Genomic DNA, 55306 nt, shown 5'->3' on the forward strand with positions numbered 1-55306 from the left:
GCTGCCGATCGGCGGCGCATCGCGATCCGCGGCGGCTCAGCCGGAGGCTGGACCGTGCTGTGCGCGCTCGTGCGGGGCGGAGCCTTCAGCGCCGGCATCAGCCGCTACGGGATCGGCGATCTGCGCACGCTCGCCGAGGACACGCACGACTTCGAGAAGCACTACCTGGGCGGGCTGGTCGGCCCGCTGCCGGACGCCGAAGAGGTCTACATCGACCGCTCACCGCTCACGCATGCCGACCGGATCGACGTGCCCGTGCTGCTGATGCAGGGCGCCGACGACCTCGTCGTGCCGCCGTCGCAGTCCGAGGCGATCAGCGAGGCGCTGGCGTCGCGCGGCATCCCGCACGAGTACGCGCTCTACCCGGGCGAGGGGCACGGCTTCCGCAAGGCGGAGACCATCGTCGACTCGCTGGAACGGGAGCTGACGTTCCTCGGGCGGGTGTTCGGGTTCGAACCGCAACTCTGAGCTCGCCGGGTTCGTGAGCCCGCCGAAGGGCGACTACTCGCCGACGCGGTTGCGGCTGCGCATCGCGCGCTCGGCCTCGCGGGTGTCCTGACGCTCGCGCAGGGTCTGCCGCTTGTCGTACTCGCGCTTTCCCTTCGCGAGGGCGATCTCGACCTTCGCGCGCCCGTCGGCGAAGTACAGCTTCAACGGCACCAGCGTGTAGCCGCCCGCGGAGACCGCGTGGGAGAGCTTCGCGATCTCCTCGCGGTGCAACAGGAGCTTGCGGATGCGCTTCGCCGAGTGGTTCGTCCAGTGCCCCTGCGAGTACTCCGGGATGTGCACGGAGTCGAGGAACACCTCGTTGCCCTTGATGAACGCGTACCCGTCGCTCAGGTTGGCGCGCCCCTGGCGCAGCGATTTCACTTCGGTGCCCGTGAGCACCATCCCCGCCTCGTACGACTTCTCGATGTTGTAGTCGTGACGTGCGCGACGATTGGTCGCGACGACCTTCTCCCCGCGTTCCCTGGGCATGATGCTCTCCTGATCCGTGTCGTGCGGGCGCACGACAGCCTTTCAGTCTACAACGACGATGGCCTCAGGTGCGCAGCCAGCGGCGAATGGCGAAGCCGGCCGACAGCGCGGCGAGCACGATGCCGATGCCGATGAGGACGGGTACGACGAGCACCGCGTCCTGCATGGTCACCCAGGTGGTGATGAAGGGCACCCGGCCACGCAGGTAGCCGTCGACGCCGAAGTGCACTCCGGCGACGACGGCGACGCTGGCCAGCGCCGAGCCGAGGAAGGCCGCGAAGACGCCCTCCAGCACGAACGGGGTCTGGATGAAGCGATTGGATGCTCCGACCAGGCGCATGATCCCGATCTCCTTGCGCCGCGCGTAGGCGGAGAGCCGGATCGTCGTGGCGATCAGCAGGATCGCGGCGATCAGCATGAGCACGGCGATGCCGACGGCGATGTAGGTCGCGACGGTGAGCGCGGAGAAGAGCGGTTCGAGGTACTGCAGCTGGTCGGCCACCTGTTCCACGCCGGCGACGCCGTTGAAGGCCTCGACGAGAACCTGCGACTGACTCGGATCCTTCAGCGTCACGAAGAAGCTCTCGGACATCTGGTCGGCGGTGAAGACGCTCGCCTTCTCCGCGCCGATCTGCTCGACGATGTTGGCGTAGGCCTCGTCCTTGGTCTCGAAGCGCACCTCGGCGATGAGCGGCGCGAGTGCGTCGCCCTCGATCTGGCTGCGGACGATCTGCACCTGCTCCTCGGTGGCGGAACCGTTGAGGCACGTCGGCGACTCGGACACACCGGAGCACATGTACACAGCGACCTGGGCGCGCTCGGTCCAGTAGCCGCGCATGGTGCCGATCTGCGCCTGCATGAGGATCGCGGCGCCGACGAACGTCAGCGAGACGAACGTGACGAGCACGACGGAGATCACCATCGAGATGTTGCGACGGAGGCCGCCGAGGGCCTCCGTGAGGATCAGACCGAATCTCATGTGGTCGGACCCACTTCCTCGTCATCGTCGTCGGAGAGCCCGAGGCGGTCGGCGACGCCGAGTTCGGCGACGTCGACCTGCGGCAGCACGATCGGATGCGTGCGGGGTCCCACGGGGGCGGCCTGCGCGGCGGCGCTCTGTTCAGCCTGTACGTCGGACTGCGGTGCCTCCGACGGCTTCGCGGGCTCGGGAATGCGCTCGGGCACCGGGCCGGATGCCGCTGCGCGGCGTTGGGCGTTCAGCTCCTCGGCGAGGGCTGCGCGCACCACCGAGAGATCGGCGGTCTGGCGCTGCACCTCCTGCACGGCGGTGAGGGCTGCGACGGCTGCAGCACCACGCACTTCCTCCGGCACCAGGCGCGGGATGTTCGATGTGTCGCCGTAACCGCCGTGCACCTCGTCGCGCACCATCTCGCCGTCCCGCAGCTCGATCACGCGCCGCTGCATCTGGTCGACGAAGCCGGCCTCGTGCGTCGCCATCAGCACGGTCGTGCCCCCGGCGTTGATGCGCGCGAGCAGCTGCATGATGTCCACAGACGTGGCGGGGTCGAGGTTGCCGGTGGGCTCATCGGCCAGCAGCACCTGCGGGCGGTTCACGAGCGCTCGTGCGATGGCGACGCGCTGCTGCTCGCCGCCGGAGAGCTCATGCGGCATCCGCTTCTGCTTGCCGTCGAGACCGACGAGCGCGAGCGCCTCGGGCACCGCCTGCTGGATGAAGCCGCGCGAGGATCCGGTCACCTGGAGCGTGAAGGCGACGTTCTGGTACACGGTCTTGGACGGCAGCAGACGGAAGTCCTGGAACACCGCGCCGATGTGCCGGCGGAAGTACGGCACCTTGCGGTTCGCGAGCGAGCGCAGATCGCGCCCGAGCACGGCGACTCGGCCGGTTGACGGGATCTCTTCACGGAGGATCAACCTGAGGCAGGTCGACTTGCCGGACCCCGAGGCGCCGACGAGGAAGAGGAACTCTCCCCGCTGGACTTCGAACTCGACACCGGAGAGCGCGGGCCTGGCGGTCCCGCGATAGCGTTTCGTGACATTCTCGAACCGAATCATGGCGGTACGAGCCTAAGCGCGCCTCTTCCGGTGATGGCGAGCGACACCCCGCGACGTCACCAGTCACTGCTATATATGAGGGAGCCGATTCGCGCGTTCCGCGCCGGCGGACGATTTCGAGGGGGACCCCAAATGACGACACCTGCAGGATGGTACGACGACGGCTCCGGGCGGCAGCGCTGGTGGGACGGACAGCAGTGGACCGAGCACTTCGCTCCCGAGGTGGCGTCCGCGCCCGAAACGCCAGCGGAGGCGGTGGAGGATTCCCTCGATGACACCGTGATCCGCCCGTCGAGCGAGGCATCCTCTCCGGCGACGTCAGAGGCCGACGCGCAGTCCGCCGCGGCGTTCGCCGCACCCGGCGAGACCGCTGCGACCACCCCGATCAGCGACGGCGACCTCCCGCCGTATGCGCCGGAAGCCCCCTACTCCGGAACCGCCCCCGCCGCGGCCCCCGGTTACCAGACCGGTGCCCCCGACTACGCTGCTCCCGCCTACCCGGCGGCCGCGCCGTCGTACCCGGGCGCTGCTCCCTCCTACCCCGGTGCGGCGCCGACCGGTGCTGCCGGTGGGTATCCGGCGGCGGATGAGGGGCCCAAGAAGCCCTCGGTTCTCGGGATCGTCGGATTGGGACTCGCCGTTCTCGGCACGATCCTCGTCTTCATCCCGGTGATCGGCGTGTTCGGCTTCGTGCTGCTGGGCGTCGGGTTCGTGCTCTCGATCGTGTCGCTGTTCCTCAAGGGCAAGAAGTGGCCGGGGATCGCCGGCCTCTCGCTCGCCGTCGTCGGCACGATCATCGGCATCGTGATGTCGTTCGTCTACCTGTTCGCCTTCGCCGAAGGCGTGCAGAGCGAGATGGACGATTTCCCGACCTCCATCCCGTCGGAGTCCGCGCCGCAGCCGGAGGAGACCGAGGGCACCACCGACGACACCTCGACCGGTCGACCGACCGTCGAGGAGGTCGAGGTCGGCCTCACCGAGATCCTCAGTACGCTCGGCCAGGCCGATCTCTACACGCCCGAGCAGGTCACGTGCCTCGGCGAGGCATTCGTCGCATCCGACATCGACGACGACACCCTGCGCGTCATCGCGAGCGGCGAAGAGATGCTCAGCGATCCCGACGCGGCGACGGCCTTCACAGACGTGTTCACCGATTCGGGCGTGACCTGCCTGATGCAGTGATCTCCGTCTGAATGGCGAAGGCCCGGGAGCGAATCGCTCCCGGGCCTTCTGCACGAATCTGAGGTCAGTCCTCGACCTTGCGCTTGCGCCAGCGGATGCCGGCCGAGATGAAGCCGTCGAGGTCGCCGTCGAACACGGCGGCCGGGTTGCCGGATTCGTGGCCGGTGCGGAGGTCCTTGACGAGTTGCTGCCCGTAGAGGAAGTAGGAGCGCATCTGGTCGCCCCAGCTCGCCGTGATGTTTCCGGCGAGTTCCTTCTTCTTCGCTGCTTCGTCGGCCTTCTGCAGCAGCAGCAGGCGGGTCTGCAGCACGCGCATCGCCGCAGCACGGTTCTGGATCTGCGACTTCTCGTTCTGCATCGAGACGACGATGCCGGTCGGCAGGTGGGTCAGGCGCACGGCGGAGTCGGTGGTGTTGACCGACTGGCCGCCGGGACCCGAGGAGCGGAAGACGTCGACGCGGATGTCGCCCTCGGGGATCTCGACCGCGGTGGCCTCCTCCATGAGCGGGATGACCTCGACCGCGGCGAAGCTGGTCTGACGCTTGTCGGCGGAGCCGAACGGGCTGATACGGGCGAGGCGGTGGGTGCCGGCCTCGACCGAAAGCGTCCCGAACGCGTAGGGGGCGTCGATCTCGAACGTGGCCGACTTGATTCCGGCGCCCTCCGCGTAGGAGGTGTCCATGACCTTGACCGGGTACTTGTGCTGCTCCGCCCAGCGCAGGTACATGCGCATGAGCATCTCGGCGAAGTCGGTGGCGTCGTCGCCGCCGGCGCCGGAGCGGATCGTGATGATGGCGGCACGATCGTCGTACTCGCCGCCGAGCAGGGTCTGCACCTCGAGCTGGTTGATCAGCTCGGTGAGGGCGGTGAGCTCGGCGCGCGCCTCCTGCGCCGATTCCTCGTCGCCCATCTCGTTGGCGAGGCCGACGAGGACTTCGAGGTCGTCGAGTCGCCCGGCGATCCCCTCGATGCGGGCGAGCTCCGACTGGCGGTGACTCAGGGCGCTGGTCACCTTCTGGGCGCGCTCGGTGTCGTCCCAGAGGTCCGGAGCACCGGCTTCCTCGTTGAGACGGGCGATTTCAGTGCGGAGCGCTTCGACATCGACGACCTCGCGAATATCACCGAAGGTGAGTCGCAGGGCCTGGATGTCGGCGGAGAGATCGAGTTCGAGCATGGCACTTCAGCCTAACGTGCCGCGTGTTCGCGCGGGGACGGATCGGCTCGGGCAGCCCACCGCACCCGCGAGGGTAACGTGAAAGGCGTGAGCAGTGCATCGAGGGTCCTGAGAGAGTTCGGGCCGATGGTGTACCTGCCGACCATCCTCTTCTCGCTCGGCGAGGGCGCGGTGATCCCGCTGATCCCGGTGATCGCGGTCAACATGGGCGCCGACGTCGCGTTCGCCGCCCTCATCACCTCGGCACTGGTGATCGGTCAGCTCTGCGGCAATCTGCCTGCCGGCTGGGCGGTGGCGCGGATCGGCGAACGCATGACGATGGTGATCGCCGGAGTGATCGCGATCATCGCCGGGGCGGGGATGGTGTTCGCGCCGTCGCTCGGTGTGCTCGCCGCATCCGTGTTCCTGCTCGGGTTGTGCGCCTCTGCCTTCGGGCTCGCCAGGCACGCTTTCATGACCACCCGGGTGCCGCTCGCCGTGCGGGCGCGGGCGCTGTCGATGCTCGGCGGCAGTTTCCGTCTCGGCATGTTCATCGGCCCCTTCATCGCGGCGGTCCTCCTGCAGCTCTTCGGGAGCGAGATCGCGGCGATCTGGTTCTTCCTCGCGTGCCTCGTCGTGATGGTGCTGCTCGTTCTGTTCGGGCCGGATCCGGAGAACGCGACACGTCCAGCGCGGCCCACGACGCCGCTTCATCTCGCGGAGGATTCGGGCGAAGCGGTGAGCGGCTCGATCCCGACGATCGAGCGCACCGGCATCTTCCGCACGATGTGGGAGCAGCGGGGCGTGCTCGGCCGACTGGGACTCGCTGCCGCGACGCTCTCGGCGGTGCGTTCGGCCCGCCAGGTGGTGCTGCCGTTGTGGGGTCTGTCGCTGGGACTGGATGCGTCGACGATCGCGCTGGTCGTCGGAGTCTCCGGCGCGATCGACTTCGCCTTGTTCTATGCGAGCGGTCAGGTGATGGACCGGTTCGGCAGGCTGTGGGCGGCGATGCCGGCGATGCTCGTGATGGGACTCGGCTTCCTCGCGCTGGCATTCACGCACGACGGAGACTCTGCGGCGCTGTGGTTCGGGATGCTGGCCGCGGTGCTCGGTGTCGGCAACGGCCTCTCCAGCGGCATCCTGCTCACCCTCGGCGCCGACGTGGCACCGAAGCGGGAGCCGGCGGCATTCCTCGGGTCCTGGCGGACGCTGACGGATGCCGGTGGCGCGATCGCCCCGCTTCTGGTGTCCGGGATCACCGCGGTCGCATCCCTTTCGATCGCCGCTGGGGTCATGGGCGCGATCGGTCTCGTCGGCGCAGCCGGGTTCCTGCGGTGGATTCCGCGGTTCGTGCCGCGAGCGGAACGGACCGACCCGGAAGGGACAGCGGAGTGAGCGACGTCCTGGCGGCCAGCATGTCGACCCTGGTCCGGGATTTCACGCCCCGTGATGCCGTCGAGCAGGCAGCCCAGGAAGACTTCGCGTCGTTCTTCGTGCACGGCGATTCGCCGATGTCGCGGACCTCCGGCCCCGACCACGCCACGGCGTCGTGCGTCGTGTTCGATCCGGCGCTGCGTCAAACGCTGCTCGTCTTCCACGGGAAGGGCCGGTTCTGGGTGCAGCCGGGCGGGCATCTCGAGGAGGGCGACGAATCGATCGCAGCGGGGGCTCTGCGCGAACTCCACGAGGAGACCGGCATCCGGCTCGATGCGGTCGCCGACGCCTCCCTCGCCTATGACCTCGACCACCACTCCCTCTCATCGAGTTTCGGCCGCTGTGCCTCGCACCTCGATGTCGGGATCGCGGTGATCGTCGATCGGGATGCCGAGATCACCGTCAGCGACGAGTCGGAGGATGTGCGCTGGTGGCCGGTCGATGCCCTGCCGGTGGAACTCGCGGGCGGAGTGCAGCGCCGCATCCAGGCACTCCTGGCCCGGATGCACGACCGCGGCTGAAACAGGTTGCGCCTCACTGCAGAGCGGTGCGGCTCGTCGCGCTGGCCTCCAGTTGCATGCCGCCGGGGACGAACGGTGAGAACAACGGCGGATACCAGTCTGCCGTGAGCGTGACGTGCGCCGAGACGCCATCCGGCGAGGTCGCTTCGACGAGGGTCGCATCGCCCGGGAGCGCGGTGAGGAGGGCGGCGGCCTGTTCGTGCACGCCTTCATCGCTCAGCTCCGCTGCGACGCTCTCCCCCGAGACGACGAGCGTGAAGCCGTCCGCTCCGGCGAGCGCCGCAGAATCGGCGAGGGCGTCCAGACGCTTCTGCGCGATGTACAGGTCGGTGGCGCACACGCAGACGAAGAGCACGGCAAGCGCCAGCAGCACGTAGCCGAGGGTGAGCAGCAGGATGCTGCCTTCGTCGTCATCGCGTGCACCGTCGATCATCCCTCACCCCACAGTCGTGAGACCTTCTGCACTGCTGATGCCTCCAGGGGGACGGTGGCCATCCGGTCGAGCCCGAACAGCGGTGGGACGAGCGGCAGACTCGCCGAGGTCCTCACGGTGACGATCATCGTGGCTCCTGCCGACGGGCACGCAGCCCGAGCCGGGGTGCAGGATATCGATACCTGCACGGCATCCGCGTCGAGGCCGTATTCATCGATGACGCCGGCCAGGACCGCATCGCTGCGGGCCGCGGCAGTCTCGGCATCCGGCGCCTGGGAGATCACGCGGGCCGTGTGCCGCGCTGCGGCCTCCGCCCCGAGCGTCTGCTCCTGGATCACGCCGAGGGCGAGCACGAGGTACACGAGCGGCACGAGCAGGATCACCCCGACGGTGATGAACTCGAGCGCGGCGGAACCGTCGTCATTCCTCACCCAGCGATTCCATCGGCGCATGCGCCTCCACCTCCAGCCCGTACGGGATACCCAGAAGCCCGATGACCGGGAGGGTGGTGCGCACGCGGATCTCGACGACGGTGTGGCCGAACTCCTGGGTCGTGCCGACGGCGACGTCACCGGCGTAATCGGCGCCGACGGCACGCGTGATCGCCAGACGCGTCCGATCGGCGCCCTCTTCGAGTCCGGTGTCGGCGAGAGCGGCGTGGTATGCGCCTTCGACGGCAGCATCGTGCACGACGTTTCGCACATAGACGGCGAGCGCGAGCTGCAGCACGGCGAGGGTGAGCACGGTGAGGAGCGTGCCGACGAGCACGAACTCCACCGGACTCGATCCGCGCTCGTCCGAGATCCCGCCCCGCACCGCCCGCATGTCAGAGTCCGGACACCCGCTGGATCGCCTGCTCGAACAGTGCGGTCAGTGCGGGTCCGGCGACGGCCCAGATGAGCACCACGAGGCCTGCGGTCATGAGCGTGACCAGCACCCAGCCGGGCACGTCGCCGGAATCGTCGTCGGCGAGCGCGCGGGCGTGGTCGACCGCGTCAGCCCACCGGTGTCGGAGTCTTGTCATGAGGGGTCCTTTCGTCGGCGACTCAGCCGATTCCGAGTCGCAGGATGAACAAGCCGGGATAGACGGCGAAGAGCACCGAGAGCGGAAGGATCAGGAAGACCAGCGGGAGGAGCATCAGGATCTCCTTGCGCCCCGCCTGCTCGATCAGCACCCGTTTGGCGTCTTCCCTGGCATCTCCCGCCTGCGCGTGCAGCACGCCAGACAGCGGGGCTCCGTGCTCGAGGGCCGCGACGATCTGGTCGACGGCGCGGGAGAGACCAGGCAGCTGCAGGCGCGCCGCCATCTCGGACAGCGCGTCGGCGAGCGGGGAACCCGTGTTCACCGCCAGCACCACTTGGCGCAGCTCCCCCGTCAGCTCACCGGAGCCGACGGCCGAGACGCGGCGCAGCGCGTCGAGAAGGCCCTCCCCGGCGGACAGGCAGAGCGCGAGGAACTCCAGCGTGGTCGGCAGTTCATCGGTGAGTCTCGCCCGCCGCGCCCTGGCACGGCTCGCGAGCTGGGTGTCGTACACGACGGCAGCGACGGCCCCGGTGATCAGCGGCAGCAGCACGACCGGCGCGGTCATCCGCCCGGCGAGGACGAGAGCGATCACGAGTACTGCGCCGGCGCCGATGCCCACCAGCGCCCAGGCCAGCTGCCGCCCTCGGAACGTCGTCGGATCGGTGCGCAGCCCCGCCTGCGCCAGGCGCTGCCGAAGGACGTCTCCCCCGCCGAGCATCCGCTCGAACATGTCCTGCAGGCGCCGCCACAGTGTTCCCGTCGCCGCGGGGAGAACTCCGGCGCGGGGCAACACTCCGGACGGGAGTGCCTCGTCGGCGACGACGTCTCGTACATACGGCGCGATGCGCACGCTCAACGACGCCGCCCGCCACCGCGGCAGGGCCGCGAGCGCGGTGAGGAGTCCCGCAGCAAGCGTGCCGCCGAGAAGGACGGAGAGGGCGAGGTCCGAGAGTGCACTCATCCGAACCACCGCCGCGGTTCCGGCAGGCGTCCGACGCGAAGCATGATCCGGAAGGCGATCACCGAGACGGCAGCACCCGCGCAGATCACGATGACCCCCTCCGGGCTGCCGTACGCGGACGCGCCCTCGGGACGCATCACCAGCAGTCCCAGGATGATCCACGGTGCCACCGCGCCGAGCACGGCCGCTCCGCGAATCCAGGACTGCCGCGCCTCGACCTCGCCGCGGAGTGCCGCATCCGCCCGCACCGATGACGAGAGCGCTCGGAGGACGCCGGTGAGTTCCGTGCCGCCGACCTGTCTCGCCATGCGCAATGTCTCGATGATGCGATCCGCGATCGGATCGGCCAGCGATGTCTTCAAGCGATCGAGGCTGCTCTCGAATCGCCCGGTGGCACGCAGGTCGCGCGCGAAAACGGCGAAGGCGGGGCGCAGCATTCCGGGTGCGGACTCCGCCAGGCTCGCGACCGCGTCGGGCAGCGACAACCCCACCCGGATCGAGGCGATGAGCAGGTCGCAGACGTCGGGCCAGAGTTGGCGACGCGCCTTGCGGAGCCGGAGCCGCCGTGCACGCAGGAACATGATCGGCGCCAGTCCCCCGACGATCGCAGCGAGGACGGCGAGCACGAGCAGACCCGTCAGGAGCCAGATGACGGATGCCGCTGCGAGTCCGACAGCGAGGATCACCGCGACCACGACGCGCTGCTCGACGGCGCCGTAGCCGGCTTCCTCGAGAAGGCGCGTGAGTCTGCTGCGTCTCGGAGCTCGTTCCTCGCGCGGCCGCTGCGGCCAGAGCCACGGCGACAGGCACAGGAGAATGCCGGCGGCGAGCAGCGCGCCGAGCAGGACCGTCATGGTCGTGCCTCTTCGGGACGCCACGCTCCCATGGCACCACGTGAGCGTTCGGCGCTTCGCGTGCCGGAGATCTGCGGCGAGCCGTCCACTCCCGCGCGGTAGACGGTCCTGGTGATGATCCGTCCTTCCACGATCTCGCCCGTCGGCGCGACGACCTCCTGCACCCGGCGCACCCCGGCCGCATCCCTGACGCAGTGCACCACGAGGTCGACGGCAGAGGCGAGCGCCGGCGCGATGAACGCACGGTCGATGTTGCGTCCGGCGAGCAGCGGGAGGATGGTGAGCTTGTCCATCGCCTCGGTCGCGGAGTTCGCGTGCACCGTGGCGGCGCCGGGGACTCCGGTGTTGAGGGCGAGCACGAGGTCGAGCGCCTCGGCGTCGCGCACCTCGCCAACGACCAGCCGGTCCGGCCGCATCCGCAGCGCCTCCTTGACCAGCCGCCTGAGGGTGATCTCGCCGTTGCCCTCGAGGCTGGCCTGGCGCCCCTGGAGAGCGACCAGATCGGGTCCGTCGACGGCGAGTTCGAAGGTCTCCTCCACGGTGATGATCCGCTGCACGTCGGAACACGAGGCGAGCAGCGCCCCGAGCAGCGTCGTCTTGCCGGTATGGGTGGCTCCCGACACGATGACGCTCTGCCCGGCGCGCATCGCGTGGCGCAGCTGCTCGGCGACGGGCGGCGGAAGGGCACCCTGTTGCGTCAGCGCCTCCAGGGACCGGTAGCGGGGCAGGAACTTGCGGATGTTCACCGCCCATGAGCCGCGTACGACGTCGGCGATGGCGACGTGCAACCGCGATCCGTCGGGCAGGGAGGCATCGACGAACGGCTGGCTGATGTCGACCCGACGCCCGGTGGACTGCAGCATCCGCTCGACCAGGTCGCGCACCACCGCATCCGTCAGGCGCAGCCCGAGACGCTCCGACACTCCCCCGCGGGCGACGTAGACCCGGTCGGGCCCGTTCAGCCAGATCTCCTCGATCTCGGGATCATCGAGGAGCGGCTGCAGCGCCCCGAACCCGCTGACGGCGGCGAGCACGTCGCGCACGCACTCGCCCTCGTCGTCGATCATCGCGCCGCCGCGCGACAGGGCGAGGTCGTTGTGCCGTCGTACCTCGGCCTGCGCCACCCGCCGAGCGGCGTCCGGTTCGACCGAGGGATCGAGCCCTTCGGCGCGCAGGCGCAGCCGTACGCGCTCGGCGACCAGGAGGGACGGATGACTCATCCGAGCATCCTTGCAAGAATCCGTCCGGCGCCTCGAAAGTTATCCACAGGTGAATTTCGGCGCCGTCGATGCCTCGGCACATCACTCGGCAGAAAACAAGGCCCGAGACGGGAGAGGTGACGCGGTGTTCGAGTGGGCACAGCGGCGGTCCGGATCGCCGCACCCCTTGAATCCACGTCCGATGAGAGAAGCAGAGATGACTGACACCTCCCCCGCCATTCCCTCCGTGCCCGGTGAGCAGCCCACCGGCCCCGAGCCGACCGACCCGGGTCAGACACCCCCGGGCCCGGCAGTGCCGTCGCCGTCTCAACCGTCGCCGGCCTTCCCAGACGAGCCATCGCCGACGCACCCCGAAGAGCCGTTGGCTCCGACGCCGGATGAGCCCCTCGCGCCGCACCCGGACGAGCCCCTCGCTCCGTACCCGGACGAACCCCTTGCTCCGCGCCCCGAAGAGCCGCTCATCCCCGGTTCCACCGGCTTGGCGTGAGACCCGTCGACGCGATCCACGCAGTCAAACGGGAACCGCTGGGCGCTCCGTTCGGAGCGCCCAGCGGTCGATAGACTGACTGCACCGCGCGGGAGTGGTGAAATCGGTAGACACGCAGGATTTAGGTTCCTGTGCCTTCGGGCGTGGGGGTTCGAGTCCCCCCTTCCGCACCGTCACCGAACGATGCCCGTGAGGCCGCGGCGTACCGCTCTCAGTCGTCGAGGTCGGTCGTGACGACCGACAGGTCGTCGGCGAGCGCGGCTTCGAACTCGCGGCCGTCGTCGTAGCGCACGGTCACCTCGTAGGCCACGCCCTGGTCGTCGGACGCGGAGATCGAGTCGACCGCACCGGAGCCGCCCGCAGCGGAGGATGCGGCAGCCGATGCGGCCTCGATGATCGCGTCGATCCGGTCGAGGTCGAGCACCGGCTCGCGCGTCGAGTCCGCGTCGCTGTCATAGGGCTCGGAGACCTCTCCACCCGTCGAGACGAAGACGTCGGCATCGGTGCCGCCGTCGAGCTGCACCTCGATCTCGTAGCCGCCGTGCTCGACGCCGATCGAGCTGATGCCGGTTCCGCCGGTGGCTTCGAGCGCGGCAGCTGCCGCATCGTTCAGCGCGGCGGCGTCTGACGGTGCGAAGGCACCTCCGGAGCCGCTCTGAGCGCCGTCACGGTCGCCCTCGGGGTTGTCATCGCCCGCCCTGCGGTCGTCGTCATCGCCGTCGTTCCGCTGATCGTCACCCACCTGCTGCGACGTGACCTCGTCAGGGTCGTCATCGCTGAGCTCCATGCCGACGGCGAGGCCGACACCGCCCACGAGCAGCAGCGCGATCCCCGCGCCCACTCCGATGAGCACGGGGCGCTTGATCCCCCGCTTCGGTGCGGCCGTCGAGGCCACGGGCTCTGCCGGGCGCGGCGCCTCGGCCTGGTCGATGCGGGTGGTCTCGTTCGTGGGCTGGTCCTGGTTCGTGGATTCGTTCTCGTTCATGCATCCAGCCTCTCGCGCGGGTACTGAAGCGCCGCTGAAGGATTCTGACACCGTCGTCAGGATCGGTCAGAGGTGGTCGCTCCGCGCGGGCAGCAGCAGCACGAACCGCGCACCGCCCGAGGGCCCTTCCTCCACGGCGACCGAGCCGCCGTGCGTGAGCGCGATCTCGCGCACGATCGCCAGCCCCAGGCCACTGCCGCCCTCGTCCCGCGCGCGCCCCTCGTCGAGCCGTGAGAAGCGCTCGAAGACGCGCTCGCGATGCTCGGGCGCGATTCCCGCTCCGTCGTCCTCCACCTCGACGCGCACCCACGGCGGATCCTCCCGCACGCGGAGGATCACCCCGGTGCGGGCGTGCCTGGCGGCATTGTCCGCGAGGTTCCGCAGGGCGCGGGCCAGCAGCACTTCGCTCCCGGTGACGCGCCCAGACGAGATGCCGCCGGCGTCGACCTGCACGCCGAGCCCTCGCAACCGGCGCACTTCGGCGAGCGCGAGATCGTCCAGGTCGACCGATGCCATCGCGCGGGGGGCACGGTGCTCGTCGAGTCGTGCCAGCAGCAGCAGCCCTTCGACGAGCTCCTGCATCCTCGCGCCCTCGTGGAGCACGATCTCGGAGAACTCCTCCTTCGAGGTCGACTCCGGGTACGCGGACACCAGTTCGGCATGCTGCCGGATCGTCGCGAGCGGCGAGCGCAGCTCGTGGGAGGCATCGCTCACGAACTGCCGCTGGGTCCGCTGCGCGTACTCGATCCGGTCGAGCATCCGGTTCATCGTGGCGGCGAGGCGATCCACTTCGTCCCCGGCGCCACTGCCTTCCAGTCGCTGATCGAGCCCCGCGGCGTCGATGTCGTCGACCTGGCTGCGCAGATGCTCGACGGGTCGCAGCGCCCTGCTGGCGACGCCCCAGACCACGAACCCGATCAGCACGACAGCCAGCGGCACGGCGACGGCCAGCAGACCGGTGGCCGCGGCGACGGCCTCATCGACGTGATCCACCGGCCGGGCGACGGTGAGCAGACCGGCTTCCGTCTCCTCGGACGCCGCGAGGTAGACGTCGTCGTCGATCACGACCCGCTCGGTCCGGTCCTCGGTGAGCTCGGGCAGTTGCGCCGCCTCGTCCTCGTTGACGTCGATACCGGAAGCGCCGGCGAGGCGGACGAGCAGATCGTCGCCGATGCCCTCGAGATCCGGTCGGCCCTGCTCCACCCGATCGCCGATCGTGTCCAGATCGCCGTCCAGCGCGACGGCGACGCCGCTCGTGAGGGAGTTGGCGAGAATCATGACGCCGGCGACAGAGCCGAGCCCCAGAGCGGCGCCGACGACGAGCACCGCGCCGACCGTCACGCGCGTGCGGATCGATCCGCGACGCCTCGGCCGCGCGCCCCTCCGCCACTCAGCCGCCATCGGCGGACAATCGGTATCCGGTGCCGCGCACGGTCTCGATCGCCCTGCGCCCGAACGGACGGTCCAGCTTGGATCGCAGGTGGCCGACGTAGACCTCGACGATGTTCGGGTCGGCGTCGAAGTCCTCGCCCCAGACGTTCGCGATCACCTCGCGCTTGGTGACGACGACCCCGCGTCTGCGCAGCAGGAAGTCGAGAACCGCGAACTCCCGCGCGGTGAGCGAGACCTCGCTGTCGCCTCGGAACACACGACGCGCTGCGGGATCGAGCCGGAGGTCTCCCGCCTCGAGCACGGCCGGCCGCTCGCGGACGCCGCGCCGCACGAGCGCACGGATCCTGGCGACGAGCACGGGATAGGAGAACGGCTTCGTCAGCCAGTCATCCCCGCCGGTGTCCAGTCCTTCGACCTCGTCCCATTCGCCGTCCTTCGCCGTGAGGAAGAGCACCGGTGTCCAGTCGCCCTCGGCCCGCAGCTCCTGGCACACCCGGTATCCGCTCATCCCCGGCATCATCACGTCGAGCACGATCGCGTCGTAGTCGCGCTCACCCGCCATCCGCAGGCCATCGGTGCCCGTGTGCACCACGTCGACCGACATCCCCTCGGCTTCCAGGCCCCGGCGGATGCCGTCGGCGAGACGCACTTCGTCGTCGACCAGGAGAATCCGCATCGTCCCAGTCTGGCCCGCCGACCTGAAGCGGGCCTGAAACGCCACCCCGGCGCCCCAGGATCCGATGATCGACCGCGGCTATACTGGCCCAGCACCGCCGACCGCCTCCTACGACGGGACCTCATGCATCACGCCGCCCTCATCCCCTGGCTCGACCCGCAGACGATCATCGAGGGCGCCGGCCCTTGGGCCCTGCTCGTCGTCTGCTTCATCGTCTTCGCAGAGACCGGCCTTCTGGTCGGATTCCTCCTGCCGGGTGACACGCTGCTGATCATCGCGGGCCTGCTCACGCACACGAACAACATCTTCGGCGTGAACATCTGGGTGGTGACCCTCCTGATCGCCCTCGCGGCGTTCGTCGGCGGGGAGGTCGGCTATCTGATCGGCCATAAGGGCGGGCCGGCGATCTTCGAACGCAAGGAATCCGGGCTCTTCAGCAAGAAGAACGTCGAGCGCACCAACGCGTTCTTCGAGCGGTTCGGCGGCATCACCGTCATCCTCGCCCGTTTCGTGCCGATCGTGCGCACCTTCGCCCCTGTCGCCGCGGGCGTCGGGCACATGCCGTGGCGCAAGTACACGCTCTACAACTTCATCGGCGCGATGCTCTGGGGCTTCGGCCTCACGATGGTCGGGTACCTCATCGCCTACATCCCGTGGGTGCGCGACCTGGTCGTCGAGTACATCGACGTGATCCTGCTGGTCGCCGTCGGCGGCACCGCCGTCGTCACCCTGTGGCACTACTTCGCCGAGCGCTACAAGGCCAAGAAGGCCGCAGCCGCCGGCGAGGACGTCGTCACGGATCCCGCCGAGGCCGAGGCGCTCGCGCTCGACCCCGAGGTCTTCGAACGGGCCCCCGACCTCGACGGCGACGGCAAGCACTGACGCTCAGCTGCCGGTCTTCTTCTTCGGAGTCGACTTGGGCGCATCCTCGGCCTTCGACGACGCGTTCTTCTTCTCCTTCGACCGGGCGACGCTCGCGCGCAGCGCCTCCATCAGGTCGATGACTTCGCCGCCCTTCTCCTCTTCGTCCTCTGCGAAGGTCGCCGACACGTCGAAGCCCTCACCCGCCTCGATCTTCGCGTCGATGAGGGTGCGCAATTCCTTCTGGTACTCGTCGACGAACGCATCCGGATCGAAGTCCCCGGAGTAGCTCTCGACGAGGGATGCCGAAAGCTCGAGCTCCTTCTTCGAGATCTTCACGTCCTCATCCAGGGAAGGGAAGGCCGCCTCGCGCACCTCGTCGGCCCAGAGCAGGGTCTGCAGCACGAGGACATCGCGGCGCACCCGCAGCGCCGCCAGCCGCGTCTTCTGCCGCAGCGTGAACCGCACGATGGCGGTGCGGTCGGTCTGCTCCAGCGTCCGGCGCAGCAGCACGTACGCCTTCGGGGACTTCGAGTCCGGTTCGAGGTAGTACGCCTTGTCGAGGGTGAGCAGATCGACCTGCTCGGTCGGCACGAACTCGACCACGTCGATCTCGCGGCTCTTCTCGGCCGGGAGCGACGCCAGGTCCTCCTTGGTCAGCACGATGGTCTGCGCGTCGTCGACGTAGGCGCGATCGATGTCGGCATACGCCACGGTCTCACCGCAGACCTCGCACGTGCGCTGGTAGCGGATGCGTCCGCCGTCCTTCTCGTGCACTTGGTGCAGCGGAACGTCGTGATCCTCAGTCGCGGAATACACCTTCACCGGGACGTTCACGAGCCCGAACGTCAGTGCGCCCTTCCAGATGGTCCTCATGACACCAGTAGACACCAGTCACACCGGCCACGACCAGCCCCTTGACGAGCACCGTGCCCTAACCTGACGTCATGGCGAAGGACGGACAGGTCGTGCAGGTGGACGGCCGCCGCCTGCGCGTCACCAACCTCGACAAAGTCGTGTATCCGGAGACCGGCACGACCAAGAGCGAGATCATCGCCTACTACTCCGCGATCGCCCCGCTTCTGCTCCCCCAACTCGCCGGGCGGCCGGTGACGCGCAAGCGCTGGGTCGACGGCGTGGGCACGGCGGATGCTCCTGCCGACGCCTTCTTCACCAAGCAGCTCGAGCCCGGCGCTCCGGAGTGGATCCCGCGCATGCCGATCCAGCACTCGGACGGCCCGAAGGATTACCCGCTGGTCGATGACATCCCGACCCTGGTGTGGCTCGCCCAGGTCGCGGCGATCGAGCTCCACGTGCCGCAGTGGCGGTTCGACGCCGACGGCCTGCCCGGCAGGCCAGACCGGCTCGTGCTCGATCTCGATCCCGGACCGGGGGCCGACCTCGCCCAGTGCGCCGCGGTGGCGGGGATCGCCCGCGGCATCCTCTCCGCCATCGGACTCGCGCCCGTGCCCGTCACGAGCGGCAGCAAGGGCATCCACCTCTACGCGCCCCTGCCCGGCACGCAGACCAGCAGCGAGATCTCCGCCGTCGTGAAGGAACTCGCGCGCCTCATCGAGAACGACCACCCCGACCTCGCGACCAGCACGATGGCCAAGGCCGCGCGCGGCGGAAAGGTGTTCCTCGACTGGAGCCAGAACAACGGCAAGAAGACCACGATCTCCCCCTACTCGCTCCGCGGGCGCGCACGACCGTGGGTCGCCGCTCCGCGCACCTGGGAGGAGCTGGACTCGCCCGACCTCGGGCAGCTCGACCTCCATGAGGTGCTCGCGCGGATGGAGGAGGGCATCGATCCGCTGGCCGGACTCGGCCCTGACGGCGACGACGCCCTCGCGCCCTATCTCGCCAAGCGCGATGCCGCGAAGACGCCTGAGCCCATGCCGGAACGGATCTCGGCCGCGGGTGGCGGGATGACACGGCGCTTCGTGATCCAGGAGCACCATGCCCGCCGGCTGCATTACGACCTGCGCATCGAGGATCGCGGAGTCCTGGTCAGCTGGGCGGTTCCCAAGGGCGTGCCGGAGACCGCCGATCGCAACCACCTCGCGGTGATGACCGAACCCCACCCGATGGAGTACCTGACGTTCGCCGGCACCATCCCGGCGGGTGAGTACGGTGCCGGGGAGATGACGGTGTGGGACACCGGGACCGTCGAGCTCGAGAAGTGGCGCGACGACGAGGTCATCGGCACCTTCACCGGAAAGACCGGCGGCCCGCTGGGCGCCGCTCGACTCGCCCTGATCCGGACCGGAGGCGAGGGCGAGAAGTCGTCGTGGTTGCTGCACCGGATGAAGGACGAGCGCGCCTCGCACCGGCGGGGACGGCCACGGTCGGCGCGATCCACCGAGACGACGTCGACCGTCGTCGAGCACGCGGCGGCCACCGTGCGGCCGATGCTCGCCGAGCACGGCACTCCGCCCGCCGCGCGGCGGCTCAGCTCCCCCGGCTGGGCGGAGATCAAGTGGGATGGCATCCGCGCGATCGGGGTGTGGCGCGACGGGCGGATGACTCTGCAGGCACGATCGGGCACCGACATCACCGCCCGCTACCCCGAGCTCACCGCCGACGGAGCACCCGGTTTCCCGATCGGGGAGGCGATCGTCGACGGCGAGATCGTCGCCTTCGACTCCTCGGGGCGCCCGAGCTTCAGCCGGATGCAGAGCCGGATCCACCTGACCTCAGCCAGGGAGATCGAACGCGAGGTCGTGCGGAACCCCGTGATCTACCAGCTCTTCGACCTGCTGAGCCTGGACGGCCACGACCTCACCGGGCTTCCGCTCCGCGACCGCCGAGAGCTGCTGGAGGGCATCGCCCAGGATCTCGATGCGCCTGTGGTCGTGCCCCCGGTCTTCGACGACGTCGATGCGGCGCTGGAGACGAGCGCCGCGCTGGGCCTGGAGGGGATCGTCGTCAAGGACCCGGCATCCGCATACCGTCCGGGTCTGCGCTCGCCCGCCTGGCTCAAGCTCAAGCACACCCGCACACAGGAGGTGGTCATCGGCGGCATCCGGCCGGGAAAAGGAGATCGAGGGGGACGGATCGGGTCGCTGCTCCTCGGCGTCCCGGACGATGGGGAGCTTCGCTACGTCGGCCGCGTCGGGACCGGGTTCACGGACCGGATGCTGCGCGACCTCACCGCCCGGCTCGAACCGCTGCGCACCGACCGTTCGCATCTCGCGGGCGTCCCCAGGCCGGACGCCGCCGACGCCCTCTGGGTGCGGCCGGAGCTCGTGGCCGAAGTCGAGTTCGCGAACTGGACGCCGGACGGCATCCTCCGGCACGCCCGCTGGCGGGGTCTGCGCCCGGACAAGAGCCCGGATGAGATCGTCCGCGAGCCCTGAGGCGCAGGTCGATCAGGAGTGATGAGGCTCGCACTCGGAGTGCTCGGCCGGCTCGATCTGGAAGGTCGAGTGCTCGACGTCGAAATGGTCGGCGAGACAGGCCTGCAGATCGGCGAGCAGCCGGCCCGACCCGCCTCCGGCGAGGAGTGCCGGTGCGACGGTGACGTGGGCGCTGAACACCGGTGCGCCCCGGGTGAGCTGCCAGACGTGCACGTCGTGCACGCCGACGACACCCTGGTAGTCGAGCAGGTGCTGACGGATCTCGCTCACCGCCGTGCCCTTCGGCGCCGACTCGGCGAGCACCGAGAACACCTCACGCAGCAACGAGATCGCCCGCGGGATGATCATCGCCGCGATGAACAGCGAGGCGATCGCATCCGCCGGCATCCACCCCGTGACCATGATCACGATGGCGGCGACGATCACCGCGGCCGAGCCGATGAGGTCGCCCATCACCTCCAGATAGGCGCCGCGCACGTTGATGCTCGTCTTCTGCGCCCTGCTGAGCAACCACATCGAGATCGCGTTGGCGATCAGGCCGATCACGGCGACGATGAGCATCAGCGTGCCGGCGACCTCGACGTCGCTCGGATTCAGCAGCCGCCCGATGCCCTCGATCGCGACCCAGCCGGCGAGCAGGATCAGGATCACCGCGTTGATCAGCGCCCCGAACACCTCGGCTCGCTGATATCCGAAGGTGCGCCGGTCATCGGCAGGGCGTGCGGCCACCGCGCTCGCGATCAGCGCGATCACGAGCGCCGAAGCGTCGGTGAACATGTGCGCGGCGTCGGCCAGGAGCGCGAGCGAACCCGTGAGGACGGCGCCGACGATCTGAACCACCATCACGGTTCCGGTGAGGCTCAACGAGATCGCCAGCAGCCGTCGACTGCTCGCGGAACGGATCCCGGCTGGCGATGGCGCATGGTCGTGCATGTCCCCAGGCTAGACCGGCCTGATGCCCCGATCGGCCGGTTCCGGCTAGTCGGGAAGGGTAACGATTCTCACCTTCAGCGCCGCGCTCATGCGCGGACCCTGGTGTAGCTGAGCACCGCGCATCCATTGTCGAGGGTGCTGACATCTTCGAGCGCGAACTGCGTCGGGGCGAACCCGTGGCGGACCATGGGGATGCCGGAGCCGGCGATCACCGGATACTTCTTGACGATGAGACGGTCGATCTCGGCCAGGAGCGTCCCGGCCAGCTCGGCGCCACCGGCGAGGTGGATGCCCAGGCCCTCCTCCGCCTTGAGCTCGCGCACGCGAGCGGCCGGGTCGGTGCGCACGAGCTCGACATTCGCATCTTCCGGATCGTCCAGCGATCCGCTGAAGACGACCGTGCGCAGGTGCGCGTACGGGTCGGTGATGCCGTACTGCAGCGCGGGCTCGTAGGTCCGGCGCCCCATCAGGACGGTGTCGAACTGCGTGAGCGGTGCGTCGGCGATTCCCATCGATGCGCGTACATGGCTGGGCTGCACATCCGGCAGGCGCGCTCCGAGGAACGCTTCGAACCCGGGCGTCAACGGGTAGAAGTCGACTTCGTCGTCGGGGCCGGCGATGAAGCCGTCGAGCGTGACGCCGATGTAGTAGGTCAGTTCTCGCATGCGCACCAGATTAACCACTACATCTGAACCACGTCAAGCGTAGTGGTTAAAGAGTTGCCAACAAGGGGATCAGTTCCTCGAAGGCACGGGCCCGGTGGGACTGCGACTGCTTCTCCTCCGCCGTGAACTCGGCCACCGTGCGCGCAGCGCCGTCGGGCTGCGCATCCGGGATGAAGATCGGGTCGTACCCGAAGCCGCCGACGCCGGACGGGGCGTGCGCCAAGCGGCCCGGCCAGCGTCCGACGACGACGCGCTCCTCGCCCTCCGGAGCGACCAGGGCGATCGTGGAGACGAACTGCGCCGCGCGGTGCTCGTCGGCGATGTCGCGCAGCTGATCGAGCAGCAGTTCGAGATTCGCCCCCGCGTCCTTGCGCTGCCCCGCCCAGTATGCGGAGAACACGCCGGGAGAACCGCCCAGCACGTCGACGCAGATGCCGGAGTCGTCGGCGAGCGCCGGAAGACCCGTGTGCGCCGATGCGGCGCGAGCCTTGATCAGGGCGTTCGCCTCGAAGGTCACGCCGTCCTCGACCGGCTCGGGGCCGTCGTACCCGATGACCTCGAGATCGGGTCGCGTCCGCGCCACGATCTGCTGGAACTCGGCGACCTTGTGCGGGTTGTGGGTCGCGAGGACGACCTTCATCACTCGGCCCCTGAGCCCGTCGAAGGGCTCAGCGCGGAGATCTGGCGATCGCGCAGGTCGGCGCAGCCTGCGACTCCGAGATCGAGGAGCGCATCCAGCTCGCGCTTGTCGAAGGGCGCCCCCTCGGCGGTCCCCTGCACCTCGACGAAGAGCCCACGGCCGGTGACGACGATGTTCATGTCGGTCTCCGCCCTGACGTCCTCCACATATGCCAGATCGAGCATGGGCGCTCCGTCGATGATGCCGACGGAGACGGCGGCGACCGAATCGAGCAGCGGCTTCGCGTTCTTGCCGATGAACTTCTTGTCCCGGCCCCACTCGATGGCGTCGGCGAGCGCGACGTAGGCGCCGGTGATCGCCGCGGTGCGCGTGCCTCCGTCGGCCTGAAGCACGTCGCAGTCGATGACGATGGTGTTCTCGCCGAGCGCCTTGGTGTCGACGACGGCACGCAGAGCGCGCCCGATCAGGCGGGAGATCTCGTGGGTGCGCCCGCCGATGCGGCCCTTCACGCTCTCGCGATCGTTGCGGCTGTTCGTCGCGCGCGGCAGCATCGAGTACTCCGCCGTCACCCAGCCCTTGCCCTTTCCGGACAACCAGCGCGGGACGCCGTTCGTGAACGAGGCTGTGCAGAGCACCTTGGTGCCGCCGAAGCTGATCAGCGCCGACCCTTCGGCGTGCGCACTCCACCCGCGCTCGATCGTGATGTCGCGGAGCTGGTCGATGGAACGGCCGTCGGCGCGGACGATGTCAGTCATGGAGTTCCTTCAGGGTTGGGGTGGACGAGCGTGCTCGGTACGGATGCGGGGAGCGTGATGACGCCGGTCTGCACCAGCTGCACGTCGCGCACCTCGTGGCCCATCAGACGGTTGGCGAGTGCGGTGAACTCGGCGGCGGAGTCGCCGGTCGCCTCGTAGACGTAGCGCGCCGTCGCGTCCGGTGAGGCGAGCAGGTCGCCGCGCACGAGCTGGCGATACACGTCGCCGGCCGTTTCGTCGTCGCTGGAGACGAGGGTCACGCCCTCCCCCATCACGTAGCCGATGGCACCCCGCAGGAACGGGTAGTGAGTGCATCCGAGCACGAGGGTGTCGACGCCGGCCTCGCGCAGCGGCGCGAGGTACTCCTCGGCCGTCGCGAGCACCTCGGCGGTGCCGGTCACGCCCGCTTCGACGAACTCGACGAACCGCGGGCACGCGGCGGTGAACACCTCGAGGGTCTCATTCACCTCGAGCATGTCCTGGTAGGCACGGGAGCCGATGGTGCCGACGGTGCCGATCACGCCCACCCGGCCGTTGCGGGTGGTGGACACGGCCCGTCGCACTGCGGGGCCGATGACCTCGACCACAGGCACGTCGTATCGCTCGCGCGCATCGCGCAGCATCGCGGCGGATGCGGTGTTGCAGGCGATCACGAGCATCTTCACGCCCTGATCGACGAGGGTGTCGAGCACGTCGAGGGAATAGCGCCGGACGTCGGCGATCGGCTTCGGGCCGTAGGGCGAGTGGGCCGTGTCGCCGATGTAGACGAACGATTCGCGGGGCAACTGGGCGTGGATCGCGCGAGCCACCGTGAGCCCGCCGACACCGGAGTCGAAGATTCCGATCGGCGCGTCGTTCATGACTCACCAGCCTACCCTTCGACCGGGTCGGGGACCGCCCGCCTGCGCGGCGCGGGCATCTCCCCGCTCACTAAGCTGAGCGGATGACCACGTCGACGGCGCTGCTCACCGACCGCTACGAACTCACCATGCTCGCCGCCGCTCTGCGCGACGGCACCGCATCGCGCCCCTGCGTGTTCGAGTTGTTCTCCCGCCGGCTGTCCGGCGGTCGCCGGTTCGGCGTGCTGGCCGGTACCGGGCGCCTGCTCTCGCTGCTGCGCGACTTCCGTTTCGGCGACGACGAACTGCGCTACCTCCGTGACGCCCATGTGGTGGATGCGGAAACTCTGCGCCATCTCGAGGATTACCGGTTCACCGGGTCGATCAGCGGCTACCGCGAGGGCGAGCTGTACTTCCCCGGCTCTCCCGTCCTCACCGTCGAGGGCAGCTTCGCCGACGCCGTCGTGCTCGAGACGCTGGCGCTCAGCGTGCTCAATCACGACTCGGCCGTCGCCACCGCCGCGTCCCGGATGAGCATCGCCGCCGGAGAGCGTCCGCTGGCCGAGATGGGCTCGCGCCGCGCCGCCGAGGAGTCCGCGGTCGCAGCAGCCCGGGCGGCTTACATCGCCGGCTTCGGATCGACGAGCAACCTCGAAGCGGGCCGCCGCTGGGGCATCCCGACCATGGGCACGGCCGCGCACTCCTGGACGCTGCTGCACGACACGGAGCAGGAGGCGTTCCGCTCCCAGATCGCGAGCCTCGGCGCGGACACCACCCTGCTCGTGGATACCTACGACATCCGCACCGGGGTGGAGACAGCGATCCGCGTCGCGGGTACGGGACTCGGCGGCGTTCGCATCGACTCCGGTGATCTCCCGATCGTCGCCGGCGAGGTGCGGGATCTGCTGGATCAGCTCGGCGCGGTGCACACGCGCATCACGGTGACAAGCGATCTCGACGAATACGCGATCGCCGCCCTCGCGGCGTCGCCCGTGGATGCCTACGGGGTGGGCACCTCGGTGGTCACCGGATCCGGCTATCCCACGGCGGGGATGGTCTACAAGCTCGTGGCGCGGCAGGACGGCACAGGATCCTGGATCGGCGTCGCGAAGGCGTCGACCGACAAGGGCTCCCGTGGTGGCCGCAAGGCGGCGTTCCGCACGCTCGCCGACGGCGTGGCGGTCGCAGAGACCGTCGCCGTGTCCGACGGCTTCGAAGAGCTCGACCTCGCGTCCGAGCACCCCGACGGCCGCGCCCTTCAGGTCCCGCTGGTCGTCGCCGGCGAGATCGACACCACGTACGAAGGCGCGGCGGGAACAGCATCCGCTCGAGCGCACCATCTGCGCGTGCGCGAGGAGCTTCCGGTCCGGGCCCTCGCGCTCAGCAAGTCCGACCCGGCGATCCCGACGACATTCGTCGAGGCCATCTGAAGGATGACGTGAGCTGAATTCAGCCCATCATCGATTCGTAGATCTCCTTGCACGTGGGGCAGATCGGGAACTTCTCCGGGTCACGACCCGGTGTCCACTTCTTGCCGCACAGAGCGCGCACCGGCTTGCCGGAGAGCGCCGACTCGAGGATCTTGTCCTTCTTCACGTAATGCGAGAAACGCTCATGGTCGCCCGGCTCGAGACCCTCCTCGCGGAGGAGCTCTTCCAGTTCGCGATCAAGCGTTGCCACGCCGCCCTGATCGGGGCTGTCCAGCGGAGTACTCATCCCGTGAGTCTAGCCGCGTTGCGGCCACCACGGGCGGTGACTCATGCCGTCTCGACGAACTCCATCAGGCGGGTCCCGCTGCGCTCGAAGATGCGGCCGCCGACCGCCACTCCGATGACCAGGATGCCGACGCCCGTCGCGATTCCGACCCAGAGTGCGGCGGGCCCGTACTGGTCGCCCTCGACGATCGTCCGCGTGAAAAGCCAGATCGTGGGGACGCTGACGATGATCGCCCCGACGAACGCGGCGGCGGGGCCGTACGTCCCTCGTGAGCTGGGCCGCTGCGGCTGCTGGAACGGACTGTCCCCCGGTCGTGAGACGGCGTAGGGCGCCACCACCGACACCACGCTCGATACGCCGAGCGCCGACAGCAGCAGGCTCGCAGCCACCCCCGTGAGCGGCAGCAGCAGTCGCCAGTCGCCCGTCAGCAGGAGTGTGAGCGGCACCGCGACGGCGAGCGCCGGCACGGCGACGAGAACGATCGGCACCAGCCGGCCCAGGCGATCGGGGATGCCGCGAACACCGCTCGCGACGTGCGTCCACAGTGCGGTGGAGTCGTAGGCGACGTCGTTGTGCGGCAACCACCCGAAGAACAGCGCCATCACCGGAACAGGCACGAGGGCGGCGATCTCGAGCGGCACTCCGGCGACCAGCAGCGGCAGCACCGTGAGGGCCCCGGCGACCGGCACCACGATGATGTTCATGATGTACCGGCGGTCGCGCAGCCAGTACACGAGACTCCGCGCGGCGATCGCTCCGAAGGCGTTCGAGGGCAGCAGACCGAACCAGCCGAGTCCGGTGCGCTCCCGCGCCGCCACCGGACGTTCGGTGGTCGTCAGCAGTCGCCGCACCAGCCAGGCCCACACGCCGAGGAGCAGCACCGCCGTGACGACGGCAATGGTCCCGCTGATCCAGGCGCCGGTGACGTCGTCCGTCGCGACGTCGAAGAGGAAGCCGAACGGAGCTGCGAGCGGCGTGACCCCGAGGGTGTTGGTGACGGCTGCGACCGGCCCGGGCACGCGGCCATCCCACTTGAGCGAGGCGAGGAAGACGGCGACAGGGAACGCGACGACCACGATGACCAGGGCGAACAGAGCGGTCAGCTCACGGGAGCGGCGCTCCGGCAGCAGCAGCGCGTTGACCGCCATGCCGATGCGTGCGACCAGCAGCGTGCACATCAGAGCCAGGACGCTCATGAGCACCGCGAGCGGCCATGGCGTCCCCAGGCGGATCGCCACGATGCACACGCTGGTGTGGACGGCGAGCAGCGCGAGGCTCGGGATGCTGATGACGGAGGCGAGCACGAGGATCCAGGGCATCCGGCGCTCGTCCACACCGAAGACGGCGAACCGGCGCGGGTCGAGCTGATCGACTGCACCGGTGAGGATCGGCCCCACCAGGAAGCCCAGCAGCAGCGCCGCACCGCCCAGCATGATCACCGAGCGCGCCACGGGCGCGTTCGCGCCGGCGAGGCTGAGGACCGCGAAGCAGACCACCACGGTCACGGCGACGACGGCAGCGAACCCCGCCAGGCTGCGCAGCCGGCGCTCGCCACGCAACGACCCGACGAGCAGGGCGGCTCTCAGGCGGAGAACGTGTGCAACCACTCGAGTCCCTCCACCTCGCCGATTCCGCCGGACAGTTCGACGAAACGCGCCTCGAGGGTCTGTCCGGCGCGCACCTCGTCGATGGTGCCCTCGGCCAGCACTTCACCGCTGACGATGATCGCGACGCGGGAGCAGACCCGTTCGACGAGATCCATGCCGTGGCTGGAGAGGACGACCGTGCCGCCATGCGCGACGTATGCACGGAGGATGTCGAGGATCACCGCGGACGAGACCGGGTCGACCGCCTCGAACGGCTCGTCGAGCACCAGCACCCGCGGGGAGTGGATCAGGGCTCCGGCGAGCATGATCTTCTTCGTCATGCCGGCCGAATAGTCGGAGACGACGCGGCTGAGCGCGTCGGTGAGGTCGAAGGCCCTGGCCAGGTCGCCGGCGCGCTTCTCGATGACGTCGGACGAGAGCCCGCGCAGCAGGCCGTAGTAGTACAGCAGCTGCTTTCCGGTGAGACGATCGAAGGTGCGCAGCCGGTCGGGCAGCACGCCCAGCATCTTCTTGGCCGCGAGCGGCTTGGCCGTCTGATCGATGCCGCAGATGACGATGCTGCCCTCGTCGGCGCGGAGCAGGCCGGCGACGATCGACAGGGTCGTCGTCTTCCCGGCTCCGTTCGGGCCGACGATGCCGTAGAACGAGCCGGCCGGGACGGTGAGGTCGATGCCGTTGACGGCTCGGCTGTCGCCGAAGTTCTTCACAAGACCGCGGATGCGGATGGCTTCCGTGGCGCCGGAGGCCGGCGGTACGCCGACCCGGCCGGATGCGGATGACGGATCTTCACGATCGGTCATCGCCGCGTCGACCGGAACGTCGGTCGTCTCAGCGGAAGCTGCAGGCGCAGCCTCGGCCGGAAGCGCATCGGCGGCCGACTCGTCGGCGGGGACGACCGTGGCGGGGTCTTCGGCCAGCGGCTCCACGACCTGCTCAGCGGCGGGTGGCTCGACGGCGGGCGGCTCGACGGCGGGCGGGACTTCCGCGACCACATCTTCCGAGTCGGGATCTGCCACCGCGACTTCTTCCGCAGCCGGTTCATCCCGGAACAGCTCGTCGATCGATGTCTCGACGACCGTCGGCTCTTCGCCGCCGAATTCCTCGGCCGGCGGATTCTCCACGTTCGCGACGTCGCGCGCTGCCGTCTCCGCAGCAGCCTTCTCCGCAGCCGCCGCTTCCGCAGCCGCCGCTTCCGCAGCAGCCTTCTCCGCAGCAGCCTTCTCCGCAGCAGCGGTCTTCGCTGCGGCGGCCTTCGCCGCGGCCGCCTTCGCCGCCGTGGTCTTCGCAGAAGCAGATCGTGCTGCGGTGGTCTTCGCCGCCGTCTTCGCCGCCGCCGATCGCTGCGCGGCCGTGCGCACCGCCGTCGCCTTCGCGGCGCTGGTCTTGGCGGCTGCGGCCTTCGCCGACTTCGCCGCAGCGCCACGAGCTGTGGCCGTCTTCGCCACAGCGTTCGCCGCGACGGCGCCTGCGTCCGCCGGCGACAGTTTCATGACCGGCTCGGCGACGATCTCGACGGTGGCCGCTGCCTTCTCGGCAGCCGATCTCACCGGGGTGCGCCCGGCGACCGGCTTGGCCGGGGTGCGCTTGGCGGGTGCCTTCGCCGTACTCGGCCGCTTCGCCGGCGGCTTCTTTGCAGCAGGCGCGGCGTCGGTCACCTTCTCGGTGCGGTCGTCCGGGGAAGCAGTCACCGTCCTAAGGTATCAACGGGTGCCCGCTCCCCATGTCCACCGTGCAACAATTCAGTCGATGGACGGCGGGAATCTGTGCCGCTCTCGAGCCTGAGTGTTCAGTGTGTACTCGATCACGAAATGGCAACGGGTGCCTCCAGCCCCGGGGCTTCCCAGGCTCGCTCGCTACCATGAAATCCGGCACGAAGAAGTGTCTGGCCGATGAACCGGCCGTGAACACACCTTCCTTTAGGAGCACTCGTGACTCTTCAGACCGTCATCCTCGCCGCAGGCATGGGCTCTCGCCTCGGGCGCGCCCTGCCCAAGCCGCTCACCGAACTGAGCGACGGCCGCACGATCATGGGCCAGCAGCATGACAACATCCGCGCCGCGTTCGGCACCGATGCGCGCATCACCGCCGTGGTCGGCTACCGGGCCGAGACCATCATCGAGGCGTTCCCGAACGTCAACTACGTGCACAACGAGCGCTACGACGAGACCAACACCTCGAAGAGCCTGCTGCGTGCACTCGCCGCGACCGGCAAGAGCGGCGTGCTCTGGATGAACGGCGACGTGGTCTTCGACCCGATGATCCTCGGCCGCGCGGTCGACTACATCGAGCGCGAGCAGTCGTTCGTCACCGTCAACACCGCCAAGGTCAGCGACGAAGAGGTGAAGTACACCGTCACGGCGGAGGGCTTCATCAACGAGCTGTCCAAGACCGTCAAGGGCGGCCTCGGCGAGGCCGTCGGCATCAACTACATCTCGGCGGCGAACAAGAAGGCGTTCATGCGCCAGCTGCAGCGCGTCGAGGACCAGGACTACTTCGAGCGCGGCCTCGAACTCGCCATCGCCGAGGACGGCCTGCTGCTCGAGCCGATGGATGTCTCCGACCTGTACGCGGTCGAGGTCGACTTCGCCGAGGATCTCGAGCGGGCGAACCTCTTCGTCTGACCCTTCCGGTCCCGCGGCTGCGCCGCGTGGCTCATCACGCCGGGAGCCGCATCCTTTCCAGGATGCGGCTCCCGGCGTTTTCGCGGCATCTCTTCCTAGGATCGGAACATGGCGCGCAAGGTGCAGAAGATCCACTCCCTCCCCGACGACGCTGCATGGGACAAGGGCGTACCACCCGTGGGCTCGTCCGAGCATCCGTTCATGGTGCGCGGGCTCGACCGGGTGCTGTCGATCCAGCGCCCCCTAGTGCTGGCGCACATCCGCAGCATCCGTCTGCGCAACCCCGGTGCGACCCCCACTGAGATCGTGCGGATCCTGGAGCGCCGCTACCTCGCCGCCGTGACCACGGGCGGCGCAGCCGTCGGCGCGACGGCTGTCGTCCCGGGAATCGGAACGGGTGTCACCCTGGCACTGTCCGGGGTGGAGACGGTCGGGTTCGTGGAGTCGACGGCACTGTTCGCGCAGTCGGTCGCCGAGGTGCACGGAATCGCGCTCGACAATCCGGACCGCGCTCGAGCGCTGGTGATGACGCTGATGCTCGGCAAGGAGGGGGTCGATCTGGTCGGCCAGCTCACCCGTCAGGTCGCCGGGAAGGGTGCAGGACGCTCCGCTTACTGGGGCGAACTCGTGACCAAGTCGCTTCCTCGCGCGGCCGTGGGTCCGCTGGTGGACCGGCTGAAGACCATGTTCATCCATCAGTTCGCGACGCGTGGCGGCGCCTCGTTCATCGGCAAGGCATTGCCGTTCGGCGTGGGAGCGGTGATCGGCGGGGCGGGCAACAACATCCTCGGGCGCCGGGTGCTCACCACCTCTCGACGCGCATTCGGGGTGGCCCCTGCGACCCTCCCGCTCGAACTCGAACCGGTCGCAGGAACCCAGAAGCTGGAACTGCGGATGCTGCGCGGTGCCCGCTTCGCCGGGAACGCCGTCGCAGGCGCGGCGGGGACCGCGGTGCGTGGCGTCGGATGGGCCAGCCGGAAGGTGGGCGAGCTCACCGTCCATCGTGGTCGTGGTTCGCACCCGGACGAGCACGGCGAGGGGATGGACGCCGTCGAGCCCGGTGGCCACGACCTGTCAGCCCTGGATCGGCGGGCGGACCCTGCCGGGAGCGATGACTCCTCCTCCACCGGGCGGGTGTGACGATCGATTCTCCCCGGGGCACGGGGTGAGAGTGCGTGACCGCCCGAACAGCGTCGGTCGCCGCCCCTACCGTGACCGGCATGTTGCGACCTGTCGATCCGTCTGCCAGCCCACCTCCGTCCGCCTACCGCGTGCCGTGGCGCGTCCTCCGCGACGATGCCGCGCACCCGATCGTGATCAACAACGGTGCCGAATCCGCTGATTTCGTGCGGGTGTTCCGCGACGACGACACCGGGCTCGATCGCACGCAGCTGTGGGGTCAGGTGCTGCCCACAGAGCGGATCGAGCTGTGTCTGTGCGCCAGTGACCTCGACGAGGTCGTGGTGACACTCGCCTGGTTCCGACAGAACGACGGGCTCGAGTACGTGTGGCGCTTCGTGGTGTGAGGCAGCGGATCAGTCGGGACCGCGTCGCCGCAGTTCCCGACGGAAATCGGCCTCCGAATAGGGCTTGATGTCCTCTGGCAGGTCGGTCGCGGTGAGTCCCTTCACGAACGACTCCGGCTTCACATCCAGGGCCGTTGCCAGCTGGATGAGCAGGAAGAGCGTCGGGTTTCCGCGCCCCGCCTCGATCCGGGAGAGGTGCCGCACATCGATCTGCGCACGTTCGGCGAGCTTCGTCCGGCTCATGGACGCTTTGCTGCGGAGCTCTCTGACCATTCGCCCGACGCGCTCGGATGCGTTCGATCGGGGAGGTTCCATCCGTCCAGCATCCGTGCCATGGGCCTGAGCATGCACGACTCGAAAGCCAGGGCTTTTACGCCGCGGCTTTCATGCTCCAACTCGTCTCCGGGAGGAGTTCCGCTGCGGTATCCGCACGGCAATATCGCCAAAGGATCGCTCGCCCCGTTGTGGCGAGCATCCAACGCCACCGCCCGCCCCGCCGCTAGTGTGGAATCCGTGACGGACAAGCCCGACCTCTTTACCACCGCCGGCAAGATCGCGGATCTCCGCGCTCGCTACACCGAGGCCGTCGTCGACGCCGAGGAGAAGGCGAAGGCGAAGCAGCACGCCAAGGGCAAGATGACCGCCCGCGAGCGCATCGACCTCCTCGTCGACCCCGGCAGCTTCGTCGAGTTCGATGAGTACGTGCGCCACCGCACGACGGCGTTCGGCATGGACCGCTCCCGCCCCTACGGCGATTCCGTCGTGACCGGCGTCGGCACCATCCACGGCCGCACCGTCGCGGTGTACTCGCAGGACTTCTCCACCTTCGGCGGCTCGCTCGGCGAGGTCGCCGGCGAGAAGATCATCAAGATCATGGAGTTGGCGCTCGCAGGGGGCATGCCGTGCATCGGCATCCTCGACTCCGGCGGCGCGCGCATCCAGGAGGGCGTCGTCGCCCTCGGCAAGTACGGCGAGATCTTCCGCCTGAACACCCGCGCGTCCGGCGTCATCCCGCAGATCTCGATCATTATGGGACCGGCAGCCGGCGGCGCGGTGTACTCCCCCGCGCTCACCGACTTCGTCATCATGGTCGACAAGACCAGCCAGATGTTCGTCACCGGACCGGACGTCATCAAGACCGTCACCGGTGAGGATGTCGGGATGGAGGAGCTCGGCGGTGCGTACACGCACAACACCCGTTCCGGCGTCGCACACTACCTCGCCGAAGACGAGGACGACGCGATCGACTACGCCCGTACGCTGCTCAGCTTCCTCCCGGACAACAACATGGCGGAGCTGCCCACCTACGAGTCGCACTTCGAGTTCGAGACGACGGATGCCGATCGCACCCTGAACACGCTCATCCCGGATTCCCCCAACCAGCCGTACGACATCAAGACGGTGATCTCCCGGGTGGTCGACGACGGCGACTTCATCGAGGTGCAGCCGCTCTTCGCCCCGAACATCGTGATCGGCTTCGGCCGGGTCGAGGGCCGCTCGGTCGGAATCATCGCCAACCAGCCCTCGCAGATGGCCGGGACCCTGAACATTCAGGCAGGCGAGAAGGCCAGCCGCTTCGTCCGCTTCTGCGACGCGTTCTCGATTCCGATCGTCACGCTGGTCGACGTGCCCGGCTACCTGCCCGGCACCGACCAGGAATGGGAAGGCGTCATCCGCCGAGGCGCGAAGCTGCTCTACGCCTATGCCGAGGCCACCGTGCCGCTGGTCACCGTCATCCTCCGCAAGGCCTATGGCGGCGCTTACATCGTGATGGGCTCCAAGCAGCTGGGCGCCGATGTGAATCTGGCCTGGCCGACCGCGGAGATCGCGGTGATGGGCGGCCAAGGCGCCGTCAACATCCTCTATCGCGGTGAGATCAAGAAGGCCGAGGAGGCCGGTGAGGATGTCGCGGCCGTGCGCACCCGCCTCGCCAACGAGTACACGTACGACGTGGCATCGCCGTTCCTCGCTGCCGAACGCGGAGAGCTCGACGGGATCATCGAGCCGGCCAACACCCGTGTCTCGATCGCCAAGGCGCTCCGCGCCCTCCGCGGCAAGCGCGCCGAACTGCCGCCGAAGAAGCACGGGAACATCCCGCTGTGATCGCGCAGCCCCCGTCGCCCACACCGTCCGGCGAGCAGCCGCCGTCGGTCGAGATCACTCGCGGCAGTGCGACGGAAGAGGAGCTCGCCGCCCTCATCGCGGTGATCAGCGACGCCTATGCCGGCGAAGCCGCGGATGCCGTGGCCGAGGAGCCGCACGTCTCCGCATGGAGCCGCACCCAGCGCTCGCTGCGCACGCCACTGAGACGAGACATCCCGTGGGGACGCTACGCGGGCTGAGCGGATGACTGAGGCGTGATCCGTGAGCCCCCAGCTCACGGACCACAGACCGCCGTCACACCAGTCCGGGCGACAGCTCAGGAGCCCCAGACTCCTGCCGGCCGTCGACCCCCATCGACGCCGGCTCTCCCTCCAGAGACGCTACAGAATAATACATCGATTAGACATAACGCTGCAAGGAATTCGTCGAGCATCGCGGCCCCCGGGGGCACTGCTCCGCCCGGGTCACGCCTCCAGCAGAAGGTGTGACGCCCGGGGCGTGAGAACGGAGTCCAGCACCACGCACGCCGCGCCCACGGCGCCGACGTCGTCGCCCACGACGGTTCCCGCGATCGGCAGAGACCGGATGGCGCGTGTCGCGCTGCGCTGCTCCAGCTGCTCCGGGAGCTCGCGCAGGTACAGATCCGACAACCGCGACCAGAAAGGTCCGCCCAGCACCACCCGATCGACGTCGAGCACGTTCGTCAGCGCGGCGATGAGGACCGCCAGCCGCTTGGCCGCCTCGCGCAGCACGTGGAGAGCGACCTCGTCGCCGGCGGCGGCCCGCTCGCACAGCTGCGTGAACCGTTCGTCGACAGAGTCCGCGTCGGTCCCCTCACTATCCCCCAGGAAGACGCCGGCTCGTTCTGCCTGTTCGACGATCGCCTGAGGAGTGCAGACCACCTCGACGCATCCGCGTGCACCGCAGGAGCACGACGGTCCCTCCGTGTCGACGACGATGTGGCCGACCTCGCCGAAGTTCCGGGAGCTCCCGCCCACCACCTCACCGTCTCGCGCGAGTGCGGCGCCGATACCGGTGCCCAGATAGACGAAGACGAAGGAGTCGTCCGCCGGTCCGCGTCCCGTCCACAGCTCTCCGACCACTGCGGCGGTGGTGTCCTTCTCCAGAGTGACTGGGAGCCCTGTCGCCTCCTCGAGGACGCCGCGCAGCGGAACACGATGCCAGCCCTGCAGCTTCGGAGGATCGATCACCGTGCCCTTCTCCGCATCCAGCGGTCCCGGGGCGGCGACGCCGACGCCGGCCACCAGCCCGCGATCGATCCCTGCGGCCTGGATAAGTTCGTCGATCGTGCGCGCCATCACGTCGACGATGGCACGCGGGTCCTTGTCCGGGGTGCGCTTCGTCACCCGCTCGACGACGCGGCCCGTGAGATCCAGCAGAACGAAGGTCATCACGGCGGGGTCGAGGTGCACACCCACGGAGAAGTGGCTTCCCGCGTTCAGGCGGAGAGTGATCCTGGGCTTACCGGGGCCGTTGATGATCCGGCCGGCCTCCGCGATGAGCCCGTCTTCGATCAAGCGTCGCGTGATGTTGGTGACCGTCTGCGCCGAGAGCCCTGTCGCTTCCGCGAGCTCGATCCTGCTGAGGCCCTCGCCGGAGAGGCGGATCGCTTCGAGGATGACCGATTGGTTGAAGTCGCCCATCCTCGGGAGATTCGTGCCTCGTCGCGTGCTCATCGTCCAATCTTCCCCCATCGCACGCCGATCCGTGGCCCCGAGCGGGCACCGGCGATTTGTCCCCCGAAATACCTACAGACAAGCTCTGGACGATCGCGCAGAATTGACGAGACGCTTCGCGTTCGGCTGGTCTCTTTGTCCCAGGGTAGACAGACGCTGATCGGCCACCAGCGGGCAGTTTTCGGGTAACTGACCGCACGGCGAGGGGTAGGCGGAATCCGCCACCCCTCGCCACTTCTCTATTCCGGCGCGTCCTCGCGCGGAATCTCGTGCCACAGGTCGACGAGGTCGTCATCATTCGAACCGGCCGAGCCCGCCCGCCCGACGACCGTCACCGCGATGCGCGGATCCCGAGCGGCCCGGATGATCAGGCGCCCGGCGGTCGCGCTGGCGAGCACAGCGGCGAGTTCGTCTCTGATCTGAGCGCGACGGCCCTCGTCGATGTCGTCGAGGCCCCCCTCGTCGAACACCGTGACGACGACTCCGCGGCGACGCACTTCGGTGATCGCGTCCCTGACGGCGTCGTTGAGAAGGTCGGCTCCGCGCAGCTCGTCGCGCAGGCGCCCTTCTGCCAGCCGCGCCTCCAGTCGCTCATCCTCGGTCAGGGCACCACGCGACGCCACGGTACGGCTGAGTACCGGGCCCGCGACCGCGAGTGCGTACTGCGTGCGCAACCGGCGCTCGCGCTGCCGCACCTCCTGGGTCGCGTGCCACGCGGAGACCGCCTGCTGGATGTCGGCCAGCCGTTCCGTGTCGCGCACGGCACGATCCCAGAACATCACCAGCAGCTGGGCCACCACGATCCACATGATCGAGCCGACCAGCCCCAGATTGAGCGCGACGACGATGCCGAGATGCGTCGCAGACGACACGACGAGCACCAGCAGGATCAGCCATCCGAAGACGAAGCGCCGGCGCACGATGCAGACGACCCCCAGCACCCCCAGCCCGCCGATGTACCAGGTCGCGAACGGGGCCGTGTACGACGTCGGGTCCAGTGACAGGGCGACCAGCGTGGGGATGAGCAGACTGGCGGCCAGAGCGAAGACGGCGGACCACAACGGCATCCGCACGCTCACCGCGGATTCTCCGAGGATCGCGATGTTCACGACGAGGAGGTACAGCGCGATCGCGGCGACCATGAGCAGCGGAGCAGTCGGCTGTTCGATCCACCAGACCCCTCTCGCTGCGAAGTACATCGCGAATCCGACCGCGAGCGAAGTCGCGACGCTGCGCACCGTGCGGTTCACGTGCGCTCCCAGCCGAGGATGACGGTCGTTCCCTGCGAGGTCGAATCGATCGCGGCGGTGCCGGCGACGCCGGCCATCCTGGCGAAGATCGATGCGCGGATGCCGAGCCGATCCTCGGCGATGGCACCGAGGTCGAACCCGGGGCCGGCGTCGGTGATGGTGACCGTGATGCCCTCATCGCCGCGTCCCTCCGCGATGATGTGCAGCCCTCGCCCGTTGGCGTGCGCGAGCGCGTTGCCGATCGCCTGACGCGCGGCGAGGACGAGCGCGCGTGCGACCCGACCGGGGATCAGGCCGATACCGCCGCGTTCCTCGACGACGGCGTCCACGCCCTGCTCGGAGAGCGCACGGCGCAGCTCGATGACGATCTGCGCCGTCGCCACCGGCTCGTCGCTGCCCTCCTGCGCCACAGCCGCCTCGGTGTTCGCGAGCCTGGTCAGAGCCTCTCGCGCCATGCCGACGGCGAGGTCCCGAGCCCGCTCCCCCTCGGACCGCTCCGCAGCGATCAGCGCGGCGAGGACACTGTCGTGCATGAGCGCCGCCATCGCGACCCTCTCCTCCTCGGCAGCGGCGGCCGCGGCAGCCGCTGCATACGAGGAGACGGCGCGGCCACGCGCATCGTCGACCCCGGCCGCCACCGAACGGAACATCCAGCCGAGCGAGACGATGACGATGCCGAGGATCAGGGTGAAGGAGAAGTCGAAGGCGGTCTTCACCCAGAATTCGCTGGAGAATCCGCCCTCCACGAGACGGACATAGCCGTAGACGACCGGCACGCCGGCCGCCCAGGTGAGCTGCAGCCAGAGCGGAAACGCCAGCATCGCCGCGACGACGCCGACGTTCACCAGGAAGAAGATCCACGGCTGATCGCCTGCCCCCTTGCCCGCGGGGTCGACGACCACCGGCCAGGCGGCGAGCGCCGCGACGTAGGCGATCGCGAAGCAACCGGCCGCGACGCGCACCGCGCGCCCGAGCACGCACGCGAGGAGCATCGCCGCCAGCGGGAAGAAGACCACCAGGAGCATGACGATGCGCGGCGTGTCGACACGCGAGATCGTGCTGAGCGCAGAGACCAGCGCCTGACCGCCGAGGACCGTGGAGCCGATCGCGACCACGATCGCGAGGATGCGCTCCATGCGCTTGCCGGTGAAGCGCTCGAACTCGGCCTCCGCAGCACCGGGAGACGGAATCATGTTCCAGGCCTGCCGGATGCTGAGGGTGTCAGCTGACATGCGGCGACCTGTCGGCCGGCAGGATCCCGTCTTCCACCGCGCGCCGCACCAGATCGAGCTTGGTCGGGGCAGGGCGTCCGACGACGACATACTTCACCCGCACCCGGGAGAGGTTCTCCTTGGCGGTGTTGTACGCCACGCCGAGGCGCTCTGCCACGGCCTTCAAGGGCAGTCCCGTGGCGTACAGGCGCAGCACATCCCGCTCACGGCGAGAGAGCTGCGCGTCGGCGAAGGCCCTGTCTCCGTCCACCGCACTCGCCCACTCGACGTTGTTCAGCGCTTCGCCGTTCGCGACGGTGCGGATCGCATCCAGTACGTCGTCCAGCGGGGAGGACTTGCTGACGACGCCGGCCGCTCCCGCAGCCAGCGCCTCGCGCACGGCGTCGGAGCGGTCCGCCACGCTGTGGATGAGGACGCTCGACCCGTCGGCGACGAGGGCCGTCACGTTCTCCGTGACCGTCGTGCCGTCGCCGAGCGTCAGATCGAGGGCGACGACGTCCACCGGCGCCGAGTCGGAGGCACCGCGCCACTCGAGGTACGCCCCCACCGTGCTCCCCGAGAAGACCACGGTCTGCTCGCCGTCACGCGCGAACGCCGCCTCGAGTCCGAGGCGGACGGACTCGTGATCATCGATCAGTGCGACCCTGCTCATCCGCCCAGCCTATTCCAGCGCCGCACCGCGCTCAGCGCGTGAGCAGGGCGACGACCTCGAAATGGTGCGAATTCGGGAACAGATCGAACGCGCGCATCTCGCTGACATTCCATCCGTGCCCGCGGAAGGTGCCCAGATCGCGTGCGAGCGCGACCGGGTCGCAGGCGACGTACGCGATGGACTCGGGCGCGAGCGCATGCACGGCGTCCACCACAGCCCGGCCTGCGCCGGAGCGGGGCGGGTCGAGCACGACGGTGCCGGCCGAGGTGCCGGCGGGGAGGGTGGCCAGGTAGCGTTCGACCCGACCGGTCACCGCCGTGATGTCGAGGGGCTCGAGATTCTCGCGCGCCTGCATCGTGGCGCGTCGGCTGGACTCCACCGTCACGATGTCCGTGGCGCCGAGGTCGGCCAGAGTCGCGGCGAAGAGACCGACGCCGCCGTAGAGGTCGAAGTGCGTGGCGGCCGGGTCGACCCGGCCGGCCAGAAGCTCACGCAGTGCGCCGTCGAGCACAGGCGCCGCCTGCGAGTGCACCTGCCAGAAGCCGCCCGCATCCACCTGGAAGCTGCGGCCGCCGACCCGCTCGCGCACGATCTCGGGAGCGGCCCGCTTGTCGCTGCCGCGAGGAGGGCGACGGCCGGTGTCGACCTTGCGGATCACCCGCACCTGCCCGTCCGCCGGCTCCACCAGATCGATACGGCCGAACTTCGCATCGCGCAGATCGAGCGCGGCGGCCGCGACGACAGGTCGCGCGAGCGGGTACGAGGTCACCGGGATCACTCGGTGGCTGCGTGCGGCGTAAGGGCCGACGCGTCCCGCATCGTCGACGTGGAGCGTCATCCGGGTGCGCCATCCGGTGCCGTCACCGTCGTCGACGGCCTTCACCTCGGGCGCATCCAGACCCGGACCCGCGAACTTGTCGAGCGCCTCGCTGAGCACCTGACGCTTCAGCGTGCGCTGATGCGCCAGCTCGATGTGTCCCAGGTCCGCTCCGCCCGGGCGATCAGCCGGGTCCCGCGAGACATCCGCCTCCGCCCACACATGCGGACGTCGGTGCGGGGATGCGTCGAGCACCTCCACCGTCTCCGCCCGCCAGAAGCTCCGCTTGTCGTTCGCAGCGCTCGCCGGAGTCCCGGAGCCGGTCGAGGGGGCGAGCAGGCGCGCGCGGACCCGCTCACCGGGAATCGCATCCGAGACGAACACGACGCGGCCTTCGTGGCGGGCGATGAAGGTGCCGCCGTGTGCGATGCCCGTGATGTCGAGATCGAGGAGGCCGGCTGAGGGAGAAGTCATTATTCGAGGATACGGTGGAGAACATGCGCGTCTGCCTGGCATCCACCTCTCCTGCCCGTCTCATGCTGCTGCGCCAGGCGGGAATCGAGCCGATGACACTCGCTCCGGACGTCGATGAGGATGCGGTCGCCGCGTCTGCCGCCGCGACGCGCGGCGGTGAGCTGCCTCCCGAGGAGCTGGTCCTGCTGCTCGCGCGGGCGAAGGCCGCCGATGTCGCGAAGCGGATGGCGACGGCGGATCCGGAGTTCGACGGCATCGTGATCGGCGGCGACTCGATGTTCGAACTCGACGGCCGCGTCTACGGCAAGCCGTACACGCCGGAGGAGGCGACCCGGCGCTGGCAGGAGATGCGCGGCGCGACCGGCGTCCTGCACTCCGGGCACTCGGTCATCCGGGTCGCACCCGGCTCCACGCTCACCGAGGCGACGGCGGTGGCAAACGCGTCCGTCACCTTCGCCGACGACATCGACGACGCGGAGATCGCCGCCTATGTCGCCTCCGGCGAACCGCTGCTCGTGGCCGGCGCCTTCACCGTCGACAGCCTCGGCGGCGCGTTCATCACCCGGGTGGACGGTGATCCGTCGACCGTCGTCGGCATGTCGCTGTCGACGATCCGTCGTCTCGCCGCGGAGCTGGGCGTCGTGTGGACCGACCTGTGGACGCCCGGACAGAGCCGGTGAGTCGGACCCGCCGCTTTCGGGCCGGCGCCCGCTCGTAGACTCTCCTCCACGTTCCCGCCCCTTTCTTGTGGAGAGTCGTCAAAGCGATCACCTCCGTTCTCGCTAGGCTGACAACCATGCCTGCTATTGCCAAGGTGCTCGTCGCCAACCGCGGCGAGATCGCCGTACGCATCATCCGCGCAGCCCGTGATTCCGGGATCGCCTCCGTCGCCGTCTACGCCGAGCAGGACCGGGACGCATTGCACACCCGCCTGGCCGACGAGGCGTACTCCCTGAGCGGGTCGACGAGTGCCGAGACCTACCTGCAGATCGACAAGATCCTCTCGATCGCGCGACGTGCCGGTGCCGATGCCGTGCATCCCGGCTACGGATTCCTGGCGGAGAACGCCGACTTCGCGCGCGCGGTCATCGCCGCCGACATGATCTGGATCGGCCCGTCCCCGGACGCGATCGAGTCGCTCGGCGACAAGGTCACCGCACGTCACGTCGCCGAGAAGGTCGGGGCTCCCCTCGCACCGGGCACGCCCGGTCCCGTCGAGTCCGCCGAAGAGGTCATCGCCTTCGCGAAGGAGTTCGGCCTGCCGATCGCCATCAAGGCCGCATACGGCGGCGGCGGGCGTGGCCTGAAGGTCGCCCGCGAGCTCGACGAGGTGGCCGAGATGTTCGACTCCGCGACGCGCGAGGCGATCACCGCCTTCGGACGCGGCGAGTGCTTCGTGGAGAAGTACCTCGACAAGCCGCGCCACGTCGAGACCCAGTGCCTCGCGGATGCCGCAGGAAACGTCGTGGTCATCTCGACGCGCGACTGCTCGCTGCAGCGCCGCCACCAGAAGCTCGTCGAAGAGGCACCGGCGCCGTTCCTCACCGATGAGCAGAACAGTCAGCTGTACGCGGCATCCAAGGCCATCCTCAAGGAGGTCGGCTATGTGGGCGCCGGCACCTGCGAGTTCCTCATCGGCGCGGACGGCACCGTCTCGTTCCTCGAGGTGAACACGCGCCTCCAGGTCGAGCACCCCGTCTCCGAGGAGGTCACCGGCATCGATCTGGTGCGCGAGCAGTTCCGCATCGCCGCCGGAGGCACCATCGACTACGACGACCCGACGCCGGTCGGGCACTCGATCGAGTTCCGCATCAACGGCGAGGACCCCGGTCGCGGGTTCCTCCCCCAGCCGGGCCCCATCCACATCTTCAAGACGTTCGGGGGGCCCGGCATCCGCCTGGACTCCGGTGTCACCGCCGGCGATTCGGTCTCCGGTGCCTTCGACTCCCTGCTGGCGAAGATCATCGTCACCGGCAAGGACCGCGCGGAAGCCCTGGAGCGCGCGCGCCGCGCCCTCGACGAGTTCGAGGTCGCCGGGCTCCCCACCGTGCTGCCGTTCCACCGCAAGGTCGTCCGCGACCCCGCGTTCACCGCGGAGGACGGTCGCTTCGGCATCTTCACCCGCTGGATCGAGACCGAGTTCGTGAACGACATTCCCGCGTGGGATGGCGAGCTCGAGGCACCCGCCATCGGTGCGGGTCGTCACACCGTCGTCGTCGAGGTCGCCGGCAAGCGCCTCGAGGTGAGCCTGCCCGACCGCGTGGCGATCACACCCGGCACCGCCGGCCGTCCGGCCGCCGTGCCGCCGTCGCGTCGCAGCCACGCCACGACTGTCAATGCCGGTGCCGCCGGCGATGCGGTCAAGTCGCCGATGCAGGCCACCGTCGTCAAGATCGCCGTCGAGGAGGGGCAGCAGGTCGTCAAGGGCGACCTGGTCGTCGTGCTCGAGGCGATGAAGATGGAGCAGCCGCTGCAGGCGCACAAGGACGGCACGATCGGCGGCATCAACGCCGAGGCCGGCTCGACCGTCGCCGCGGGGCACCAGCTTCTGACGATCAGCTGAGCAGGAATGCAGGGAGAAGGCCCCACCGAGGTGGGGCCTTTTCCGTACCTGCTAGGAGATGTTGACGAGATGCATCGCCCGGGTGGCATCGGTGATGCTCCCCGACAGCGACGGGTAGGCCGCGAACACGCGGGAGACCTGATCGACGTTGAGCCGCCGCTCGACGGCCAGCGCGATCGGGAAGATGAGCTCAGATGCCTTCGGCGCCACGATCACGCCGCCGATCACAGTGCCGGAGCCCTTGCGGGCGATGATCTTGACGAAGCCGTCCTTGATGCCCATCATCTTCGCCCGCGGGTTGGCTGCCAGGGGCAGTTTGTAGACGATGCCGTCGGCGGCGCCGTCCTCGACGTCCTTCTCTGAGAAGCCGACCGTCGCGATCTCGGGGGCCGTGAAGATGTTCGAGGTGATCTTGCGCAGCTCGAGCGGGATGACGATGTCGCCGAGCGCGTGGAACACCGCCGTGCGCCCCTGCATCGCTGCCACCGAGGCCAAGGGGAAGAAGTTCGTGCAGTCGCCCACTGCGTAGACGTTGGGCACCGAGGTGCGGGCGACGCGGTTGACCCGCACGTGGCCGGACTCGTCGAGTTCGACTCCCGCCTCCTCGAGGCCGATCCCCGCCGTGTTCGGAATCGAGCCGACCGCCATCAGGCAGTGGCTGCCCTCGACGGTGCGTCCGTCCGACAGCGTCACCAGCACGCCCGTCGCAGTGGTCTCGACGCTGTCGGCACGGGACTTCGAGAGAACCGTCATCCCGCCGCGCTTGAAGACCTTCTCCAGCACACGGGCGGCGTCCTGATCCTCACCGGGGAGCACCTGGTCGCGGCTGGAGACGAGGGTGACCTTCGCCCCGAGGTTCATGTAGGCGGAGGCGAATTCGGCTCCGGTGACACCCGAGCCGACAACGATGAGGTGCTCGGGCAGCGCCTTCATGTCGTACAGCTGCGTCCACGTGAGGATGCGCTTGCCGTCGGGTTTGGCCGAGTCGAGTTCGCGCGGCGAGGCGCCGACGGAGATCACGAGGGTGTCGGCCTCGACACGATCGAAGTCCGTGCCACCGGGGCCGGTGGAGACGACGAGCGCGGTCGGGCCCTCGAGGCGGCCGTGGCCGGAGAGGATGCGGACACCGGCCTCCAGCAGGGTGTTGCGCATATCCTCCGACTGCTGGCCGGCGAGAGCCAGCAGGCGCTTGTTCACCGCGGCCAGGTTGATGGCGATCTCCGGCTTGAGCGGCTTTCCGTTCTCGCCCTTCGCGTAGAACTGCACGCCCAGGTCGCTCGCCTCGGAGATCGCGACGGCGGCGTCTGCCGTGGCGATCAGGCTCTTCGAGGGAACGACATCGGTCAGCACCGCGGATCCGCCGACGCCGACACGCTCCACCAGGGTCACCTCGGCTCCGAGCTGAGCGGCTGCGAGAGCCGCCTCGTAACCGCCGGGACCGCCGCCGAGAACGGCGACGCGCTGAGTGCGCTCGAATGTGGTGGAAGACATGCTTCCCATTCTTCCGCAATCCTGGCCCGCAAGCCCGCAGCTTCCTAGAGTGGGTCCATGCCCGAAACACACAGCAACCCTCTCGACGACCCGAGCGCGAACCCGTTCGAGGTCGCCGCCCTCGCCGCAGCCGACATCGCGCGGCTGAGCGGCGTCGAGAAGCACGACATCGCCCTCACCCTCGGCAGCGGCTGGGGCAAGGCGGCCGACATTATCGGCGAGACCGTCGCCACCCTCCCCGCGACCGAGGTCACCGGATTCTCGAAGCCCGCCCTGGAAGGTCACGTCGGCACCCTGCGCAGCATCCGCACCCCCGATGGCAAGCACGTGCTCGTGATCGGCGCCCGCACGCACTACTACGAGAGCCACGGCGTGCGGCGGGTCGTGCACAGCGTGCGCACCGCTGCCGCCACCGGCGCGAAGACGATGGTGCTGACGAACGGCGCCGGCGGCATCCGCGAGAGCTGGAAGCCCGGCCAGCCCGTGCTGATCAGCGACCACATCAACCTCACCGCGGATTCCCCCCTGGAGGGCGCGACCTTCATCGATCTCACCGACCTGTACTCGAAGCGCCTGCGCGACATCGCCCGCACCGTCGACCCGACGCTCGACGAGGGCGTGTATTGCCAGTTCCGCGGCCCGCACTACGAGACGCCGGCCGAGGTGCAGATGGCGAAGGCAATCGGCGGCCACATCGTCGGCATGTCGACCGCTCTCGAGGCGATCGCCGCGCGCGAGGCGGGGATGGAGATCCTCGGATTCTCGCTCATCACGAACCTGGCGGCGGGTATCCAGCAGACGCCGCTCAGCCACGCCGAGGTCATCGAGGCCGGACGCGAGGCCGAGCCGGTGATCTCCGCGCTCCTGGCCCGCGTGGTGGAGGCCCTGTGAACGAGCAGCGCCTCGCCGAAGCCCGCGCCTGGATGCGGCAGGACCCCGACCATGAGACGCGTGACGAGCTGGCCGCGATCGTCACGAAGGCGGCCGGCGGCGACCCGGCAGCCGCCGCCGACCTGGACGACCGGTTCCGCACCCGTCTCGCGTTCGGCACCGCCGGACTCCGCGGCGAGCTGGGCGCGGGCAGTAACCGGATGAACCGCGTGCTCGTCGCACAGGCCGCCGCCGGATTCGCATCGTATCTCCGCGAGCGCGCGCACGGCGGCACGCCGACCGTGGTGATCGGCTACGACGGCCGTCGCAACTCGCGGGTCTTCGCGACCGATTCGGCCGAGTTGTTCGCCGGCGCCGGCCTCCGGGCGATCCTGCTGCCACGGCTGCTGCCGACGCCGGTGCTCGCGTTCGCGGTGCGGCATCTCGGCGCGGATGCCGGGGTGATGGTGACCGCGAGCCACAACCCGCCGAACGACAACGGGTACAAGGTCTATCTCGGCGGCTCGGACCACGGTTCGCAGATCGTCGCCCCGGCCGACGCCGAGATCGCCGCGGCGATCCAGCAGGTGGCGGATGCCGGGGATGTGGGTGCGCTCCCGCGGTCGACCGCCTACGAGACGGCCTCGGAGGACATCGTCACCGCCTATATCGAGGCCACGGCGGCGGTAGCCCCGGCGCCCACCGGAGGGACCGGGATGACCTGGGTGTACACGGCGATGCACGGGGTGGGGTGGGAGACGCTCTCCCGGATCCTCACCAGGGCCGGATACCCGCAGCCGGTCGTCGTGGGCGAGCAGCTGTCGCCCGACCCCACCTTCCGCACCGTCTCCTTCCCGAACCCGGAGGAGCCCGGAGCGATGGACCTCGCGTTCGAGCGGGCACGCCGCGCGAAAGCGGACTTCATCCTCGCGAACGACCCGGATGCCGACCGCCTGGCGGTGGCGATCCCCGACGCGTCCGCGGACGGCGGCTGGCGCCGGCTCACCGGCAACGAGGTCGGCCTGCTGCTCGGCTCGCGCGCCGCACGCGCCGCGGCCGGGAACCCCGAGGCCTCGCTGGCGTGCTCACTGGTCTCCTCCCCCGGCCTGGCGGCGGTCGCCGCCCACCACGGCCTCGGGTTCCATGAGACGCTCACCGGCTTCAAGTGGATCTCTCGTGCGCCCGGACTGGTCTTCGGATTCGAGGAGGCTCTCGGTTACCTGGTGAACCCCGAGACGGTGCGCGACAAGGACGGGATCTCGGCGGCGGTCGCGATCCTCGGTCTCGCCGCAGAGGCCCGAGGACGCGGCGCGACGCTGGCCACGCTGATCGCCGAACTCGGCGAGACGTATGGGCACTTCGCCAGCGGCCAGGTCTCGGTGCGGGTCGACGATTTGTCCGTCATCTCGAACGTGATGCTCTCGCTGCGCACGCTGCCGCCGGCGAGCATCGGATCGCACGCGATCGCGTCGGCGGAGGATCTGCTGCAGGCGGGCCCCGGCCAGGCATCCGGCGACGTGCTGAGGTACCGGATGCCGGACGGCTCGCGCGTCATCGTACGTCCGAGCGGCACCGAGCCGAAGCTCAAGGTGTACCTCGACGCCCGCGCGGAGTCCGCGGAGCAGGCGTCGAAGGCGGTCGCCGACCTCGAGGCCGGCGTCCGCGCCCTGCTGGAGGAGCGCTCGTAACCCCATGCCGAGCCGACAGGTGAAGATCAGCGCGCACAACGGCGCGCACGCTCGTCCGGTCGCCGAGCTCGTCCGGGTGGTGCAGGCCCACGATCGGCCTGTCACCCTGCGGACCGCAGCGGGGGCGGTGGTCGATCTGAGCAGCGTGCTCGCCGTGATGGACCTCGCCCTCGCTCCCGGCGACGTCGTGGAGCTGGAGACCGCGGATTCCGCCGAGGCCACCGCGGTGCTCGAGGCCCTGGCCGGAGTGCTCGACCCGCGGACGTGAGCCGGCTCAGCCGTCGATGACGGCGACGAGCTCGTCGAGGAACGACTCGAAGGTCGCTCCTCGGCGCACGATCCTCTGCACGCTGTCCTTCTCGCTGAAGACCTCGACGAACTGCTCGAACACGGTCTGGAATGCGGCCCGGTCGTCCTCGCTGAAGGCGGCGAGCGCGACCACGCGCACGCGGCCCTCTCCCCACGCCGCCGAGCCATCGGCGACGCCGATGGCGATGGCCGTCCTGCTCGCGGTCATCTGCAGGGCGTGCGGCACGGCGAGGGCATCCGTGAACGCGGTCGATGACATCTGCTCCCGCAGGATGGTGTTCTCGATGTAGTCGTCGCCGATCAGCCCCGCTCTGACGAGGCGAGCCCCCAGGAGGCGGATGATCGCCTCCTCGCCCTCGTCGGGGAGCGGATAGACGTAGGCGTCGGCGTGGAAGTAGCGGGCGAGCTCGCCCCGGAGCCGCGTGAGGCGGCGCCCGCGTCGGACACGGCCGGCCGCCTGCTGGATGCGATCGACGTCCGCGTCACTCAGGAAGGGCTGGATGCGCACGAAACGATCGGCCGCGAGGCCCGGCTCGATCGTGCTGAGCACGAGGTCGGTGTCGAGCGAAGGCCAGTCCGGGTCGACGTTCGTGACGACGCTGGTGACCTCGATCGCCGAACCGAGCGAGCGGTCCACGCTCGAGCGCAGCAGCTCCTGCAGCTCGTGATATCCCGGGCACACGATGGTCGCCGTGAGGATCGACTCGCCTTTCCGGCTCCTCTCCAGACGCCCGCCGACGTGCATGGCGATATAGGCGATCTCATCGTCGTGGATCGGCGTGCCCAGGCGGTCGTGCAGGCCGCTGGCGATCGAGACGGCGACCTCGAAGATCATCGGGTACGAGGTCTTCAGCGACCGGGTGAGCGGGTTGCGGGTCAGCGCGCTCTCCTCGGCACGCCGCAGCAGGTTCTGCACGTGCAGGGCCAGCCGCAGCACGAAGGCCTCATCGACGAGATCGACCTGGTAGTCGTCGGCTGCCCGCATGATCTCCGCCCGAACGGCGGCCTCCACCGCGGGATCGACGCCGCTGCGGGCGACCTCCCTCGTCGCATCCTCCCCCGGGGCGACGATGCGCGTGAGCACGAGGGATGCGAGATGGTCGCTGTCGCCCTCGCCGAGGGAGACGCCGAAGTGCTCGCCGGCGAGCCGGGCGATCACCGCCCCGACCCTCGGGATCTCCTCCCGGACGCTGGCGGGACCAGCCTCCAGGGCGTGCCCTGCGGCGACGCGGTCCGCCGCGATCGCCACGTGCAGCAGCACGTCCGAGATCGCGAGCTCGTTCACGTAGTAGCCGAGACCGCCCAGCTCGCGCACCAGAGCCGACTTGAACGGTCCGACGGCGTGCGCGGCGACGGCGTTGCCGGCGAGAGCACGCCGGAACGTCTCGGGGTGGAACGAGGCGGCATCCATCTCGTCGTGCGCGAGCCGGCTGAGCAGACGTCGCTGCGCCGCCTCATTCCCTCGGAGCCGCACGGTCTCACGGTCGCGCTCCAGCGTGAGGTCGGTGCCGTCGAGGAGGGCGCGCACCCTCGCCAGGTCAGCCTCGAGCGTGGCCTCGCTCACGTGCAGTTCCTCGGCCATCGCGAAGACGTCGATGCCGGCCGGCACATCGAGCAGCGTGCGCACCAGGGCATGCATCCGATCCCGCGGCGCCGAATCGCTCGACTGGCGCGCGCGCAGGGCGCCCCTCGCCCCGGGGCCGGCGCGATACCCGGCCGGGCCGGACTCGACGGCGTCGGCGTCACGGGTCCGGGCGTTCAGCGCCGACACGTAGGAGCGGATGCTGCGCGGCGTGACGCCCAGCAGATCGGCGAGGCTTCCGGCTGTCGCCCAGGTCTCCTGGCGCAGCAAAGACGAGAGCAGCTGGTCCTGACGCTGTCGCGACATGATCCCTCCTGCTCCCTCACGTGCTGACCGCACTGTCCTGACGTGCCTCCATGATGTCAGGAAGCCCGCCTGCCCGGGGCTGAGGCCGGATTCCGCAGGGGCGGAAAGGATCCTGTTGGCGCAGGGTCGGCCCCGCTTCCCAGACTGTTCTCAGGAAGGTGGCATCGATGAAGATCCTCGTGGTGTGCGGCGCCGGCGCGTCGAGCACGTTCGTCGCTCAGCGGCTCCGGCGCGCGGCATCCGCCGCCGGCCTCGACTGGGAGGCTTCCGCCGGAGTGGAGCACTCCGTACTCGAAGGCGGCCATGACCTCGTTCTCGTCGGCCCGCACCTCGCCGACCGCATCTCCGCTCTCCGCGACCGCGTGAGCGCCCCCGTCGTCCTCCTTCCCGCCGATGTCTTCGCCGATCGCGACGGCGTGCGCACGCTCGCCATCGCCCGGTCGGCCATCGCCGACGCCAGGAACACCCCGAAAGGAACACCATGACCGCAACACGCACCGTCCGGATCGGCTCCTCCCACGGACTGCACGCCCGGCCTGCGAAACTCTTCGCCCAGGCCGCGAAGGACGCGGGGATTCCGGTGACCATCGCCAAGGACTCGGGCAAGGCCGTCAACGCCGCCAGCATCCTCGGGGTGATCTCGCTGGCCGTCGAGCACGGCGACTACGTCACCCTGACCGCCGACGGCGATGGCGCAGAAGGCGTGCTGGACACCCTCACGGAGCTCCTCACCACCGACCACGACCAGGCCGTGGCCGAATGAGCGAACTGCGAGGCGTCGGTATCGGCCTGGGCGTCGCCCAGGGCCCCGTGGTGCGGATGGCGGAAGCTCTGCCCGCGCCGGCCGACGTGCCGAGCACGCTCGGCGCGGAAACGGAACGCGCCAGGGCGAGGGATGCCGTCACGACCGTGGCCCGAGAGCTCAACGAGCGCGGCGAGACCGCCGGCGGCTCCGCCCGGGAGGTGCTCGAGGCGCAGGCGATGATCGCGGAGGACCCCACGCTCCAGGACGAGGTCGACAGCCGCATCGATGCGGGAGCGACCGCCGAACGGGCCGTGCACGACGCCTTCGCCGGTTTCCGGGCGACCCTGGAGGCTGTCGGCGGCTATCTCGGCGAGCGCGCCGCCGACCTCGACGACATCGCGCAGCGCGTGCTCGCGCAGCTGCGCGGGGTGACGGCGCCCGGCGTCCCAGACCCCGGGTATCCGTTCGTCCTGGTCGCGCGGGACCTCGCACCTGCCGACACCGCGCTTCTGAAGCTGGATCAGGTCCTCGCGCTAGTGACCTGCGACGGAGGCCCCACCTCGCACACGGCGATCCTCGCCCGCGAGAAGGGCATCGTCGCGATCGTCGGCGCCGCGGACGCCGCTCATCTGCGGGACGGCAGCACGGTGATCGTCGATGCGGCTGCCGGTGTCGTCACGGTCGATCCCTCCGAGGCGGAGCGCGCGCGGGCTGCGGAACGGGCGAGTTCCCGTCGCTCGGCCGAATCGCTCCCGCTCACCCCCGGCGCCCTGGCCGACGGTACTCCGGTCGCCCTTCTCGCGAACCTCGGGAAGCCCGCGGACGCCGCGGACGCGGTCGCCCGGGGAGCAGAAGGCGTAGGGCTCTTCCGCACCGAGTTCCTGTTCCTGGGGGCTTCCCAGGCGCCGACCATCGACCAGCAGCGCGAGTCCTACCGCGAGCTGCTGGCCGCATTTCCCGGCAAGAAGGTCGTCGTACGGATGCTGGACGCCGGCGCCGACAAACCCCTGGCGTTCCTCAACGACGCGCACGAGGAGAACCCCGCCCTGGGTCTGCGCGGACTGCGCGCCCTCCGCGCCAGCGAGGACATCCTGCGCGAACAGCTCACGGCGCTCGCCGAGGCCGATGCGATGACGGAAGCCGACCTCTGGGTGATGGCGCCGATGGTGACCACAGTCGAGGAGACCGCCTACTTCACGACCCTCGCCCGGGAGTACGGGCTGCGGACGGCCGGGGTGATGGTCGAGGTCCCCGCCAGCGCCCTGCTCGCCGATCGGGTGCTCGCGCACGCGGACTTCGCATCCATCGGCACCAACGACCTGACGCAGTACACGATGGCCGCCGACCGGATGCTGGGTTCCGTGGCGGGCTTCCAGGACCCCTGGCATCCCGCCGTGCTCCGGCTCGTCCGGGAGGTCGGCGATGCCGGAGCACGTACCGGCAAGCCCGTCGGCATCTGCGGGGAGGCGGCCGCCGATCCGCTGCTGGCCGTCGTCCTGATCGGACTCGGCGCGACGAGCCTGTCGATGGCGCCGTCGGCCCTGGCTGACGTCCGCCAGGCGCTCTCCGAACGCACCCTCGACGAGGCAAGACACCTCGCCGGGATCGCGCTGGCCGCAGAAGATGCATCCGGTGCCCGCAACGCCGTGGCCTCCGCCGCGACCGCACTCCCCTCACACCAGAAGTCACACGAGAAAGAGACGACATCATGACGACGACGTCACCCGCCACCACGAGCACGAACAGCGTTCGTGTGGGCGTCCAGAGGTTCGGAACGTTCCTGTCCGGCATGGTCATGCCGAACATCGCCGCCTTCATCGCCTGGGGCTTCATCACCGCCCTGTTCATCCCCGACGGGTGGCTCGGCAGCAACAGTCCGGTCGAGGCATGGCGCTGGGGCGACTCGGCGATCCTCGGGGGTGGAGAGATCGACGGCGTCGCCTATCCCGGTCTCGTCGGTCCGATCATCACCTATCTCCTGCCCGTCCTTATCGCATTCACCGGTGGCCGGATGGTGCACGGACACCGAGGCGGCGTCGTCGGCGCTGTCGCCGCCATGGGAGTGATCAGCGGCGCCTCGCCGACGGTCATGTTCCTCGGCGCCATGATCGTCGGTCCTCTCGCCGCACTCGTCCTGAAGGCGGTGGAGAAGCCGTGGCAGGGCAGGATCAAGCCCGGCTTCGAGATGCTGGTCGACAACTTCTCGGCCGGATTCGTGGCGTTCTTCATGGCACTGGGGGCATTCTTCTGGCTCGCTCCGGTGATGCGCTGGCTCACCGACATCCTCGGCGGCGCCGTCGGATGGCTCGTCGAGACCGGTCTGCTGCCGCTCGCGAGCATCCTCGTCGAACCGGCGAAGGTGCTGTTCCTGAACAACGCGATCAACCACGGCGTGTTCACCCCCCTCGGCACCGAGCAGGTGCAGGAGACCGGACGCAGCCTGCTGTTCCTGATCGAGGCGAACCCCGGCCCCGGTGCCGGCATGCTGCTCGCACTCAGCGTGTTCGGCGTCGGCGTCGCCCGCGCCACCGCGCCCGGTGCCTTCATCATCCAGTTCCTCGGCGGCATCCACGAGGTGTACTTCCCGTACGTCCTCGCCAAGCCGCTCCTCATCGTCGGCCTGATCGCCGGCGGCGCGACCGGAGTCGCGACCAACATGCTGTTCCAGTCCGGTCTGGTCGCCCCCGCCGCTCCCGGTTCGATCTTCGCGGTGCTCATCCAGACCGCCCCGGGCAGCCACCTCGGGGTCATCCTCTCGGTGATCCTCTCGGCCGCGGTCTCCTTCGCGATCTCCGCCCCGATCCTGCTCGCCTCACGCCGTCGGGACATTGCGGCGGAGGCAGCCAGCGGCGACCCGCTCGCTGCGGCCATCGCCAGGACCGAGGCGAACAAGGGCAAGTCGTCCAGCACGCTCTCCAACCTGGCGGCATCCGCCGGCGCGACGAGCACCGCGGTCCTGACCGCTCCGATCAGCCACATCGTGTTCGCGTGCGACGCGGGCATGGGCTCCTCGGCCATGGGGGCGAGCGTCCTGCGCAACAAGTTCAAGAAGGCGGGCATCGAGGACGTCACCGTCGTCAATCAGGCGATCGCGAACCTCGATGGCACCGCCGACGTGGTCATCACTCAGCAGCAGCTCACCGACCGCGCGAAGGCACAGTCACCGAACTCGATCCACGTCTCGGTCGACAATTTCATGAACTCGCCGAAGTACGAAGAGGTCGTCGAGATGGTTCGCGAACAGCGGGAGGAGACAGCATGAGCGTTCTCAGCATCGGCCAGATCCGCATCCACGCCGGCGGCGCCACGCAGGAGGCCGCCCTCCAGGAGGCCACCGACATCCTCGTGTCGGCCGGAGCGGTCGCCCCCGCCTACGTCGACGCGATGAGACAGCGCGAGGAGACCGTCTCGACGTACATGGGCAACGGGCTCGCCATCCCGCATGGCACCAACGAGACGAAGGAGCTGATCCTCGACTCCGCGCTGTCCGTCGTGCGCTACGACGGCGGCGTGGACTGGGCCGGCGACCCGGTGACGTTCGTCATCGGCATCGCCGGCCGCGGCGAGGAGCACCTGGAGATCCTGTCGCAGATCGCCATCCTCTTCTCCGACGATGACGACGTCGAACGTCTCACGGCAGCGCAGACGCCGGAGGAGCTCTACGCCCTGCTCGCGGATGTGAACGGCTGATGAAGGCGGTCCACTTCGGCGCGGGCAACATCGGCCGCGGATTCGTCGGGTTGCTGCTGCACGAGGGCGGATACGAGGTCGTCTTCTCCGACGTCGCAGACGCCCTGGTGGACGCGATCAACGGCGTCGACCGGTACACGGTGCACGAGGCGGGTCCCGGTGGGGCCGACCATGTCGTGACCGGATTCCGTGCGGTCAACAGCCGTGCGCATCCGGATGCGGTCGCCGAGGAGATCGCCACGGCTGACATCGTCACCACCGCGGTCGGACCGTCGGTGCTGCGCTTCGTCGCACCGGCGATCGTCGCCGGCCTCGCCCAGCGCTCCCCCGCAGCCGCACCGCTGCAGGTGATGGCCTGCGAGAACGCCATCGGCGCCACCGACACCCTGCGCGCCGAGATCGAGAAGGCGGCGGGGGCGGAGGCGCCTGCGCTCCTCGCGCGTGCGGTGTTCGCGAACACCGCGGTCGACCGGATCGTCCCCGGACAGCCTGAGGGCGGAGGCGTCGATGTGACGGTCGAACCGTACTTCGAATGGGCGATCGAGTCGGGACCGTTCGCCGGAACGCTCCCGAAGATCCCCGGCGCGCGATTCGTGGAGGATCTCGGACCGTTCATCGAGCGCAAGCTGTTCACGGTGAACACGGGGCACGCCGCCACCGCGTACTTCGGCGCCCAAGCGGGAATCGAGCGGATCTCAGATGCTCTCGCCGACCCGCGGATCGCCGCTCAGGTCTCCGTCGCGCTGGAGGAGACCTCTGCCGTGCTCGTCGCCGAGCACGGACTGGATCCGCAGGAACTCGCGACCTACCGGACGAAGATCCTCGACCGATTCCGCAATCCGGCCCTCGTCGACACCGTGCAGCGGGTCGGTCGCCAGCCGCTGCGCAAGCTGTCGCGCCACGAGCGCTTCATCGGACCCGCATCGATGGCCGCGGAACGCGGACTGCCGACGGTCGCCCTGGTGCGGGCCGTGGCGGCCGCCCTCGACTTCGACGATGCGGAGGACGAGCAGTCCGTGGAGCTGCAGCAGCAGCTGGGGTCCCTCGGTTCGGCCGAGTTCGTGACCGCCGTCACCGGGCTCGACCCCGAGCATCCGCTGTTCACGTCGATCCGCGATGTCGTCGCCGCCCGTCAGGAAGCCATCCGCGCCACCTGAGCACCCCGCCCCGCTAGCATCGGTCAGAGGCGAGATCGAGCGTTCGGGATCGAGCACAGCGGGGTGCGGGGAGCAGCATGAACAGGTACGCCGTCATCGGGGCGGGTCCCTCGGGACTCGCCGCGGCCCGGGCGCTGCAGAAGCGGGGCATCGAGTTCGACGGCTACGAGTCCTCGCACGGCGTCGGCGGACTCTGGGACATCACGAATCCGCGCAGCACGATGTACGAGTCCGCGCACCTGATCTCCTCCCGGACGACGACCGAGTTCGACGAGTTCCCGATGAGCGGCGCCGCGGACTATCCGGGCCATCGCGTGCTCCACGCGTACTTCCACGACTACGCCCAGCGGTTCGGACTCACTTCGCTCTATCGGTTCCGCACGCGGGTGACCCGGCTGGAGCCGCGCGACGGCGGGTGGGACCTCACCGCCGACGGCCCTGGCGGCAGGCGGACGCAGTGGTACGCGGGAGTGCTCCTCGCGAACGGCACCCTGGCGGAGCCGAACCTGCCGTCACTCCCCGGTAGCTTCTCCGGCGAGCTCATGCATGCGAGCGGCTACAAGACCGCCGTGCAGCTCGCCGGCAAGCGCGTGCTCGTGGTGGGAGCGGGGAACTCCGGGTGCGACATCGCGGTGGATGCCGTGCACCACGCCGCATCGGTCGACCTGAGCGTGCGCCGGGGCTACTACTTCGTGCCGCGCTACCTGTTCGGCCGCCCCAGCGACACCCTCAACCGGGGCCGCCCGCTTCCCGCGCGACTCAAGCAGGCCGTGGATGCGCGGGTGCTCCGGGCGTTCACGGGCGATCCGGCGCGCTTCGGGTTTCCGAAGCCGGATTACCGGATCTACGAGTCGCACCCGGTCGTGAACACCCTGGTCCTGGATCACCTCGGCCAGGGCGATCTGCGCATCCGTGCGGACATCGACCGGCTCGACGACCGGACCGTGCATTTCCGCGACGGGAGCTCGGGCGAATACGACCTCGTGCTGCTCGCCACCGGATACCGGCTCGACTACCCCTTCGTCGACCGGGAGCACCTGCACTGGCGGGGCGCCGCGCCTCGCTTGTTCCTGAACATCTTCCCGCCTACTTTCAACGGTCTCTACGTGGTGGGCATGATCGAGGCCTCGGGGATCGGCTGGCAGGGCCGCTCCGAACAGGCTGATCTCCTGGCCGGCTACCTCGCCGCCGTCGAGAGGAACCCGGACTCCGCCCTTCGGTTCCGCGAGCGGGTGGCCGGGAAGCCGTGGCCCGATCTCTCCGGCGGCTATCGATACCTCCAGCTCGACCGGATGGCGCACTACGTGAACAAGGACGCCTACCGCGCCGCGGTGCGGCGGGAGAACCAGGCGCTGAACGCGACCTGAGGTCAGCCCAGGATCGGGTCCAGCAGCGGATGCAGGTGCCGGGTGCTCAGCACGGTCGACGCGGAGCGTGCTCCCGCCTCCAGCGCCTCCGGCACCGACCGCCCGGAGAGATGCGCATCCAGCACGCCGGCGAGGAAGGCGTCGCCTGCGCCGTTCGTGTCGACCACGGCCACAGGGACGGCCGCGGCACGATGGACGACGCCCTCGGCATCCACGGCGACCGCGCCTTCGGCCCCGAGCGTGCACACCGCGAGCATGGCCCCCCGTGCGATGCGGTCCTGCAGGAACGCCACCGGATCGGCGAGCCGATCGGCGTTGCAGAACACGGCATCGGCCGCGTCGAGGAACGGCACGTGGAACTCGGCCTCGCCGTCGTAATCGTGCACGTCCACCCAGATCGGCCGGCCCGTCTCTCGCGCCGCGGGCAGAAGCCGCAGCGGTTCGGCGGCGAGATCGA

At 69.4% G+C, this 55306-nt stretch carries 57 protein-coding genes and 1 tRNA gene (1 of these 58 only partly in view); 26 read left to right on the forward strand and 32 right to left on the reverse strand.

The features are described from left to right. Positions 1-468, forward strand: a 468-nt coding sequence (locus CUR96_RS18780) for an alpha/beta hydrolase family protein (protein ID WP_245861169.1), incomplete at its 5' end; no start/stop codon positions are given. Between the two features lie 33 nt (positions 469-501). On the opposite strand, the gene smpB is transcribed toward CUR96_RS18780, so the two are convergent. The 3 genes from smpB to ftsE all read right to left on the reverse strand — a co-directional run bounded on the left by smpB (position 502) and on the right by ftsE (position 3012). Continuing rightward, positions 502-978, reverse strand: coding sequence for an SsrA-binding protein SmpB (smpB, locus tag CUR96_RS09745; protein ID WP_102193196.1), 477 nt, complete (start codon positions 976-978; stop codon positions 502-504). Between the two features lie 64 nt (positions 979-1042). Further along, the gene (gene ftsX, locus CUR96_RS09750) at positions 1043-1957 is read right to left on the reverse strand and encodes a permease-like cell division protein FtsX (RefSeq protein WP_102193119.1); all 915 of its coding nucleotides are present in this window, start codon (positions 1955-1957) and stop codon (positions 1043-1045) included. Continuing rightward, positions 1954-3012 carry a cell division ATP-binding protein FtsE gene (ftsE, locus tag CUR96_RS09755; RefSeq protein ID WP_102193120.1) on the reverse strand — a complete coding sequence of 353 codons (1059 nt, stop codon included), beginning with the start codon at positions 3010-3012 and terminating at the stop codon, positions 1954-1956. Before ftsE ends, ftsX begins: the two co-directional genes overlap by 4 nt. A gap of 132 nt (positions 3013-3144) precedes the next feature. On the opposite strand from ftsE, the gene CUR96_RS09760 reads away from it, so the two are divergent. Beyond that, complete coding sequence (locus tag CUR96_RS09760) at positions 3145-4194, forward strand: DUF2510 domain-containing protein (RefSeq protein ID WP_102193121.1); 1050 nt, start codon at positions 3145-3147, stop codon at positions 4192-4194. 64 nt (positions 4195-4258) lie between these two features. Here CUR96_RS09760 and prfB read toward each other — a convergent pair whose 3' ends face one another. After that, complete coding sequence (gene prfB, locus CUR96_RS09765; protein ID WP_102193122.1) at positions 4259-5368, reverse strand: peptide chain release factor 2; 1110 nt, start codon at positions 5366-5368, stop codon at positions 4259-4261. A 126-nt stretch (positions 5369-5494) separates the two neighbouring features. Here prfB and CUR96_RS09770 point away from each other — a divergent pair, with 126 nt between their 5' ends. Both CUR96_RS09770 and CUR96_RS09775 read left to right on the forward strand, forming a co-directional pair. Then, complete coding sequence (locus tag CUR96_RS09770) at positions 5495-6742, forward strand: MFS transporter (protein ID WP_102193123.1); 1248 nt, start codon at positions 5495-5497, stop codon at positions 6740-6742. After that, complete coding sequence (locus tag CUR96_RS09775; protein ID WP_102193124.1) at positions 6739-7302, forward strand: NUDIX hydrolase; 564 nt, start codon at positions 6739-6741, stop codon at positions 7300-7302. Before CUR96_RS09770 ends, CUR96_RS09775 begins: the two co-directional genes overlap by 4 nt. 13 nt (positions 7303-7315) lie before the next feature. Here CUR96_RS09775 and CUR96_RS09780 read toward each other — a convergent pair whose 3' ends face one another. The 7 genes from CUR96_RS09780 to CUR96_RS09810 are packed head-to-tail and all read right to left on the reverse strand — an operon-like array spanning position 7316 to position 11794. Further along, positions 7316-7735 carry a pilus assembly protein TadG-related protein gene (locus CUR96_RS09780; RefSeq protein ID WP_102193125.1) on the reverse strand — a complete coding sequence of 140 codons (420 nt, stop codon included), beginning with the start codon at positions 7733-7735 and terminating at the stop codon, positions 7316-7318. Next, positions 7732-8166, reverse strand: a complete 435-nt coding sequence (locus CUR96_RS09785) for a TadE family protein (protein ID WP_348639572.1) — start codon at positions 8164-8166, stop codon at positions 7732-7734. Before CUR96_RS09785 ends, CUR96_RS09780 begins: the two co-directional genes overlap by 4 nt. Beyond that, complete coding sequence (locus CUR96_RS09790; RefSeq protein ID WP_102193127.1) at positions 8156-8560, reverse strand: TadE/TadG family type IV pilus assembly protein; 405 nt, start codon at positions 8558-8560, stop codon at positions 8156-8158. The genes CUR96_RS09785 and CUR96_RS09790 overlap by 11 nt, the downstream gene beginning before the upstream one ends. A 1-nt stretch (position 8561) precedes the next feature. Further along, positions 8562-8759, reverse strand: coding sequence for a hypothetical protein (locus tag CUR96_RS09795; protein ID WP_102193128.1), 198 nt, complete (start codon positions 8757-8759; stop codon positions 8562-8564). 22 nt (positions 8760-8781) lie between these two features. Further along, positions 8782-9720: a type II secretion system F family protein gene (locus CUR96_RS09800; protein WP_102193129.1), complete on the reverse strand. Its 939-nt coding sequence runs from the start codon at positions 9718-9720 to the stop codon at positions 8782-8784. Beyond that, complete coding sequence (locus tag CUR96_RS09805; protein WP_102193130.1) at positions 9717-10574, reverse strand: type II secretion system F family protein; 858 nt, start codon at positions 10572-10574, stop codon at positions 9717-9719. The genes CUR96_RS09800 and CUR96_RS09805 overlap by 4 nt, the downstream gene beginning before the upstream one ends. Then, positions 10571-11794, reverse strand: coding sequence for a CpaF family protein (locus CUR96_RS09810; RefSeq protein WP_102193131.1), 1224 nt, complete (start codon positions 11792-11794; stop codon positions 10571-10573). The genes CUR96_RS09805 and CUR96_RS09810 overlap by 4 nt, the downstream gene beginning before the upstream one ends. Positions 11795-11990: 196 nt before the next feature. On the opposite strand from CUR96_RS09810, the gene CUR96_RS18485 reads away from it, so the two are divergent. Together CUR96_RS18485 and CUR96_RS09815 are read left to right on the forward strand one after the other, a co-directional pair. Further along, positions 11991-12281 carry a hypothetical protein gene (locus CUR96_RS18485; RefSeq protein ID WP_146008142.1) on the forward strand — a complete coding sequence of 97 codons (291 nt, stop codon included), beginning with the start codon at positions 11991-11993 and terminating at the stop codon, positions 12279-12281. Positions 12282-12369: 88 nt separating this feature from the next. Then, positions 12370-12451: transfer RNA gene (locus CUR96_RS09815), tRNA-Leu, on the forward strand. 41 nt (positions 12452-12492) lie between these two features. Here the strand turns inward: CUR96_RS09815 and CUR96_RS09820 are convergent. The 3 genes from CUR96_RS09820 to CUR96_RS09830 all read right to left on the reverse strand — a co-directional run bounded on the left by CUR96_RS09820 (position 12493) and on the right by CUR96_RS09830 (position 15334). After that, on the reverse strand, positions 12493-13266 hold the full coding sequence (locus CUR96_RS09820; protein ID WP_102193132.1) for a hypothetical protein: 774 nt from the start codon (positions 13264-13266) through the stop codon (positions 12493-12495). Positions 13267-13332: 66 nt separating this feature from the next. Further along, positions 13333-14607, reverse strand: a complete 1275-nt coding sequence (locus CUR96_RS09825; RefSeq protein WP_245861170.1) for a sensor histidine kinase — start codon at positions 14605-14607, stop codon at positions 13333-13335. 49 nt (positions 14608-14656) lie between these two features. Continuing rightward, on the reverse strand, positions 14657-15334 hold the full coding sequence (locus tag CUR96_RS09830; protein WP_102193134.1) for a response regulator transcription factor: 678 nt from the start codon (positions 15332-15334) through the stop codon (positions 14657-14659). Positions 15335-15457: 123 nt separating this feature from the next. Here CUR96_RS09830 and CUR96_RS09835 point away from each other — a divergent pair, with 123 nt between their 5' ends. Next, complete coding sequence (locus CUR96_RS09835; RefSeq protein ID WP_102193135.1) at positions 15458-16216, forward strand: DedA family protein; 759 nt, start codon at positions 15458-15460, stop codon at positions 16214-16216. 3 nt (positions 16217-16219) lie between these two features. Here CUR96_RS09835 and CUR96_RS09840 read toward each other — a convergent pair whose 3' ends face one another. Then, positions 16220-17071 carry a Ku protein gene (locus tag CUR96_RS09840; RefSeq protein ID WP_102193136.1) on the reverse strand — a complete coding sequence of 284 codons (852 nt, stop codon included), beginning with the start codon at positions 17069-17071 and terminating at the stop codon, positions 16220-16222. 71 nt (positions 17072-17142) lie between these two features. On the opposite strand from CUR96_RS09840, the gene CUR96_RS09845 reads away from it, so the two are divergent. Continuing rightward, positions 17143-19554 (forward strand): ATP-dependent DNA ligase, encoded by a 2412-nt coding sequence (locus CUR96_RS09845; protein WP_102193137.1) that lies wholly within the window; start codon positions 17143-17145, stop codon positions 19552-19554. Between the two features lie 12 nt (positions 19555-19566). Here the strand turns inward: CUR96_RS09845 and CUR96_RS09850 are convergent, their stop codons facing one another. The 5 genes from CUR96_RS09850 to murI form a co-directional block, all read right to left on the reverse strand. Further along, positions 19567-20487 carry a cation diffusion facilitator family transporter gene (locus tag CUR96_RS09850; RefSeq protein ID WP_102193138.1) on the reverse strand — a complete coding sequence of 307 codons (921 nt, stop codon included), beginning with the start codon at positions 20485-20487 and terminating at the stop codon, positions 19567-19569. Positions 20488-20573: 86 nt separating this feature from the next. Next, entirely contained in the window at positions 20574-21152 is a 579-nt protein-coding gene (locus CUR96_RS09855; protein WP_102193139.1) for a dihydrofolate reductase family protein, read from the reverse strand. 46 nt (positions 21153-21198) lie between these two features. After that, the gene (rdgB, locus tag CUR96_RS09860) at positions 21199-21792 is read right to left on the reverse strand and encodes an RdgB/HAM1 family non-canonical purine NTP pyrophosphatase (protein ID WP_102193140.1); all 594 of its coding nucleotides are present in this window, start codon (positions 21790-21792) and stop codon (positions 21199-21201) included. Further along, positions 21792-22547, reverse strand: a complete 756-nt coding sequence (gene rph, locus CUR96_RS09865; RefSeq protein ID WP_102193141.1) for a ribonuclease PH — start codon at positions 22545-22547, stop codon at positions 21792-21794. Before rph ends, rdgB begins: the two co-directional genes overlap by 1 nt. After that, complete coding sequence (gene murI / locus CUR96_RS09870) at positions 22544-23407, reverse strand: glutamate racemase (protein ID WP_102193142.1); 864 nt, start codon at positions 23405-23407, stop codon at positions 22544-22546. Before murI ends, rph begins: the two co-directional genes overlap by 4 nt. A gap of 83 nt (positions 23408-23490) precedes the next feature. Between murI and CUR96_RS09875 the strand changes: the two genes are divergently transcribed. Further along, complete coding sequence (locus CUR96_RS09875) at positions 23491-24816, forward strand: nicotinate phosphoribosyltransferase (RefSeq protein ID WP_102193143.1); 1326 nt, start codon at positions 23491-23493, stop codon at positions 24814-24816. Positions 24817-24835: 19 nt separating this feature from the next. Here the strand turns inward: CUR96_RS09875 and CUR96_RS09880 are convergent, their stop codons facing one another. From CUR96_RS09880 to CUR96_RS18865, 3 genes are read right to left on the reverse strand one after another with little or no spacing between them, the layout of a single operon-like run. Beyond that, a complete protein-coding gene (locus CUR96_RS09880) occupies positions 24836-25102 on the reverse strand; it encodes a DUF3039 domain-containing protein (protein WP_102193144.1) in 267 nt (88 codons plus the stop codon). A gap of 41 nt (positions 25103-25143) precedes the next feature. After that, positions 25144-26709: a hypothetical protein gene (locus tag CUR96_RS09885; RefSeq protein WP_102193145.1), complete on the reverse strand. Its 1566-nt coding sequence runs from the start codon at positions 26707-26709 to the stop codon at positions 25144-25146. Then, a complete protein-coding gene (locus CUR96_RS18865) occupies positions 26685-28397 on the reverse strand; it encodes an ABC transporter ATP-binding protein (RefSeq protein ID WP_348639573.1) in 1713 nt (570 codons plus the stop codon). The genes CUR96_RS09885 and CUR96_RS18865 overlap by 25 nt, the downstream gene beginning before the upstream one ends. A 240-nt stretch (positions 28398-28637) precedes the next feature. Here CUR96_RS18865 and CUR96_RS09895 point away from each other — a divergent pair, with 240 nt between their 5' ends. The 3 genes from CUR96_RS09895 to CUR96_RS09905 all read left to right on the forward strand — a co-directional run bounded on the left by CUR96_RS09895 (position 28638) and on the right by CUR96_RS09905 (position 30856). Next, on the forward strand, positions 28638-29330 hold the full coding sequence (locus CUR96_RS09895; RefSeq protein WP_102193146.1) for an NTP transferase domain-containing protein: 693 nt from the start codon (positions 28638-28640) through the stop codon (positions 29328-29330). 108 nt (positions 29331-29438) lie between these two features. Then, positions 29439-30470, forward strand: a complete 1032-nt coding sequence (locus tag CUR96_RS09900) for a hypothetical protein (RefSeq protein WP_245861172.1) — start codon at positions 29439-29441, stop codon at positions 30468-30470. Between the two features lie 80 nt (positions 30471-30550). Next, a complete protein-coding gene (locus CUR96_RS09905; protein WP_245861173.1) occupies positions 30551-30856 on the forward strand; it encodes a hypothetical protein in 306 nt (101 codons plus the stop codon). 9 nt (positions 30857-30865) lie between these two features. On the opposite strand, the gene CUR96_RS09910 is transcribed toward CUR96_RS09905, so the two are convergent. Next, a complete protein-coding gene (locus CUR96_RS09910; RefSeq protein WP_102193148.1) occupies positions 30866-31171 on the reverse strand; it encodes a helix-turn-helix domain-containing protein in 306 nt (101 codons plus the stop codon). A 198-nt stretch (positions 31172-31369) separates the two neighbouring features. On the opposite strand from CUR96_RS09910, the gene CUR96_RS09915 reads away from it, so the two are divergent. Beyond that, positions 31370-32959, forward strand: a complete 1590-nt coding sequence (locus CUR96_RS09915) for an acyl-CoA carboxylase subunit beta (protein ID WP_432612423.1) — start codon at positions 31370-31372, stop codon at positions 32957-32959. After that, positions 32956-33198 carry an acyl-CoA carboxylase subunit epsilon gene (locus tag CUR96_RS09920; RefSeq protein ID WP_245861174.1) on the forward strand — a complete coding sequence of 81 codons (243 nt, stop codon included), beginning with the start codon at positions 32956-32958 and terminating at the stop codon, positions 33196-33198. Before CUR96_RS09915 ends, CUR96_RS09920 begins: the two co-directional genes overlap by 4 nt. Before the next feature lie 225 nt (positions 33199-33423). On the opposite strand, the gene CUR96_RS09925 is transcribed toward CUR96_RS09920, so the two are convergent. The 5 genes from CUR96_RS09925 to CUR96_RS09945 form a co-directional block, all read right to left on the reverse strand. Next, a complete protein-coding gene (locus CUR96_RS09925; RefSeq protein ID WP_102193150.1) occupies positions 33424-34623 on the reverse strand; it encodes an ROK family transcriptional regulator in 1200 nt (399 codons plus the stop codon). 272 nt (positions 34624-34895) lie between these two features. Then, positions 34896-35906 carry a hypothetical protein gene (locus CUR96_RS09930; RefSeq protein WP_102193151.1) on the reverse strand — a complete coding sequence of 337 codons (1011 nt, stop codon included), beginning with the start codon at positions 35904-35906 and terminating at the stop codon, positions 34896-34898. Beyond that, positions 35903-37138 carry a sensor histidine kinase gene (locus CUR96_RS09935; protein ID WP_102193152.1) on the reverse strand — a complete coding sequence of 412 codons (1236 nt, stop codon included), beginning with the start codon at positions 37136-37138 and terminating at the stop codon, positions 35903-35905. Before CUR96_RS09935 ends, CUR96_RS09930 begins: the two co-directional genes overlap by 4 nt. After that, positions 37128-37790: a response regulator transcription factor gene (locus CUR96_RS09940; RefSeq protein WP_102193153.1), complete on the reverse strand. Its 663-nt coding sequence runs from the start codon at positions 37788-37790 to the stop codon at positions 37128-37130. The genes CUR96_RS09935 and CUR96_RS09940 overlap by 11 nt, the downstream gene beginning before the upstream one ends. A gap of 31 nt (positions 37791-37821) precedes the next feature. Continuing rightward, a complete protein-coding gene (locus CUR96_RS09945) occupies positions 37822-39081 on the reverse strand; it encodes a class I SAM-dependent RNA methyltransferase (RefSeq protein ID WP_102193154.1) in 1260 nt (419 codons plus the stop codon). Between the two features lie 23 nt (positions 39082-39104). Here CUR96_RS09945 and CUR96_RS09950 point away from each other — a divergent pair, with 23 nt between their 5' ends. Together CUR96_RS09950 and CUR96_RS09955 are read left to right on the forward strand one after the other, a co-directional pair. Continuing rightward, positions 39105-39761 carry a Maf family protein gene (locus CUR96_RS09950; protein ID WP_102193199.1) on the forward strand — a complete coding sequence of 219 codons (657 nt, stop codon included), beginning with the start codon at positions 39105-39107 and terminating at the stop codon, positions 39759-39761. A 116-nt stretch (positions 39762-39877) separates the two neighbouring features. After that, positions 39878-41644 carry an acetyl/propionyl/methylcrotonyl-CoA carboxylase subunit alpha gene (locus tag CUR96_RS09955; RefSeq protein WP_102193155.1) on the forward strand — a complete coding sequence of 589 codons (1767 nt, stop codon included), beginning with the start codon at positions 39878-39880 and terminating at the stop codon, positions 41642-41644. A 51-nt stretch (positions 41645-41695) separates the two neighbouring features. Here CUR96_RS09955 and CUR96_RS09960 read toward each other — a convergent pair whose 3' ends face one another. Continuing rightward, on the reverse strand, positions 41696-43144 hold the full coding sequence (locus CUR96_RS09960; protein WP_180968989.1) for an NAD(P)H-quinone dehydrogenase: 1449 nt from the start codon (positions 43142-43144) through the stop codon (positions 41696-41698). Positions 43145-43192: 48 nt separating this feature from the next. Here CUR96_RS09960 and CUR96_RS09965 point away from each other — a divergent pair, with 48 nt between their 5' ends. From CUR96_RS09965 to CUR96_RS09975, 3 genes are read left to right on the forward strand one after another with little or no spacing between them, the layout of a single operon-like run. Further along, positions 43193-44026: a purine-nucleoside phosphorylase gene (locus tag CUR96_RS09965; protein ID WP_102193156.1), complete on the forward strand. Its 834-nt coding sequence runs from the start codon at positions 43193-43195 to the stop codon at positions 44024-44026. Beyond that, on the forward strand, positions 44023-45693 hold the full coding sequence (locus tag CUR96_RS09970) for a phospho-sugar mutase (RefSeq protein WP_102193157.1): 1671 nt from the start codon (positions 44023-44025) through the stop codon (positions 45691-45693). Before CUR96_RS09965 ends, CUR96_RS09970 begins: the two co-directional genes overlap by 4 nt. A 4-nt stretch (positions 45694-45697) precedes the next feature. Next, entirely contained in the window at positions 45698-45961 is a 264-nt protein-coding gene (locus CUR96_RS09975; protein WP_102193158.1) for an HPr family phosphocarrier protein, read from the forward strand. Positions 45962-45967: 6 nt separating this feature from the next. Here CUR96_RS09975 and CUR96_RS09980 read toward each other — a convergent pair whose 3' ends face one another. Beyond that, a complete protein-coding gene (locus CUR96_RS09980) occupies positions 45968-47890 on the reverse strand; it encodes a BglG family transcription antiterminator (RefSeq protein WP_102193159.1) in 1923 nt (640 codons plus the stop codon). A 167-nt stretch (positions 47891-48057) separates the two neighbouring features. Here CUR96_RS09980 and CUR96_RS09985 point away from each other — a divergent pair, with 167 nt between their 5' ends. From CUR96_RS09985 to CUR96_RS10015, 7 genes are all read left to right on the forward strand, one after another. Next, complete coding sequence (locus CUR96_RS09985) at positions 48058-48375, forward strand: PTS sugar transporter subunit IIB (protein ID WP_102193160.1); 318 nt, start codon at positions 48058-48060, stop codon at positions 48373-48375. Next, a complete protein-coding gene (locus tag CUR96_RS09990; RefSeq protein ID WP_102193161.1) occupies positions 48372-48653 on the forward strand; it encodes an HPr family phosphocarrier protein in 282 nt (93 codons plus the stop codon). The genes CUR96_RS09985 and CUR96_RS09990 overlap by 4 nt, the downstream gene beginning before the upstream one ends. Next, positions 48650-50347, forward strand: a complete 1698-nt coding sequence (gene ptsP, locus CUR96_RS09995; RefSeq protein ID WP_102193162.1) for a phosphoenolpyruvate--protein phosphotransferase — start codon at positions 48650-48652, stop codon at positions 50345-50347. The genes CUR96_RS09990 and ptsP overlap by 4 nt, the downstream gene beginning before the upstream one ends. Then, on the forward strand, positions 50344-51897 hold the full coding sequence (locus CUR96_RS10000) for a PTS mannitol transporter subunit IICB (protein WP_102193163.1): 1554 nt from the start codon (positions 50344-50346) through the stop codon (positions 51895-51897). Before ptsP ends, CUR96_RS10000 begins: the two co-directional genes overlap by 4 nt. Next, a complete protein-coding gene (locus tag CUR96_RS10005; protein ID WP_102193164.1) occupies positions 51894-52325 on the forward strand; it encodes a PTS sugar transporter subunit IIA in 432 nt (143 codons plus the stop codon). The genes CUR96_RS10000 and CUR96_RS10005 overlap by 4 nt, the downstream gene beginning before the upstream one ends. Further along, positions 52325-53482 carry a mannitol-1-phosphate 5-dehydrogenase gene (locus CUR96_RS10010; protein ID WP_102193165.1) on the forward strand — a complete coding sequence of 386 codons (1158 nt, stop codon included), beginning with the start codon at positions 52325-52327 and terminating at the stop codon, positions 53480-53482. Before CUR96_RS10005 ends, CUR96_RS10010 begins: the two co-directional genes overlap by 1 nt. Positions 53483-53559: 77 nt before the next feature. Next, positions 53560-54849, forward strand: coding sequence for a flavin-containing monooxygenase (locus CUR96_RS10015; RefSeq protein WP_102193166.1), 1290 nt, complete (start codon positions 53560-53562; stop codon positions 54847-54849). 2 nt (positions 54850-54851) lie between these two features. Here the strand turns inward: CUR96_RS10015 and CUR96_RS10020 are convergent, their stop codons facing one another. Then, on the reverse strand, positions 54852-55306 hold the 3' portion of the coding sequence (locus CUR96_RS10020) for a carbohydrate kinase family protein (protein ID WP_245861177.1). Its footprint extends 406 nt past the window's final position; only the last 455 of its 861 coding nucleotides appear in the window; its start codon lies off the right edge, out of view; the stop codon is at positions 54852-54854.

Source organism: Microbacterium aurantiacum (assembly GCF_002872075.1).
Taxonomy (GTDB): Bacteria; Actinomycetota; Actinomycetes; order Actinomycetales; family Microbacteriaceae; genus Microbacterium; species Microbacterium aurantiacum_A.

Bases quoted from the DNA above. Each gene is read 5' to 3' on its own strand.
- CUR96_RS09830 (WP_102193134.1), bottom strand. From the start codon at position 15,334: ATGCGGATTCTCCTGGTCGACGACGAAGTGCGTCTCGCCGACGGCATC.
- CUR96_RS09840 (WP_102193136.1), bottom strand. From the start codon at position 17,071: ATGAGGACCATCTGGAAGGGCGCACTGACGTTCGGGCTCGTGAACGTC.
- CUR96_RS09875 (WP_102193143.1), top strand. From the start codon at position 23,491: ATGACCACGTCGACGGCGCTGCTCACCGACCGCTACGAACTCACCATG.
- CUR96_RS09835 (WP_102193135.1), top strand. From the start codon at position 15,458: ATGCATCACGCCGCCCTCATCCCCTGGCTCGACCCGCAGACGATCATC.
- CUR96_RS09780 (WP_102193125.1), bottom strand. From the start codon at position 7,735: ATGATCGACGGTGCACGCGATGACGACGAAGGCAGCATCCTGCTGCTC.
- CUR96_RS09820 (WP_102193132.1), bottom strand. From the start codon at position 13,266: ATGAACGAGAACGAATCCACGAACCAGGACCAGCCCACGAACGAGACC.
- CUR96_RS10005 (WP_102193164.1), top strand. From the start codon at position 51,894: ATGAGCGTTCTCAGCATCGGCCAGATCCGCATCCACGCCGGCGGCGCC.
- CUR96_RS10010 (WP_102193165.1), top strand. From the start codon at position 52,325: ATGAAGGCGGTCCACTTCGGCGCGGGCAACATCGGCCGCGGATTCGTC.
- ftsE (WP_102193120.1), bottom strand. From the start codon at position 3,012: ATGATTCGGTTCGAGAATGTCACGAAACGCTATCGCGGGACCGCCAGG.
- CUR96_RS09935 (WP_102193152.1), bottom strand. From the start codon at position 37,138: ATGTCAGCTGACACCCTCAGCATCCGGCAGGCCTGGAACATGATTCCG.
- CUR96_RS09810 (WP_102193131.1), bottom strand. From the start codon at position 11,794: ATGAGTCATCCGTCCCTCCTGGTCGCCGAGCGCGTACGGCTGCGCCTG.
- CUR96_RS09975 (WP_102193158.1), top strand. From the start codon at position 45,698: ATGCCGAGCCGACAGGTGAAGATCAGCGCGCACAACGGCGCGCACGCT.
- prfB (WP_102193122.1), bottom strand. From the start codon at position 5,368: ATGCTCGAACTCGATCTCTCCGCCGACATCCAGGCCCTGCGACTCACC.
- CUR96_RS09910 (WP_102193148.1), bottom strand. From the start codon at position 31,171: ATGGAACCTCCCCGATCGAACGCATCCGAGCGCGTCGGGCGAATGGTC.
- CUR96_RS09805 (WP_102193130.1), bottom strand. From the start codon at position 10,574: ATGACGGTCCTGCTCGGCGCGCTGCTCGCCGCCGGCATTCTCCTGTGC.
- CUR96_RS10000 (WP_102193163.1), top strand. From the start codon at position 50,344: ATGACGACGACGTCACCCGCCACCACGAGCACGAACAGCGTTCGTGTG.
- CUR96_RS09990 (WP_102193161.1), top strand. From the start codon at position 48,372: ATGACCGCAACACGCACCGTCCGGATCGGCTCCTCCCACGGACTGCAC.
- ptsP (WP_102193162.1), top strand. From the start codon at position 48,650: ATGAGCGAACTGCGAGGCGTCGGTATCGGCCTGGGCGTCGCCCAGGGC.
- CUR96_RS09950 (WP_102193199.1), top strand. From the start codon at position 39,105: ATGCGCGTCTGCCTGGCATCCACCTCTCCTGCCCGTCTCATGCTGCTG.
- CUR96_RS09900 (WP_245861172.1), top strand. From the start codon at position 29,439: ATGGCGCGCAAGGTGCAGAAGATCCACTCCCTCCCCGACGACGCTGCA.
- CUR96_RS09940 (WP_102193153.1), bottom strand. From the start codon at position 37,790: ATGAGCAGGGTCGCACTGATCGATGATCACGAGTCCGTCCGCCTCGGA.
- ftsX (WP_102193119.1), bottom strand. From the start codon at position 1,957: ATGAGATTCGGTCTGATCCTCACGGAGGCCCTCGGCGGCCTCCGTCGC.
- CUR96_RS09965 (WP_102193156.1), top strand. From the start codon at position 43,193: ATGCCCGAAACACACAGCAACCCTCTCGACGACCCGAGCGCGAACCCG.
- CUR96_RS09960 (WP_180968989.1), bottom strand. From the start codon at position 43,144: ATGGGAAGCATGTCTTCCACCACATTCGAGCGCACTCAGCGCGTCGCC.
- rdgB (WP_102193140.1), bottom strand. From the start codon at position 21,792: ATGAAGGTCGTCCTCGCGACCCACAACCCGCACAAGGTCGCCGAGTTC.
- CUR96_RS09850 (WP_102193138.1), bottom strand. From the start codon at position 20,487: ATGCACGACCATGCGCCATCGCCAGCCGGGATCCGTTCCGCGAGCAGT.
- CUR96_RS09955 (WP_102193155.1), top strand. From the start codon at position 39,878: ATGCCTGCTATTGCCAAGGTGCTCGTCGCCAACCGCGGCGAGATCGCC.
- CUR96_RS09945 (WP_102193154.1), bottom strand. From the start codon at position 39,081: ATGACTTCTCCCTCAGCCGGCCTCCTCGATCTCGACATCACGGGCATC.
- rph (WP_102193141.1), bottom strand. From the start codon at position 22,547: ATGACTGACATCGTCCGCGCCGACGGCCGTTCCATCGACCAGCTCCGC.
- CUR96_RS09800 (WP_102193129.1), bottom strand. From the start codon at position 9,720: ATGAGTGCACTCTCGGACCTCGCCCTCTCCGTCCTTCTCGGCGGCACG.
- CUR96_RS09760 (WP_102193121.1), top strand. From the start codon at position 3,145: ATGACGACACCTGCAGGATGGTACGACGACGGCTCCGGGCGGCAGCGC.
- CUR96_RS09980 (WP_102193159.1), bottom strand. From the start codon at position 47,890: ATGTCGCGACAGCGTCAGGACCAGCTGCTCTCGTCTTTGCTGCGCCAG.
- murI (WP_102193142.1), bottom strand. From the start codon at position 23,407: ATGAACGACGCGCCGATCGGAATCTTCGACTCCGGTGTCGGCGGGCTC.
- CUR96_RS10015 (WP_102193166.1), top strand. From the start codon at position 53,560: ATGAACAGGTACGCCGTCATCGGGGCGGGTCCCTCGGGACTCGCCGCG.
- CUR96_RS09770 (WP_102193123.1), top strand. From the start codon at position 5,495: ATGGTGTACCTGCCGACCATCCTCTTCTCGCTCGGCGAGGGCGCGGTG.
- CUR96_RS18485 (WP_146008142.1), top strand. From the start codon at position 11,991: ATGACTGACACCTCCCCCGCCATTCCCTCCGTGCCCGGTGAGCAGCCC.
- CUR96_RS09925 (WP_102193150.1), bottom strand. From the start codon at position 34,623: ATGGGCGACTTCAACCAATCGGTCATCCTCGAAGCGATCCGCCTCTCC.
- CUR96_RS09880 (WP_102193144.1), bottom strand. From the start codon at position 25,102: ATGAGTACTCCGCTGGACAGCCCCGATCAGGGCGGCGTGGCAACGCTT.
- smpB (WP_102193196.1), bottom strand. From the start codon at position 978: ATGCCCAGGGAACGCGGGGAGAAGGTCGTCGCGACCAATCGTCGCGCA.
- CUR96_RS09855 (WP_102193139.1), bottom strand. From the start codon at position 21,152: ATGCGAGAACTGACCTACTACATCGGCGTCACGCTCGACGGCTTCATC.
- CUR96_RS09795 (WP_102193128.1), bottom strand. From the start codon at position 8,759: ATGACAAGACTCCGACACCGGTGGGCTGACGCGGTCGACCACGCCCGC.
- CUR96_RS09790 (WP_102193127.1), bottom strand. From the start codon at position 8,560: ATGCGGGCGGTGCGGGGCGGGATCTCGGACGAGCGCGGATCGAGTCCG.
- CUR96_RS09845 (WP_102193137.1), top strand. From the start codon at position 17,143: ATGGCGAAGGACGGACAGGTCGTGCAGGTGGACGGCCGCCGCCTGCGC.
- CUR96_RS09985 (WP_102193160.1), top strand. From the start codon at position 48,058: ATGAAGATCCTCGTGGTGTGCGGCGCCGGCGCGTCGAGCACGTTCGTC.
- CUR96_RS09905 (WP_245861173.1), top strand. From the start codon at position 30,551: ATGTTGCGACCTGTCGATCCGTCTGCCAGCCCACCTCCGTCCGCCTAC.